The organism is Pseudomonas inefficax (assembly GCF_032164165.1).
GTDB classification, from domain to species: domain Bacteria; phylum Pseudomonadota; class Gammaproteobacteria; order Pseudomonadales; family Pseudomonadaceae; genus Aquipseudomonas; species Aquipseudomonas inefficax.
The window spans coordinates 227958-285628 of the sequence record NZ_CP134401.1 but is presented as its reverse complement, the minus strand read 5'-3'; the positions used below and the strand labels follow the sequence as shown (position 1 = coordinate 285628).

Here is a 57671-nt window from a genome sequence, read left to right as displayed (position 1 = left end):
GCCCGGGCCAGCTCTTCATCATTGGCCTGCAGGCCAGGGTTGTCCTTGCGGGCTTGTTCCAGCGCCGACTCCACATAGGCGCCACGGATTGCACCACCGCTGGCGACGTAGGCCGAAAGCTCGTCACGCGCCGGGATGATCCGTTTGTCGTCCTTGAAGGTCGAGTAGAGCGAGGCGGAAACACCGGCCGAGGTTGCGACGTCGCCTGCGTCGACGTCAGCCAGGGCAGCACCGGCAGGCAGCAGGAGCAGCAGCGCAGGGGCGAGGAGTAGGTGGCGCATGGTGTGTTCTCCAGTAGCGTGAAGCGCAAGTAATTGGAACCACTCAGTGTTTAAGAAAGCACAGATGGGGTGGTAGTTCCCTTGTTCACGCTGGAGATTGCCGGGGCTATTTTGCCGCCATCGTCGGCAAGCCAACTCCCACAGGGACCATTGACCCTGGCGAGCCAGGCGTGATCTGCTCGGGCTGATGGCCCAATCATTCAATGGACACTGAAGGTTCTCACTCATGCCCGACTACAAGCTGCATTGTTTCGCCGAATCCGGTAACGCCTACAAAGCTGCCCTGATGCTTGAGCTCACTGGTCAGGACTGGCAGCCGGTGTTCGTCGACTTCTTCAATGGCCAGACACGCGAACAAGCCTGGCGCGACGAAGTGAACGAGCAGGGCGAGGTGCCGGTGCTGGAACACGCCGGCAAATCTTTCACCCAGTCTGCGCTGATCCTCGATTACCTTGCGGAAAAAACCGGGCAGTTCGGCCCCCGCGACGAAGACGAAAAGCGCGAGATCTGGCGCTGGATGCTGTTCGACAACCACAAGTTCACCAGTTACTACGCGGCGCTGCGCTTTCTTTTCTGCCTGAAGAAAACCGGTGAAACGGATGTGACCCGGTTCCTGCGTGAACGTGCTGTGGCAGCCTACCGTATTGTCGACGCGCACTTGGCGAAGACGCCATTCATGGTCGGTGGCCGGCTGACGATCGCTGACCTGTCGTTGGCCGGGTATGTGTTCATGCCGGAGGACACTGGCATTGCGTTGGCGCAGTTCACCCACATCGAGGCATGGAAGGCGCGAATCCAGGCGTTGCCAGGGTGGAAGCACCCGTATGATCTGATGCCCCGCGCGGCCTCCTGAGCAATCCGGCTCGCCAGGCCATGGTGCAGCGGCCTTTGGCGAGCCAGCCATTCTGATGACCGGTCGGTGACAAGCGAAGCGGTGTGGCTACGCTCAAAAAATCAAGAAACATTCTGAAATATATGGCCAGCAGGCCTAGATGGATCTCGTTCAACCGCTGCAGATGGATGGCCGCGCTGGTTAGCAGGTCGCCCCATGGGGGGCCGGAAATCACAGGGTGCGTAGTGCAACCCGGTGCTACTCCAAGCGGAGGCTCATGATGCTCAGGAAATGTTTGTTGGCTTTGGCTATCGGTGCAGTGTTGTCGGCTTCGGCCGTGTTGGTGCCGGACTCCATTGGCGGTACCTCCAGCGCGTATGCGAAGGATGGTGGAGGTGGAGGTGGTGGCGGCGGTGGCGGTCACGGTGGTGGTGGCGGAGGCAGCGGCGGTGGTGGTGGCCATGGCGGCGGAGGTGGTGGTAGCGGTGGCGGCGGTGGTCATGGCGGTGGAGGAGGTGGTAGCGGCGGCGGTGGCTCGGGTGGTGGCCACGGCGGCAGTGGCAGCGGGCATAGTGGCGATGGTGGTGGGCATGGCGGCCCTGGCCATGATGGTCGCGGGCGCAATGGTGCTGATGATGGCGCCGACCACGAGGCCAACCACGAAGCAAATCATGAAGCCAATCACGAAGCCAACCATGAGGCGAATCACGAAGCGAATCACGACGTGGGCGAGCCCCACGGTGTAGGGCATGGCGCTGATGATGGGGCTGACCATGATGTTGGGGATGATCGCGGAGGCGACCAGAACTAGCAATTTGGGTGTCTGTGCCGGCCCTTTCGCGGGTAAACCCGCTCCCACAGGTACTGTGCCGATCTCAAGCTTGGCGCGGCCCCTGTGGGAGCGGGTTTACCCGCGAAAGGGCCGGCACAGGTTTACAAGCGTTCAGATCGACAACCGCACCACCCGGTTATCCAGCACCTGCTGCTCCTGCCCCCGCCGTTTGTTCACCACCAACTCGCCGATCGCAATCAGCCGGGTGCGGGTGATGTTGCGCGACAACCCCAGCAACTGCGCGGTATGCACCTGGTTGTAATGGCAGAACCGATACGCCGACCGCAGCAGGGCATTTTCCACCTTCTCGTACAGGTCACCCGACTGCTCTTCGTACAGGCGGCTGAACGCTCGCTGTAGCAGATCCTCCACACCATTGCCCGCCGGCTCTTCTTCCTGCCGTTCGATACGCAGGTTGGACAAGCGCAGGTCCTGCGCCTGCACCGTACCGTCGCCACAGGTCAGCAAGCTGTGGTGAATCACGTTCTCCAGTTCGCGGATGTTGCCCGGCCAACTGTATTCCACCAGCTTGGCCTGGGCCTTGGCGCTCAGCTCCACCGGCCCGTAGCCCAGCCGGTCGCTGTAGCTGCGAATGAAATGTCGGGCCAGCGGCAGGATGTCCCCGGGGCGGTCGCGCAATGGGTGCAACTGCAAGGTCACCACGTTCAGCCGGTAGTACAGGTCTTCGCGGAAATGCCCCGCGTTAATGGCCTTTTCCAGTTGCACGTTGGTCGCCGCCAGTACCCGCACGTTGATCGGGATGCTCTTGCGCGACCCCAGCCGCACCACTTCGCGCTCCTGCAGCACGCGCAGCAGCTTGACCTGGATCGGCAACGGCAGGTCGCCGATTTCGTCAAGGAACAGCGTGCCGCCGTTGGCCTCCTCGAACCAGCCGGCCTTGGCCGCCAAAGCCCCGGTGAAGGCGCCTTTTTCATGGCCGAACAGCTCCGCCTCGACCAGCGATTCGGAGAAGGCACCGCAGTTGACCGCGACGAACGGGCCGTTGCGCCGGCCGCTGAGGTTGTGGATGTGGCGTGCGACCAGCTCCTTGCCCGTGCCGGTTTCGCCGATGATCAGCACGCTGGCCTCGCTGGGGGCGACCTGTTGCAGGTGGGCGAGCAGGGCCTGTGACCGGGGGTCTTCGAAAACCTGTGCGGTGGCCCGGATCGAGGTGGCCAGAGTCGGGGACGGGGGGAGGGTCAGCAGTTGCATGGGCAATCCTCAGGAATAGAAGGATGGGGCAGGGCGCTTGTCGTTGAGGGCCCACTCGCCGAGTTCGTGGATGCGGTAGTCCACCGGGTCGTGCAGGGTTTGCGTGCGCAGGTTGCGCCAGTGCCGGTCGAAGCGCAGCGAGGCATGAGTTGCGCGTGCGCCGGTGACTTCGAACAGGCGGTTGCAGATGTCCAGGCCATGGCGGCTGGCGGCGACCTTGGCGGTGCCGATGGCCAGGGCCAGGTCGCCGCGCTCTTGTGCCGTGAGGGCGTGCTCCCTGGCCCAGGCAGCATCGAGCTGGCGTGCGGCCCGTTCGATCAGCAGGCGCACGCTCTCCAGGCCGACCCAGAACTCGCCGTAATGGCGCAGCACATATGGGTCTTCGGCGCTGCTGGCGGCGCTGGAGCGGAACCACGGCCGGCTTTCCTTGAGCGTGTACTGGCGGGCCTCCTCGAACGCCCCCTCGGCGATGCCGAGGAACAGGTTGGCGAAGTGCAACTGGGCAATCAGCGGACGCAGGGCGGCAAACGGCGTGCTCAGGGGGCCCGGGTCGAGCAGCAGTTCGTTGTGCTCCACCCGTACCCGCTCGAAGGTGGCACTGCCGCTGTCGGTCTGGCGCTGGCCGATGTTGTTCCAGTCGCGGTGCAGGCTGATGCCGGTGCGGCCACTGGGGATGGCGGCGATCAACAGCTTGCCGCCGGCACGTTCGTCCACCGCCGAGGCGATGAGCATTTCCGAGTCGCTGGCGCCGGAGCAGAAGCTTTTCTTGCCGGAAAACTCGCACCAGCCATCGAAGTGCTTGACCACCGTGCGGGTGTCCAGCGGGTTCAGGGCATTGCCCCAGAACCACTGCTTGCGGGCGGTCTGCTCGAACCACGGTTGCCATTGGTCCGGGCGCGAGAACAGGCGCACGGTGGCCAGCATCAGGTGATGGAAGCCAAACACATGGGCGACTGAGCTGTCGACCCGGGCGAACTCGCGCACCACCGCGAAGGTGTCGTGCCAGCTGGCACCCTGGCCGCCGAAGGCCTGCGGGATCACCAGCGACAGCAGGCCGCTGTCACGCAGGGCGTCGCGCTCGGCTTTTGGCGTGCCGCCGCGCTCGTCGCGCTCGACCGCGGTCTGGGCAAACTGCCTGGCCAGTTCGCGGGCGATGGCCAGGGCAGGGCGTTGGGGGGTATTCACAGGTGCATTCATGGCCGCTCCTCAGGCGCTCTTGCGCAGCGCATGATGGGCGCCGAACAGCGGCACGGCGCGCTCGGCGGCCAGGCGGATACGGGCGGCAAGGGCTGCGCTGGACACCCGGTAGTCGGCCATTTCCGCCTGGCTGGCGAACACGCCGATGGGCAGGGTCAGGGCTTGCAGGAAGCTGAACAGTGGGCGCAGCTGGTGGTCGAGCACCAGCGCGTGGCGCTCGCTGCCGCCGGTGGCGGCCAGCAGCACCGGGGTGTCGACCAGGGCGTCCTGGCCGATCAGGTCGAACAGGTGCTTGAAGTGGCCGGTGAAGCTGCCACGGTACACCGGCGTGGTCACCACCAGCAGGTCGGCTTTTTCCACCAGGCGCAGTTGCTGTTCCACGGCCTCGGGCAGTTCGCTGCGCCACAGGGCGCTACCCAGCGGGCGGGCGATCTCGCCCAGCTCGATCAGGTGCGGCTTGATGTGCAGGTGCTGGGCCAGTTCGGCGACGATCGCCTCGGTCAGGGCCAAGGTGCGCGAAGGGCGGGCAGTGCCGCCGGACAGGGCTACGACGTTCAGTGGGGGGCTCATGGCAGGTCTCCGGTTCGGGGTGAGCGGGGGACTTTGCTTGAGCAATCGTCGTGCCGAGATTGAATGTTCTTTTATTTCAACTGGTTAGCGCATTTTGATGGTTGCGGCGCTGTTGCCGTGTGGGCGTTGCCTGTTGATCGTGTGTTGCGCTGCAGACAGTTGGCCGGGTGTTGGCGGCTGTGCAGTTGGGGGATTTATAGAGGATTACGGAATGATAAAAAAGGAATAGGATTTTATATTCTTATTCCTTTTTGTTTTTATGTGCTGGGGCCGCTTCGCAGCCCATCGCGACACAAGGCCGCTCCTACAGGCGGACGCGGTCTCTTGTAGGAGCGGCCTTGTGTCGCGATGGGGCGCGAAGCGGCCCCAAAGACCCTAAGTGTGCGGCACGCTCCGAGGCACTACCCCACCCGCATATTGCGGCTTCAGATGCCCCTGTTCATCCAGCAGATAGGCATCCATCACCTCCCGCACCACCGGCCCTGCCACCCGCCCACCGGCTTCACCGTTCTCGATCATCACCGCCACCACCACACTCGGGTGGTCAGCCGGGGCAAAGCCGACGAACAGGGCATTGTCGCGGTGCCGCTCCAACGTCTTGTTGCGGTTGTAGCGTTCGCCCTGCTTGATCGCCACCACCTGCGCGGTGCCGCTCTTGCCGGCAATCCGGTACTGCGCACCGGCCGCGGCCGCACGGGCGATGCCGCGCGGGTCGTGCATGACCATCTGCATGCCCTGGTTGACCTGGTCCCAGGCGTGCCTGTCGTGCAGCACGATATCGGGCATCGGGTTGGGGTCCACCGGCGCATCGCCGCCCACGGTCATGGCCAGGTGCGGGCGGTGCCACACGCCCTTGCTCGCCAGCAGGCTGGTGGCCTGGGCCAGCTGCAGCGGGGTTACCTGCATGTAGCCCTGGCCGATGCCCAGGATCAGCGTCTCGCCCGGGAACCAGGCCTGGCGCCGGGTGGCACGCTTCCACTCGGCCGAGGGCATCAGCCCGGACGCCTCCTCGAACATGTCCAGCGACACCTTCTGGCCCAGGCCGAACTCCGCCATGTAGTCGTGCAGGCGGTCGATGCCCAGCTTGTGCGCAAGGTCGTAGAAGTAAGTGTCGTTGGAACGCATGATGGCGGTGTACATATCCACCCAGCCATCGCCGCTGCGGTTCCAGTTGCGGTACTTGTGGTCGTAGTTGGGCAGCTCGTAGTAGCCGGGGTCGAACACCCGGCTGCCCGGGGTGATCACGCCACTGTCGAGACCGGCGATGGCCACCTCCGGCTTCACCGTCGAACCGGGGGCATACAGGCCGCGCAGCACCCGGTTGAACAGTGGGCGGTCGATGGAATCGCGCAGGGCGGCGTACTGTTTGAAGCTGATGCCCTTGACGAACAGGTTGGGGTCGAAGCTGGGGTTGCTGACCATCGCCAGCACGTCGCCATTGGCCGGGTCGAGCACCACCACCGAACCGCGGCGGTCACCCAGGGCCTTTTCCGCGGCCAGTTGCAGGTGGGCGTCCAGGGTCAGGACGATGTCCTGGCCCGGCGTCGGGGCCTTGTGGTCGAGCACACGCATCACCCGGCCCTGGGCGTTGGTCTCGACCTCCTCGTAGCCCACGTGGCCATGCAGCTGGCTTTCGTAGAAGTGCTCGATGCCAGTCTTGCCGATCGACTGGGTGCCCCGGTATTCGGTGCTGTCGAGTGTCCTGGCCTCTTTCTCGTTGATGCGCCCCACATAGCCCACCGAGTGGGCGAAATGCTCGGCAAGCGGGTACTCGCGGATGAACTGTGGTTCCACCTCCAGGCCTGGCAGGCGGAACTGGTTCACCGCCACCAGGGCTATCTGCTCTTCGCTCAGGCCAACCATCAGGGTCACCGGCTCGAACGGCTTGCGGCCACGGCGCAGGTCCTTGTCGAACTGCTTGCGGTCGTCCTCGCCAAGGCTCAGCACCTGCGCCAGGGTATCGAGCACCTTGGCCGTGTTGCCGCCGGCCCGCTCGCGGGTCATGGTCAGGTCGAAGCTGGGCTTGTTATCGGCCAGTACCACGCCGTTGCGGTCGTAGATCAGCCCACGCTCGGGGGCGATGGGCAGCACGTGCACGCGGTTGTTTTCCGATACGGCGGTCTGCTGGTCGTGCTGCAGCACCTGCAGCACATAGAGCCGGCCCACCAGCACGGCACACAGGCTGAAGACCAGGGCGGCGCAGGCCAGAAGCCGGCGGTTGACCAGGTGCTTTTCCTTTTCGTGGTCCTTGAGTGGGATGGGTTGCGGCATTGGTGACTCTGTCCTGAGGGTAGCAGTGCCTGTAGGAGCAGCCTTGTGCTGCGAAGCGGGCGGCAGCACCCTAGTAGTTCTGCAGGCCATGACGGCCCATTCGCAGCACAAGGCTGCTCCTACAGGTGACGCGGTGGTTGTACGTGCGCGATCGGGCCGCGGATGCTACGCAACCCGTACCGTACCCTCAAGACGAGTGCCGGCTGGCGGTAGGCTGGTATTGGCTGTGTGCCCCGTGCTCAGGGCGCTTGCCAGCAAAATGAAGATTTGTTCATGGCGGCGGCGTGGTGATGGAATTTGCTGATGGACCGATGCAAGTTGAGTCCACGAGCACGCCTATGTCGCCATGAACCTGCTATTCCTAAGAAGACCCCTGAACTCACCAAGGCCCGTCGATGCTGGTCATCGAGCAATTGCACAAATCATTCCCCACCCCCCAGGGCCCGCTCCCCGTGCTGCAGGGTGTCGACCTGCGCCTGGCGCGCGGCAGCAGCCTGGCGCTGATGGGCGAGTCGGGTAGCGGCAAGAGTACCTTGCTGCACCTGGTGGCCGGCCTGGACCGTGCCGACAGTGGCCGCATCTTGATCGACGATACCCCGCTCGACAGCCGTTCCGAGGCGTCGCTGGCGTTGTGGCGGCGGGAGGGCATCGGCCTGGTGTTCCAGCAGTACAACCTGATCAGCAGCCTGGCCGTGGGGGCCAATCTTGCGTTCCAGGCCCGGCTGGCCGGTCGGCATGATCCCGATTGGCTGGCCTACCTGGCACAGCGCCTGGGTTTGGCGGATTTGCTGGCGCGTTACCCGGAGCAATTGTCTGGCGGCCAGCAACAGCGGGTCGCCATCGGCCGCGCCCTGGCCGGGCGCCCGGCCTGGTTGCTGGCCGACGAACCTACCGGCAGCCTCGATGAAGCCAGCAGCGATGAGGTGTTGAGCCTGCTGTTGCAACTGGTCGCCGAGGCTGGCAGTGGGGTGCTGGTGGTGACCCACAGCCCGCGGCTGGCGACGCGCTTGCAACAACGGTGTTACCTGCAGGCCGGCCGCGTGCGGCCCGAGCCGGGCGGATGAGACTTCTATCGCTGGCCCTGCTGGCGCTGCTCAGTCACTGGCGGCGCCATCGCGTGCAGTTTTTCAGCATCTTCACCGGCTTGTGGCTGGCCACGGCGCTGTGGACCGGCGTGCAGGCGCTGAACAGCCAGGCACGCAGCGACTATGCCCGGGCCAGCGCCGTGCTGGCCGGGCCGCTGCAGGCGCAACTGGTGCCGCGCCGTGGCGAGCGCTTCGACCAGGCGTTGTACGTGCAGTTGCGCAGGCTGGGCTGGGCGGTGACGCCGGTACTGGAAGGGCGCCTGCGCTTTGCTGGTGAGCCGGCGCGCGCCGTGCGCTTGATCGGCATCGAGCCGTTGAGCCTGCCGCCGGCCAGCAGCATCGCCGGTGTGCAGCCGCAAACGTTCGATCTGCAGGCCTTCATCGGCATGCCCGGGCAAGCCTGGGTCGGGCCGGACACCTTGCGCCAGCTGCATGCAGAGCCCGGGGCGTCAGTGCGCGACAGCGAAGGGCAGCTGCTGCCGCCGTTGGTTCTACAACCAGCGCTGGCGCCGGGGGTGATCGTGGTCGATATCGGCCATGCCCAGGCGTTGCTGCGTGCACCCGGGCAATTGTCGCGCTTGTTGTTGGCCGCCACGCCGGGGCAGTTGCCCGCAGATATCGCGCCGTACCTTGAGCTGCAACCCCGGCAGGACGATGGTGGCTTGCAGCGGCTGACCGACAGCTTCCACCTCAACCTGACCGCCCTGGGCCTGCTGGCGTTCGTCGTCGGCCTGTTCATTGCCCATGCTGCAATCGGTTTGGCACTGGAACAGCGGCGCAGTCTGATTCGCAACCTGCGCGCCTGTGGAATCGGCCTGCAAACCCTGCTGTGCGCCTTGATGTTGGAGCTGGGGCTGTTCGCGGTGTTGGGCGGTCTGGCCGGCGTGGCCAGTGGTTACGGGCTGGCCGCGTGGTTGCTGCCCGATGTGGCCGCCAGCTTGCGCGGGCTATATGGCGCCCAGGTCGCCGGGGCGCTGAGCCTGCCCGCAGGGTGGTGGCTGATGGGCGTGCTGGTGAGCGTGCTGGGGGCGCTGCTGGCGGGTTTGGGCAGTGTACTGCGTGCGGCGCGGTTACCGTTGCTGGCGCTGGCACAACCTCAGGCGTGGCGGTTGGCGCAGGGGCCTTGGTTGCGGCGCCAGGCCCTGTTGGCCGGCCTGATGCTGTTGCTGGCCTTGGGTTGTGGCGTGCTCGGCGATAGCCTGCCCAGCGCTTTCGCCATGCTGGCCGCGCTGCTGCTGGCGGCGGCGCTGTTGCTGCCGGCCTTGCTCGACCGGGTGCTGGCCTGGTTGGCGGGCCATTGTCGACGGCCCTTGTCGCAATGGTTCGTCGCCGACAGCCGCCAGCAACTGCCAGCCCTGAGCCTGGCGTTGATGGCACTGTTGCTGGCGCTGGCCGCCAGTGTCGGGGTGGGCAGCATGACCGAGGGCTTTCGCAAGACCTTTGTCGGCTGGCTTGACCTGCGCCTGTCCGCCGACCTGTATGTCACGCCAAGGGACACCGCCCAGGGCCTGCAGATAGTCGAGTGGCTCGGGCAGCAACCTTCGGTGGGTGTGGTACTGCCCGGCTGGCGTTTGGAAACACAGCTGCAGGGCTGGCCGGTGCAGGTCCAGGGCATTGTCGATCACCCCGTCTATCGCACCCGCTGGCCATTGCTAGAGCAGCAAGAGCAGGCCTGGCAGCAACTGGCCGCCGGGCAAGCCGTGATGGTCAGTGAACAGTTGGCCAGGCGACTGAAGCTGCAACTGGGCGATCACCTGAGGCTACCCGCAGACACTTCGCCAGCCCTGAGCGTTGTGGGTATCTATGCCGATTACGGCAACCCCCAAGGGCACATGCTGGTCAATGCCGGCTGGCTGCGCGCGCACTGGCCACAGGCAACCCTGACCGGGTTGAGTGTCGATCTGGCGGCCGACCAGGGGGCCGCGCTCGAGGCAGCATTGCAACAGCGCTTCGCCCTGGGCGAGGGCCGCGTGGTCGAGCAGGCGCGTCTCAAACGCTGGTCCACCGATGTGTTCAACCGCACCTTCGCCGCCACCGCCGCGCTCAACAGCCTCACCCTTGGCGTGGCAGGCGTGGCGCTGTTCATCAACCTGCTGACCCTGGGCCAGACCCGTCTGGGCCAGCTGGCGCCGCTGTGGGCACTGGGCGTGCGGCGCATGCACCTGGTGTGGCTGAGCCTCGGCCAGACACTGCTGCTGAGCAGCCTTACCGTGCTGCTGGCGATTCCGCTGGGTATCCTGCTGGCCTGGTGCCTGGTAGCGGTGGTGAACGTGCAGGCATTCGGCTGGCGTTTGCCGCTCCATGTGTTCCCTGCGCAACTGCTGCAACTGGCCTTACTGGGCATGCTTACCAGCCTGTTGGCCAGCGCCTGGCCGCTGTGGCAGCTGGCGCGTCGCCAGCCGCGGGAACTGTTGAGGCCGTTTGCCGATGAAACCTAGCGCCTGGCTGTTGCTATGTGGGTTGCTGGGCGGCTGTGACCAGCCCGCCGAGCAAAGCTATGCCGGGCTCGGGCAGCAGGCGGGCCAATTCAGCCAGGTAAGCCGCGGCCATCGCCTGGAATTTCCGCGTGACCACGGGGCCCACGATGGCTTTCGCATCGAATGGTGGTATGTCACCGCCAACCTCAAGGATTTCCAGGGACGGGACTGGGGCGTGCAATGGACGCTGTTCCGCTCGGCCTTGCGCCCAGGCCCCGAAACTGCCGGCTGGAACAGCCCGAACCTGTGGATGGGGCATACGGCGCTGACCGGTCCCGGTGGTCATCGGTCTGGCGAAACCTTGGCGCGCGGGGGTATCGGCCAGGCCGGAGTGCAGGCCCAGCCGTTCCGGGCGTGGATCAATGACTGGTCGTTGAAGGGCAGCAATGGCATCGAAAATCTGCAAATGGTCGCCGGTGGTGAAGGCTTTCGCTATGACCTGCAACTGCGCAGTGATCGGCCCTTGGTGCTGCACGGGGACCAGGGCTACAGCGAGAAGTCCGGCAAAGGGCAGGCATCGTACTATTACAGTCAGCCGTTCTATCGGGTAAGTGGGGAAGTGCAGCGTGACGGCCAGTGCATTGCTGTCACCGGCCAAGCCTGGCTGGACCGGGAATGGAGCAGCCAGCCGCTGGCTGCCGGGCAGACGGGGTGGGATTGGTTCTCCCTGCACCTGGACAGTGGCGCCAGGCTGATGCTGTTCCAGGTGCGCGAGGTGCAGGGGGCGGCGTATCGCGCCGGGACCTGGGTTGGCCCGCAGGGTGAGGTGGTGGTGCTGCAGGGTGCGCAGATCCAGCTGCAGGCGCTGGTCTGGGCCCGGCAGAAGAACGGCAAGCAGGTGCCGACGCGATGGCGGGTGCAAGTGCCGGGGCATGGCGTGGATGTGCAGGTCGAGGCTGTGGAGTCGCAGGCCTGGATGGAGACGCGGTTCCCGTATTGGGAGGGGCCGGTACGCTTGACCGGGAGCGCGGGTGGGCGGGGGTATCTGGAGATGACCGGGTATTAGCACCTCATATCCCGGCCATGAGCCCAGCCCTTTGGGCTGCGCTATTGCACAGGGAGGTATGTTCGAGAGCGTGTCATGTAACCTGTGGGAGCGGGCGTGCCCGCGAAGAGCCCAACACGGTGCATGGCACTGTCTGCTGGCCGGCTTGTTCATATATCGGGGCATGACGCGGTCCCGTGTAGGAGCGGCCTTGTGTCGCGAAAGGGCCGCAAAGCGGCCCCAGGTTTTCAATCTTTGATCAACGCTCGCAGCACCGCTCGCGCTTCTTCAGTGCGCAAGCACTCGATGAACAACCGGGCCTCCCGCGCCACTGTCGCCTCAAGCTCGGCCCGTTGGCCGTCCTGGAGCAGCCGCTTGCTGATGCGCAGCGCCGCCTGCGGGTAGCCTTGCATCTGCCGCGCCAGTCGCGTTGCAGCTGCAAGGCACTGTTCACCGTCTTCATGCAGTTCATTCGCCAGCCCCCAGGCCACCATCCGTTCGCCGTCGAGCAACTCGTTTGCCAGCAGCAGGCGAGCCGCCCGGGCATGGCCAAGCAAACGCGGCAGCAGCAGGCTGGAACCAAACTCCGGGCACACGCCCAGCGGCGCGAAAGGGATGCGCAGCTTGGTCGTACGGCTGACCAGCACCTGGTCGCAATGCAACAGCAAGGTGGCACCGATGCCGATCGCCGCACCACTGACCGCGGCAATCAGCGGTTTGTCCAGGCCCATCACCACCCGCATCAGGCGGAACACCGGGCTGTCCAGGTCGGCGGGCGGGTTGTCGAGGAAGTCGCGCAAGTCATTGCCGGCAGTAAAGCAGTGGGGCCCGCCGGTGATGATGATGGCTTCGACATCAGGGTCTTCACCTGCCGCCAGCAGCAGGTCGCCCAGCTGTTGGTACATGGCGGTGTTCAAGGCGTTGAGCTTGTCGGGGCGGTTGAAGGCCAGGGTCAGCAGGCTCTGGTCCAGGTCACGTGTGATCAGGTCGTTCATGGCAGCCGCTTTTGTTGTTGTGGGCATGGGTGCCAAGGGTTTATCACGCAGTCCGGCTTGTTGTACAGTCGTTCAGTCCAGCCCCTAGCCCGAGAGCCGCCGATGAACCAGGAAGCCCGCTACCACCGCATGCTGCCGGAATTGCGCAAAGCCAACCTGGTCGAGGCAACCCTGGTATGCCTCAAGCGCCATGGCTTCCAGGGCGCGTCGATCCGCAAGATTTCGGCCGAGGCCGGGGTTTCGGTCGGGTTGATCAGCCATCACTACGCCGGCAAGGATGAGCTGGTGGCCGAAGCCTACATGGCGGTCACCGGCCGGGTGATGGGCCTGCTGCGCGAGGCCATGGCCCAGGCCGCACCCAATGCCCGCGAACGGTTGTCGGCGTTCTTCCGCGCCTCGTTCTGCGCCGAATTGCTCGACCCGCAATTGCTCGACGCCTGGCTGGCGTTCTGGGGCGCGGTGAAGACCGCCGATGCGATCAACCAGGTGCATGACCATTCCTATGGCGAGTACCGCAATGAACTGAGCGGGCTGCTGGCCACGCTGGCCGACGAGGAGGGCTGGCAGGGCTTCGATGCCGACCTCGCGGCCATCAGCCTGAGCGCCTTGCTCGACGGCCTTTGGCTGGAGTCGGGGCTCAACCCCGGTACCTTCACCCCCGAGCAGGGTGTGCTGATCTGCGAGGCCTGGGTCGATGGCCTGCAGGCCGGTGGCCGACGCCGCTTCAGCCCGCCGGAGGGCTGTTGATCGCCTGTTCAGTAACGAGTACGCTGCTGTCGCGAGTGTGTAGAACAACACCAATAATAAAAGAGACGACACGCAATGACGCCTCGGGTATTGATCGTCGATGACGATCCGCTTATTCGCGACTTGCTGCAGGCCTATCTGTCCCAGGAAGGCTATGACGTGCACTGCGCCGACACCGCGGAAAAGGCCGAAGCCCTGCTCGGCAGCCAGGATGTCGACCTGGTGCTGCTGGACATCCGCCTGCCCGGCAAGGACGGCCTTACCCTGACCCGCGAGCTGCGGGTACGTTCGGAGGTCGGCATCATCCTCATCACCGGCCGCAACGACGACATCGACCGCATCGTCGGCCTGGAATGCGGCGCCGACGACTACGTGATCAAACCGCTCAACCCCCGCGAACTGGTATCCCGCGCCAAGAACCTGATCCGCCGTGTGCGCCATGCCCGCGAGGTGCACCCGGCGCCGGCCTGCGCGCAATCGCTGAAGCAGTTCGCCGACTGGGCGCTGGACACCGACCGTCGGCGCCTGATCGACGCCCGTGGCGGGCAGACCCTGCTGACCCATGGCGAGTTCCAGTTGCTCAGCGTGTTCCTGCGCAACAGCGGCCACACCCTCAGCCGCGACCAGTTGATGGACCAGATCCGCAACCGCGAGTGGGTGCCCAACGACCGTTCCATCGATGTGCTGGTCGGCCGCCTGCGGCGCAAGCTGCACGACGACCCGGCCGAGCCCCAGCTGATCATCACCATCCACGGCACCGGCTACCTGTTCACCGCCAGCGTGGCGGCATGACCCGCAGCGCCTGGGTGCTGGCCTTGGCAATGTTCGCCATGCATGCCAGTGCAAGGCAGCCGGTGCGCTACTGCGACTACCCGGTGTACCCGCCGATTTCCTGGAGTGACGGCCACCAGGTGCGTGGCCTGGCCCCCACCGTGGTGCGAGAGCTGTTCGCGCGCATGGGCTACGAGGTGCAGACCGTGGTGCTGGGCAACTGGAAACGCTGCCTGATGGACGCCGCCGCCGGGCGAGTGGACGTGGTGCTGGCCTACAACAGCGACCAGCGTGACCAACGCATGCGCTTTTCCACGGTGCCGGTGGTGCGCGAGGAAGTGGCGGTGTTCTACAACCGCCTGCGGCCAGTGCAGTTCCAGCGCCTGGAGGACTTGGCCAGCTACCGCGGCGGCCTGCTGTATGGCGAAAGCTACGGCGCCGAATTCGACCGCTTCGTCGCTCGCCACCAGAATATCGAACGGGTGTCGTCCAGCCAGCAGAACTTCGGCAAGCTGATCCGTGGGCGCATCGACTACGTGATCCAGGAGCGGCGCACCGGCCAGCTGTTCATCGAAAACCTGCCCGGGGCGCAGGACATTCGCGTATTGCCCACGGCCCTGAGCGTGGACTACCTGCGCGTTGCGATATCACGGCAATCGCCCTTGAGCCAGCATATGGACGAAATCGACGCACAGCTGCTGCGCATGAACCAGGCCGGCGAGATCGAGCGCTGGCTGGAGCAGAGCGAAGTGACCTACCGCGACATGGTCAACCTGCCGGCGGACTCCCGATGATCCGCCTGCGCACCGATGGCTTGCTGCGTCGCCTGCTGCTGTTCATCCTGCTGTTCAGCCTGTGCTTCACCGTGCTGGCCAGCTCGGTACAGCTGTACTTCGAATACCGCCGCGAGATGCGCGATATCGAGGCGCGTATGGCGTTGATCCGGGCGGGTTACCTGGCTAGCCTGGAGCGCAGCCTGTGGGACCTGGACGAGGCACAGCTGGATACACAACTGCGCGGCCTGGTGGACTTTTCCGATGTCGCCCGGGTGCGCCTGGTCAGCGACGACTTCCAGCTGCTGCGCGGCGTGGCCGAGCCCAAGGGGCCGCTGCGCATCGAACGCTTTCCCCTCGATTACCAGCCGCCCTCGGGGCCGGCCAGGCACCTTGGCGAGCTGGAAGTCAGCATCGACCTGGGCGCGGTGCACAGGCGGCTGTATGCCACAGGCCTTGCCAGCCTGCTATGGATGGGCGTGTTCCTGTGTGGCCTGGCTGTGGCGTTGTCGGGGCTGTTCTACCGCCTGGTCACCCGCCACCTGCAAGTGATGGCCGAGTTCGCCCGGCGTATTGGCGCCGGCCAGTGGCAGGAACCGTTGCGCCTGGGGCGCCGCACCTCGGCACGCCCGGACGAGATCGACACCGTGGCCAATGCCCTGGATGACATGCGTCGCGCCATCCTCAGTGACATCGAGCGCCGCGAGCGCGACCGCCTGGCGTTGCAGGACAAGCGCGACGAACTGCAAGCCATGGTCGAGCGGCGCACCGCCAGCCTGGCCCGGGCCAAGGACGAGGCTGAAGCCGCCAACCTGGCCAAGTCACGGTTCCTGGCGACCATGAGCCATGAGCTGCGCACACCGCTCAACGGCATTCTCGGCATGGCCGAGCTGCTGCGCGGCGGCCGGCTGGAGGCGGCCGACCGCCAGCGCGTCGAGGCCTTGTACAAGGCCGGCGAGGGGCTGTTGGCGATTCTCAACGAGGTGCTGTATTTCGCCCGCCTCGAGGAGGGCGAGAGCCGCGCCGAGCTGGTCGGTTTTTCGCTACGCCAGTTGTGCCAGGAAGTGCTGGCGCTGCTTGACCCCATGGCCAGGGACAATGGCGACTCCCTGCAGCTGGAAATCGACGAGCAATTGGCCGAGTACCAGCACGGTGCCGAACAGTACCTGCGCCAGGTGCTCAGCAACCTGCTGGCCAACGCCATCAAGTTCACCGAACACGGTCAGGTGCGGCTTGTGGTGCAGGTACTGGCCAGTGACCAGGGCTCGCAGCGCTTGCGGGTGTCGGTCAGCGACAATGGTATCGGCATCGAGCCGGCTGTGCAGGCCAGGGTCTTCGACCGCTTCGTCCAGGCCAGCGAGGCGGTGGCCCGGCGCTACGGCGGCACCGGCCTGGGCCTGGCGATCTGCAAGCATCTGGTGGAAAAACTGGGCGGCTGCATTGGCCTGGACAGCGTGCAAGGGCAGGGCAGTCGCTTCTGGTTCGAACTCGACATGGCCCGCGGGCAGCCAGTGCTGGCCAGTTCACCAGCCCCTTTGCCCCTGGCCAGCCTGGACATCCTGGTAGTCGAGGACGTGGCATTGAACCGCGAGGTGGCCGGCGGGCTGCTGCTGCGCGATGGCCATCGTGTGAGCTTTGCCGAAGACGCCGGGCAAGCCCTGCAGGCCTGCGCGCAGCGGCGCTTCGACTTGATCCTGCTCGACGTGCACCTGCCCGGCATGAGTGGGGTGGAGCTGTGCCGGCAGCTGCGTGCCACACCCGGGCCGAACCGCCATAGCCGGGTCCTGGCCCTGACGGCTGGCGTGCAACCGGGGCAAGTGCCGGGTTATCTGGACGCCGGCATGCAGGGGGTGCTGGCCAAGCCCCTGCGGCTGGACAACCTGCGCCAGGCGCTGGCCGAAGCGGCGCCCGCTGAAGAGACGGAGGTCGACGCAGCAATCGACTGGTCGTTGCTGGGCACCCACCGCTCTCTGCTGGGGGAACAGAAGCTGCAAGGCCTGCTGAAGGTGTTGCGCCAGTCGCTGGAGCAGCACGCCACGGCGTTGGCCGAGGCGCTGCCGGCCCAGGACTTTACCGAAGTGTTGCACCTGGCCCACCGCCTGGCCGGCAGTTGCGACTCCCTGGGTTTTTCTGGCCTGGCTGCGCTGTTGCGACGCCTTGAAGACGCAGCCAGGCAGCATGACGAACAGGCATTGAAAGCGCTCGGCGAGCCGCTGGCCACCGAGCTCGCCCAAGCCCGCGCCACCCTGGAACAGCTGATCCAGAGCTGACGTACAAAAAAGTTACGACTTTTTACATCTTCGATCCGTTCGTACAACGGCACCTTACATCCGTTTCCAATAATCCATGGCAACCGTGTTGCACGCGGTCCATGAGGCTTATTGGAGACAAGAATAATGACATGCCGTAGCGCTCAGCCCCTCCTTCACAGCACACCGCGCGGCACCAGCCGCAATGGCGAGGTGCGCCATGACTGACACTCACGAAAAGATCCAGCTCACCCGCGCACTGAAAAGCCGGCACATCTTCATGCTGTCGCTGGGCGGGGTGATCGGCACCGGGCTGTTCATGGGCTCGGGCGTGACCATCAACCAGGGCGGCCCGGTAGGCGCGATCCTGGCCTACCTGGTCGCAGGTTTGCTGATGTACCTGGTGATGGTCTGCCTGGGCGAGCTGTCGGTGCAGATGCCGGTATCCGGCTCGTTCCAGGCCCACGCCACCAAGTTCATCGGCCCGGCCACCGGCTTCATGATCGGCTGGGTGTACTGGATGAGCTGGGCCACCACCGTGGGCCTGGAGTTCACCGCTGCCGGCATGCTGATGACCCGCTGGTTCCCGGAGGTGCCGATCTGGTACTGGTCGGCGCTGTTCGTGGTCGTGCTGTTCGGCCTCAACGCCCTGGCCACCCGCGCCTTCGGCGAGGCGGAATACTGGTTCTCGGGGATCAAGGTGGCGACCATCGTCGGCTTCATCATCGTCGGCCTGCTGGTGATCTTCGGCGCCATCCCGCTGAGCAGCGGGGCGCCGGCACCGATGCTGGACAACCTGATGGGCGAGTCGCTGTTCCCTCATGGCCTGTCGGCGGTGTTCGCGGTGATGATGACCGTGGTCTATGCCTTCCAGGGTTGCGAGATCATGGGGGTGGCCGCTGGCGAGACCGAGCACCCGGAAAAGAGCATCCCGCGGGCCGTGCGCAACGTCGTGTTCCGCGTGCTGATCTTCTACGTGCTGGCGATTGCCGTGCTGTCGGCCATCGTGCCGTTCGAGCAGGCCGGGCTGATGGAGAGCCCCTTCGTGCAGGTGTTCGACATGGTCGGCATTCCCTTTGCCGCCGACCTGATGAACTTCGTCATCCTCACCGCCATCCTCTCGGTGGGCAACTCCGGGCTGTATGCCTCCACGCGCATCCTGTGGGCCATGTCGAAGAGCGGCATGGCGCCGAAAAGCCTGTCGCCGCTGAGCAAGCGTGGCGTGCCGTTGCGGGCGCTGAGCATCACCCTGTGCTTTGCGCTGATCTCGTTGATGACCAGTTTCATTGCCGCCGACACCCTGTTCATGGTGTTGATGGCGGTGAGTGGCATGTCCGGCACCGTGACCTGGATCGTCATCGCCCTTGCGCAGTACCGCTTCCGCAAGGCCTGGCTGCGTGATGGCGGGCAGTTGCAGGACCTGAAGTACCGCGCGCCGCTGTACCCGCTGGTGCCGCTGCTGTGCATCACCCTGTGCAGTTCGCTGTTCGTGTTCCTGGCGCTGGATGAAACCCAGCGGCCGTCGTTGTACTGGGGCTTTGGCTTCATTGCCCTGTGCTACGCGGCGTACTTCTTCGTCAACCGCCGTCGGCAGGGGGCCTTCGAGCCTAGTGCGCCGGGGGTTTGATGCCGTGGGGCGTTGGTTGTAAGTGTTTGGCGAAGCATTTTTATTGTCTGTGAGATCGAGCGCCGCCCGCGCGGCGCTTCGCGGGTATTCGCCTTGATACTTTCTGCGCCTGTGAGACCGAGCGCCGCCCACGCGGCGCTTCGCGGGACAAGCCCGCTCCCACATTTGTTGCAACGTGGCCATGCCTGTGGGAGAGGCGTTGCCAGCCTTGGTACATGTCTTGAGACGGGTGAAGCGGCAGCAGTGCCAGCTGAGAAGCCGAGTCAAGCCAACAAGGCTGACAACCATGGCCTGACAGGTTCGGCACGTTGCAACAAATGTGGGAGCGGGCTTGTCCCGCGAAGCGCCGCGCGGGCGGCGCTCGGTCTCACAAGCGCAGCAAATGTAACGGCAAGCACTCGCGAAGCGCCGCCCGCGCGGCGCTCGGTCTCACAGGCAATGAAAATACCCAGGCGAACATCCGCGAAGCGCCGAGCGATCTCACAGGCTATGAAATGCCACGGCGAAAACCCCCGGTGTAACAACAAAAACCGAGTTGTGCGAAGTTGTAACAGCCCATCCCGCCTTGCTGAACACTCGTTTAGTATCTCCCTCATCAAGCCCTCCCAAAACCATCACAACAACACCGAGGCCCCCCATGACCACCCCGTCGTCGTCACTGTTGAGCAAGGTCGAAGCCGGCGTTGCCTGGATCACCCTCAACCGCCCCGAGCAGCGCAACGCGCTGGATATCCCCACCCTCAAGCAACTGCACGCCCTGCTGGAAACCTGCAACAGCGACCCGGTCGTGCGCGTGGTGGTGCTGACCGGCAGCGGCCGCAGCTTCTGCGCCGGTGCCGACCTGGCCGAATGGGCCGCGGCCGAGGCCCAGGGCACCCTGGAAAGCTATGGCTGGACCGAAACCGCCCATGCCCTGATGTTGCGCCTGCACAGCCTGGACAAGCCCACCATCGCTGCCATCAACGGCACCGCCGTGGGCGGTGGCATGGACCTCAGCCTGTGCTGCGACCTGCGCGTCGCCGCGGCCTCGGCGCGCTTCAAGGCCGGCTACACCAGCATGGGCTACAGCCCCGATGCCGGTGCCAGCTGGCACCTGCCACGGCTGATCGGCAGCGAGCAGGCCAAGCGCCTGTTGTTCCTCGATGAACTGTGGGGTGCCGAACGTGCCTTGGCGGCCGGGCTGGTCAGCGAAGTCTGCGCTGATGAGCAACTGCCCGCCGTGGCCGCTGAGCTGGCCGGCCGCCTGGCCAATGGCCCTACCTTCGCCTATGCGCAAACCAAGCGGCTGATCCGCGATGGTGCCCGGCGCACCCTGGCCGAACAGCTGGAAGCCGAGCGCCAGGCCGGCCTGCTGTGCGGCCGCAGCCAGGACGGTGCCGAGGCGCTGCAAGCGTCGGTGGAACGCCGCGCACCCCGTTTTACTGGCCAGTAACCCGATAACCGACCCTCACCAGGACCTTCGCAGATGAATTTCCAACTGACCCAAGAACAAGAAATGTTGGTGGAAGCGGTACGCAGCTTTGTCGCCAAGGAGCTGCTGCCCCATGAGGAGGCAGTGGACCGCGCCGATGCCGTGTCGCCCGAGCTGGCTGCGCAGATCCGCGGCAAGGCCATCGCCGCCGGGTTCTATGCCTTCAACATGCCCGAGGAAGTTGGCGGCGGTGGCCTGGACTATCTGTCCCAGGCGCTGATCGAGCGCGAGCTGTCCAAGGTGTCCTGGGCCTTGCACGTGTTCGTCGCGCGGCCATCGAAAATCCTCATGGCCTGCAAGGACGAGCAGATCAACGACTACCTGTTGCCTTGCGTGCAAGGCGAGAAGATCGACTGCTTTGCCCTCACCGAGCCGGGCGCCGGCTCCGATGCCAACGCCATCAAGACCCGCGCCGTGCGCCAGGGTGACGATTTCGTCATCAACGGCAGCAAGCACTTCATCAGCCATGCCGGTCACGCCGATTTCGCCATCGTCTTCGCTGTCACCGATACCTACGAGCACAACGGGCGCAAGCGCAATGCGGTAACGGCCTTGCTGGTCGACCGGGGCACCCCGGGCATGTCCATCCGCCGCGGCCCCAAGTGCGTGAGCAACCGCGGCTACCACACCTACGAGCTGTTCTTCGACGACTGCCGGGTGCCGGCCAGCAAGGTGCTGGGCGAGGTCGGCAAGGGCTGGGAGGTGGCCAACGCCTGGCTGACCGCCGGCCGGGTGATGGTCGCCGCCAACTGCGTCGGCCAGGCCCAGCGTGCCCTCGACCTGTCGCTGCAGTGGGCCGCCGACCGCAAGCAGTTCGGCCAGGCCATCGGCAGCTACCAGGGTGTGTCGTTCAAGCTGGCCGACATGGCCACGCAGATTCGCGCCGCGGAAATGCTCACCCTGCATACCGCCTGGAAAATGGACCAGGGCAGCATGACCGACGGCGAGGCCGGCATGGCCAAGCTGTTCGCCAGCGAGGTGCTGGGCAAGGTTGCCGACGAAGCCGTACAGATCTTCGGCGGCATGGGCCTGATGGATGAAGGGCCGGTCGAGCGTATCTGGCGCAACGCACGTATCGAGCGCATCTGGGAAGGCACCTCGGAAATCCAGCGACACATCATCGCCCGCGAACTGCTGCGCCCGCTGCTGCGCTGAGCGCCAGGAGAACACCCATGTCGCATTCGATTCGTGACAACCTCAAGCGCCTGCTGGCCCCCCGGCACCTGGCCTTCGTCGGCGGGCGCAGCATGGCGCGGGCGCTCAAGCGCTGCGCCGAAGGTGGCTTTGGCGGCGAGCTGTGGCTGGTCAACCCGCAGCATGACAGCCTCGAAGGCATCCCCTGTGTGGCGCGGGTGGCCGACTTGCCCTATGCCCCGGACGCGGTGTTCATCGCCACCAACCGCGAGCTGACTTTGCAGTGCGTTGCCGAACTGGCCGCACGCGGCGCCGGTGGCGCCATCTGCTATGCCTCGGGCTTCGCCGAAAGCGGCGAGGAGGGCCGCCAGCTACAGCAGCGCCTGCTCGCCGCCGCCGGCAACATGGCCTTGCTTGGCCCCAACTGCTACGGCCTGCTCGACTACCTGCACGGCGCTGCCCTGTGGCCGGTAGCCCATGGTGGCCAGCAGGTGGAGAAGGGCGTGGCAATCCTCACCCAGAGCGGCAACTTTGCCTACAACCTGTCGATGAGCGACCGCTCGCTGCCGGTGGCCTACATGGCCTCGGTCGGCAACCAGGCGCAACTGGGCGTGGCCGAGCTGATGGACGTGCTGCTCGACGACCCACGGGTAACCGCCATCGGCCTGCACCTGGAAGGCCTGAAGAACGTGCCGGGCTTCGCCCGTGCCTCCTGCAAGGCATTGCAGCAGGGCACGCCGATCATTGCCTTGAAGACCGGTGTGTCGCAGATAGGCGCCGAACTGGCGCTCAGCCACACCAGCTCGCTGTCCGGCTCCGATGCCTTGTACGACAGCCTGTTCCAGCGCCTGGGCGTGATCCGCGTCAGTGGTCCGGTGAGCTTTGTTGAAACCCTCAAGGCCGCCGCCTGTGGGCGCTTGCCGGTAAATGGCGAGCTGATCGCCCTGGCTTGTTCCGGTGGCGATGCCGGTTTGATCGCCGACTATGCCGAGCGCAACCAGTTGCTTCTGCCGCAGCTCGCACAAGGGCAGGTGGCGCAGTTGGCCGAGGTGCTGCCGGCCTATGCCAACCTGGTCAACCCGCTGGATTTCACCACGGCCATCTGGGGTGATGCAGCGGCCCTGCAACGCATGCTCGACAGCACCCTGAGCGGTGCAGCCGACGCGGCCATGCTGGTGCTGGACTACCCGGCGGCGTTCACCGGCGAACGCAAGGAATGCGACCTGCTGCTGGCGCTGTACTGCGATGCGCTGGAACGCCACGGCAAGATCGGCTTCGTCACCTCGGCGTTTCCGGAGCTATTGCCCGCCTCGGCGCGCGAGCGCTTGCACGCGCGTGGCATCGCCGCCCTGCAGGGTGTGGAGGATGGCCTGGCAGCCTGGGGCCGCATCGTCGCCTACCAGCGCAACCGCCAACGGCTGCTGGAGCAAGGTGAGGCTACGCGGGTGCCGCTGTGCCCACAGGCCCTCGTGGGCGAGGGCCAGCTGCTGGACGAATGGCAATCCAAGCAAGCCTTGCGTGCCTTCGGCCTGCCAGTACCAGCCGGGGTACTGAGTACACCCGAGCGCGCTGTGGCAGACGCCACCCGGGTCGGCTATCCGCTGGTATTGAAGGCGGTCAGCGCGCAACTGCCGCACAAGACCGAAGCCGGTGCGGTGGCGCTGAACCTGCGCGATGCTGCCGCCCTGGAGGTTGCACTGGTACAGATGCGCCAGCGCATCGCCGCCTACGCCCCGCTGGTAGCGTTCGACCAGGTGCTGCTAGAGCCGATGGCCGAGCCGCCGCTGGCCGAACTGATCGTCGGCATCAAGCGCGAGCACGACTTCGCCCTGGCTTTGGTGATTGGTGCCGGTGGCGTGCTGGTCGAGTTACTCAAGGACAGCGTCAGCCTGTTGCTGCCGACCACCGACAACGCCATCCGTGCCGCGCTGCTCAGCCTGCGCAGCGCCAGCCTGCTGCAAGGCTTCCGTGGCCGCCCGGCCGCCGACCTCGACGCATTGGTTGCGGCAATCCGCGCGGTGGCCGACTACGCCTGCGAAAACGCCGGGCGACTGCTGGAGCTGGATGTGAACCCATTGATGGTCGGTGCCCACGGCACCACCGCGGTCGATGCGCTGATCCGCCTCGGCCAAGTGCAAGGAGAACGAGATGAATAAGCCCACCCAGACTGCCGGCCAGGCGTTGGTGCGCCTGCTGGCCAACTATGGCGTGGAGACGGTATTCGGCATCCCCGGCGTGCACACCCTGGAGCTGTACCGTGGTCTGCCGGGCAGCGGTATCCGTCATGTACTCACCCGCCACGAGCAGGGCGCCGGCTTCATGGCCGACGGCTATGCCCGGGTAAGCGGCAAACCAGGGGTGTGCTTCGTCATCACCGGCCCAGGCGTGACCAATGCCGCCACTGCCATTGGCCAAGCCTATGCCGACTCCATTCCGATGCTGGTGATTTCCAGCGTCAACCATACTGCCAGCCTGGGCAAGGGCTGGGGCTGCCTGCACGAAACCCAGGACCAGCGCGCCATGACCGCGCCGATTACCGCGTTCTCCGCCGTGGCCCTGCGCGGCGACGACCTGCCCGAACTGATTGCCCGCGCCTGGGCCGTGTTCGACAGCGAACGGCCGCGCCCGGTGCACATCTCGGTGCCGCTGGACGTGCTGGCGGCGCCGGTCAGTCGTGACTGGAGCGATGAGGTGGTGCGCCGCCCCGGGCGCGGCCAGCCGTGCCGCGACATCCTCGACCAGGCCGCCGTGAAGCTGGCCGCCGCCAAGCGCCCGATGATCATTGCCGGTGGTGGGGCATTGCATGCGGCCGAGCAACTGCAGCAACTGAGCACCCGGCTGGCAGCGCCACTGTTCACCAGCGTGGCCGGCAAGGGCCTGCTGCCAGTGGACGCGCCACTGAATGCCGGCGCCAGCCTGTGCGTCGAGCCCGGCTGGCAGCTGATCAGCCAGGCCGACGTGGTGCTGGCAGTGGGTACCGAAATGGCCGATACCGACTTCTGGCGCGAGCGCCTGCCAATCAGTGGCGAGCTGCTGCGCGTGGACATCGACCCGCGCAAGTTCAACGACTTCTACCCCTGTGCCATTGCCCTGCACGGCGATGCCCGGCAAACCCTGGCCGGCCTGCTCGAGCACCTGCCAGCGCTGGACCGTGACCCGGCCCAGGCCAGCGAAGCCGTGGCCAGCCTGCGCCAGGCCATTCGCAGCGGGCATGCGCCGCTGCAGGCCGTGCACCAGGCAATTCTCGACCGCATTGCCGCCGTGCTGCCCGATGATGCCTTCATCAGCAGCGACATGACCCAGCTTGCCTATACCGGCAACTACGCCTTTGCCAGCCGGGCGCCGCGCAGTTGGCTGCACCCCACCGGCTACGGCACCCTCGGCTACGGCCTGCCGGCCGGCATCGGCGGCATGTTCGCCAGCGACCACCGCCCCGGCCTGGTGCTGGTGGGCGACGGCGGCTTCCTCTACACCGCCCAGGAACTGGCCACGGCAGTGGAGGAGCTGGACCGACCGTTGGTCGTGCTGTTGTGGAACAATGACGCCCTCGGCCAGATCCGCGACGACATGCTCGGCCTGGACATCGAGCCGGTCGGCGTACTGCCGCGCAACCCGGACTTCATCGGCCTGGCCCGTGCTTTCGGTTGCGCGGTGCGCCAGCCGCGTGACCTGGACGCACTGCAGGCCGATCTGGCCAGTGGTTTCGCCACGCCCGGCGTCACCTTTATCGAACTCAAACACACCTGCGTCTGCTAAACGGCAGACACCACGAATAACAAGAGAAGCCACCATGCCATTTCGCCGTACTCTCCTGGCTGCATCCCTCGCTCTGCTGATCACTGGCCAGGCCCCGCTGTATGCTGCACCACCCCTGTCCATGGACAACGGCACCACTGCCCTGACCGCGCAGAACAGCAACGCCTGGGTCGAAATCAGTGCCGGCGCGCTGCAACACAACATTCGTACCTTGCAGGCCGAGCTGGGCGGCAAGTCCAAGCTGTGCGCCGTGCTCAAGGCCGACGCCTATGGCCACGGTATCGGCCTGGTCATGCCGTCGATCATCGCCCAGGGCGTGCCTTGCGTGGCGGTGGCCAGCAACGAAGAGGCCCGCGTGGTCCGCGCCAGCGGCTTCACCGGGCAACTGGTGCGGGTACGCCTGGCCAGCCTCAGCGAAGTGGAAGATGCCTTGCAGTACGACATGGAGGAACTGGTCGGCAGCGCCGAGTTCGCCCGCCAGCTCGATGCCATCGCCGAACGCCACGGCAAGAAGCTGCGCATTCACATGGCGCTCAATTCCAGTGGCATGAGCCGCAACGGTGTGGAAATGACCACTTGGTCCGGCCGGGGTGAAGCGTTGCAGATCACCGACCAGACGCACCTCGAGCTGGTCGCGCTGATGACCCACTTCGCCGTGGAAGACAAGGACGATGTGCGCAAGGGCCTGGCAGCGTTCAACGAGCAGACCGACTGGCTGATCAAGCACGCCAAACTTGATCGCAGCAAGCTCACCCTGCATGCCGCCAACTCCTTCGCTACGCTGGAAGTGCCGGAATCGCGCCTGGACATGGTGCGCACCGGCGGCGCGCTGTTCGGCGACACCGTGCCGACGCACACCGAATACCAACGTGCCATGCAGTTCAAGTCGCACGTGGCAGCGGTGCACAGCTACCCGGCAGGCAACACCGTCGGCTATGACCGCACCTTCACCCTGACGCGGGATTCGCGCCTGGCCAACATCACCGTCGGCTACTCCGATGGCTATCGCCGGGTGTTCACCAACAAGGGCCATGTGCTGATCAACGGCCACCGTGTGCCGGTGGTGGGCAAGGTGTCGATGAACACGTTGATGGTCGATGTCACCGACTTCCCCGATGTGAAGGGTGGCAACGAAGTAGTGCTGTTCGGCAAACAGGCCGGGGGCGAAATCACCCAGGCCGAGATGGAAGAAATCAACGGCGCGCTGCTCGCCGACCTGTACACCGTATGGGGCAGTTCCAACCCGAAGATTCTCGTCGACTGAAACCGCCAATGAAGGGAGATTGCCATGCGCTACGCCAAGCTCACTCAACGCATCGCCGGCGACGGGGCCGCGGCCTGGGACATCCACTACCGCGCCCTGGCGCTGCAGGCCGAGGGCAAGGATATCCTGCTGCTGTCGGTGGGTGACCCGGACTTCGACACCCCCGCGCCGATCGTCGAGGCGGCCATCGACAGCCTGCGCGAGGGCCACACCCACTACGCCGATGTGCGCGGCAAGCTGGCACTGCGCCAGGCCATCGCCAACCGCCACCGGCAGCGCAGCGGCCAGGCCGTCGATGCCGACCAGGTGACGGTGCTGGCGGGGGCCCAGTGCGCCCTGTACTGCGTGGCCCAATGCGTGCTCGACCCGGGTGACGAGGTGATTGTCGCCGAGCCCATGTACGTGACCTACGAGGCCGTGTTCGGGGCCTGTGGCGCCAAGGTGGTTCCGGTGCCGGTCAAACCGGAGAACGGCTTTCGCGTGTGCCCGCGTGACGTGGCCGCGCGCATCACCCCGCGCACCCGCGCCCTGGCCCTTAACAGCCCGCACAACCCCTCGGGGGCGAGCCTGCCGCGTACCACCTGGGAAGCGCTTGCCGAACTGTGCATCGCCCACGATCTGTGGCTGATCTCTGACGAGGTGTACAGCGAGCTGCTGTACGACGGCGAGCATGTCAGCCCTGGCAGCCTGCCGGGCATGGCCGAGCGCACTGCCACCCTCAATAGCCTGTCGAAGTCGCATGCCATGACCGGCTGGCGGGTGGGCTGGGTGGTCGGTTCGGCCGAGCTGGCCTCCCACCTGGAAAACCTCGCCCTGTGCATGCTGTACGGCTCGCCGGACTTCATCCAGGACGCCGCCGTGGTCGCACTGGAGCAGCAACTGCCGGAACTGGATGCTATGCGCGAAGCCTATCGCCAGCGCCGCGACCTGGTGTGCGAGCAGTTGGCCGACTGCCCGGGCATCAAGGTGCTCAAGCCCGATGGCGGTATGTTCGTGATGGTCGACATCCGTGAGACCGGCCTCAGCGCCCAGGCCTTCGCTGATCGCCTGCTCGACAGCCAGGGCGTGTCGGTGCTCGCCGGCGAAGCCTTCGGCCCCAGCGCTGCCGGGCATATCCGCCTGGGCCTGGTATTGGGTAACGAGGCCTTGGCCGACGCTTGCCGGCGCATCGCCCGCTGCGCCGCCGCATTGATGCAGGGGCAGGCCCATGCGTGAGTATGCGCGGCTGTACATCGACGGCGCCTGGCAGGTGCCGAGCGGGCAGGGCATGGCCGAGGTGATCGACCCAGCCACCGAACAGGCCATCGGCCGCGTGCCTCTGGGCGCCGAGGCTGATGTCGAACGGGCGGTGATGGCTGCGCGGCGGGCCTTCGATGGCTGGTCGCGCACAGCGTCCAGCGTTCGCGCCGGGTACATAACGGCGCTGGCCGCACAGCTGAAAAGCCGCGCGGCGGAAATGGCCTCGGTCATTACCGATGAGCTGGGCATGCCGGTGCAGTGGTGCCAGGCGGTACAGGTGGAGGGCCCGATTGCCGGGCTGGAGCAGTACGCCAAACTGGCCGGGCTGATGGATGAGGTGCGCGAAGTCGGCAACTCGCTGGTGTACCGCGAAGCCGTTGGTGTGTGCGCGTTCATCAATCCGTGGAACTACCCGCTGCACCAGATGATCGGCAAGCTGGCGCCGGCCCTGGCCGCTGGCTGCACGGTGGTGGTCAAGCCCAGCCAGGAAACACCGCTGCATGCGTTCATGCTGGCCGAGATGATCGAGGCCATCGGCCTGCCGGCCGGGGTGTTCAACCTGGTCAGCGGGCCGGGGGCCAAGGTTGGCGAGGCCCTGGCCCGGCACCCGCAGGTGGACATGGTGTCGTTCACCGGCTCCACCGGCGCCGGGGTGCGCGTGGCCCAGGCGGCCGCGCCGACGGTGAAGCGGGTGTGCCTGGAGCTGGGCGGCAAGTCGCCGCTGCTGATCACCGCCGATGCCGACCTGCACGCGGCGGTGCGCCATGGCGTGCAGGACGTGATGATCAACTCGGGGCAGACCTGCACGGCCTTGACCCGCATGCTGCTGCCGGCCAGCCGCTACGCCGAGGCGCTGGAGATCGCCGAGGCCGAGACCCGTGCGCTGGTCATGGGTGACCCGCGTGACCCGGCCAGCTTCCTCGGACCGATGTGTTCGGCAGGCCAGCGGCGCACCGTGCTCGACTACATTCGCCTGGGGCAGGAGGAGGGCGCTCGCCTGCTGTGCGGCGGTGATGCGCCAGGCGGTTTCGAGCGCGGCTTCTACGTGGCGCCGACGCTGTTCGCCGACGTCGACAACCGCATGCGTATCGCCCAGGAGGAAATCTTCGGCCCCGTGCTGTGCCTGATCCCCTATGCCGATGAGGCGCAGGCGCTGGCCCTGGCCAACGATTCGCCGTTCGGCCTGTCCAGTGCGGTGTGGGCCGGTAGCCGCGAGCACGGTCTGGCCCTGGCGCGGCAGATACGCGCAGGGCAGTGCTTCATCAACGGTGGCGGGTTCAACTACCAGGCACCGTTCGGTGGCTACAAGCAGTCGGGCAACGGGCGCGAGTGGGGCGAGGAGGGCCTGGCGGAGTTCGTCGAGGTGAAAGCGGTGCAGTGCTGAGCCACAGCTGGAAGACAACCTGTTTTGTGTGAGGAGAATGTTTGTGAATGTACTGATCGTCCATGCTCACCCCGAGCCGCAATCGTTCACTGCTGCGCTGCGTGACCAGGCCGTGGAAACCTTCCGCGCCCAGGGCCACCAGGTGCAGGTCAGCGACCTGTACGCCATGGGCTGGAACCCGGTGGCCAGCGCCGATGACTTCAGCCAGCGCGAGAACCCGGAATATCTGGTGTATGCCCTGGAGCAGCGTCAGGGGGTCAAGCGCGGGGCCCTTGCCGCGGATATCCAGCAGGAGCTGGACAAGCTGCTGTGGGCCGACTTGCTGGTGCTGAACTTCCCGATCTTCTGGTTCTCGGCGCCGGCCATGCTCAAGGGCTGGATCGACCGGGTGCTGGTGTCGGGGGTGTGCTATGGCGGCAAGCGCTTCTACGACCAGGGCGGGTTGGCGGGCAAGAAAGCGCTGGTGACCGTGACTCTGGGCGGGCGTGAGCACATGTTTGGTGATGGAGCCATTCACGGGCCACTGGAGGACATGCTGCGGCCGATCCTGCGCGGCACGCTGGCCTATGTCGGGTTCGAGGTGCTGCCGCCGTTCGTGGCCTGGCATGTGCCGTATATCAGCGATGAGGCGCGGCAGGGTTTTCTGCAGCAGTATCGGCAGCGCCTGGAGCAGCTGGCGGATGACCAGCCACTGGTGTTCCCGCGCCTGGAGCAGTTTGATGAGGCGCTTTACCCGCTTGCCTGACTATCCCTGCGCGGTCCACTGGGGCCGCGTTGCGGCCCATCGCGACACAAGGCCGCTCCTACAGGATCCGCGCAACCTGTAGGAGCGGCCTTGTGTCGCGAAAGGGCTGCAAAGCAGCCCCAGAATTCTGTCGGCATACGACATTCTGCCGCCCTCCCAACGCCACCTTCCAAAAAACGACCACCCACACATTCGGGGTATGTCCCCCTTCGGCAAATCCCTCGATAGTGCCTCCATCGGCTCGATCCCGAGCACTCACACGATGGAGTTGCCATGCGCAAGGTACTGAAGGTGATTGGCGGTCTGCTGCTGGCGTCTGGTGCCAGCCTGGCCCAGGCGGCAGAGGTGGACAGCGGTAACACGTTGCGGTTGTACAACTGGACCGACTATATCGGCGAAACCACCCTGGCCGACTTCGAGAAGGCCACCGGCATCAAGGTCATCTACGACACCTTCGACGGCTACGAAACGGTACAGACCAAACTGCTCACCGGCCGCTCCGGCTACGACTTGGTCATGCTCAACGCTGCCCTGGCACCCCCGCTGATCAGTGCCGGGGTGTTCCAGGCGCTGGACAAGCAGCAACTGCCCAGCTGGCACAACCTCGACCAGCAGGTGGTGAACAACCTGCAAGGCTATGACCCCGGCCTGAAATACTCGGCGCCCTACACCTGGGGCAGCTCGGGGGTAACCTACAACGTCGACAAGATCACCGCACGCATGCCCGATGCCCCCATCGGCTCGCTGGCCATGCTGTTCGACCCCAAGATCGTCTCGCGCTTCGCCGACTGCGGCGTCACCCTGATGGACGCACCGACCGAAGTCATTCCGCTGGCCCTGCAGTACCTGGGCAAGGACCCACGCAGCGCATCGCCGGCCGACCTCAAGGCGGCCGAACAACTGCTGTTGGGCATTCGCCCGTACATCCGCAAGTTCGACTCGGTCAACTACCTCACCAGCCTGCCCAATGGCGATGTCTGCCTGGCCCTGACCTGGTCCGGTGACTACGCCACCGCCCAGGCCCGCGCGGTGGAAGCGAAGAAGGACATCAAGCTGTCGTTCTTCATCCCTCAGGAAGGCTCGCTGATCTGGTTCGACAACCTGTACATCCCCAAGGATGCGCCGCACGCGGCCAACGCCCACCGTTTCATCGAGTTCCTGCTGCAGCCGCAGACCATGGCCAAGGTCACCGACTACATCCACTACGCCAACAGCAATGCCGCCGCCACCGCGCTGGTGCGCGACGAGATCCGCCAGGACCCGGCCATCTACCCCGACGCGCAAACCCGCGAGCGCCTGTTCGCACAGAAAACCCAGAGCCCGAAGGACATGCGCGCCATCACCCGGGTCTGGAGCACGGTCAAGGCCGGTTTCTGAACACTGCCCAACGATCACTGCCAAGGAGCTGCCCATGGCCACCCCAAGCAAAGCATTCGCCATTGCCCACGACCCGCTGGTGGAAGCCGACAAGGCCCACTACATGCACGGCTACCACGTGTTCGATGAGCACCGCGAGCAAGGCGCGCTGAACATCGTTGCCGGCGAGGGCGCCTACATCCGCGATACCTACGGCAACCGCTTCCTCGATGCCGTCGGCGGCATGTGGTGCACCAACATTGGCCTGGGCCGCGAGGAAATGGCCCTGGCCATCGCCGACCAGGTACGCCAGCTGGCCTATTCCAACCCGTTCTCCGACATGGCCAACGATGTGGCCATCGAGCTGTGCCAGAAGCTTGCGCAACTGGCACCGGGCGACCTGAACCATGTGTTCCTCACCACTGGCGGCTCGACCGCGGTCGACACTGCCTACCGGCTGATCCAGTACTACCAGAACTGCCGTGGCAAGTCGCACAAGAAGCACATCATCGCCCGCTACAACGCCTACCACGGCTCCACCACGCTGACCATGTCGATCGGCAACAAGGCCGCTGACCGGGTGCCGGAGTTCGATTATCACCACGACCTGATCCACCACGTGTCCAACCCCAACCCGTACCGCGCGCCGCACGACATGGACGAGGCCGAGTTCCTCGACTTCCTGGTGGCCGAGTTCGAGGACAAGATCCTCTCGCTGGGGGCCGACAACGTGGCGGCGTTCTTCGCCGAGCCGATCATGGGCTCGGGCGGGGTGATCATTCCGCCCAAGGGCTACTTCCAGCGCATGTGGCAGCTGTGCCAGACCTACGACATCCTGTTCGTCGCCGACGAAGTGGTGACTTCGTTCGGGCGCCTGGGCACCTTCTTCGCCAGCGAGGAACTGTTCGGCGTGACCCCCGACATCATCACTACCGCCAAGGGCCTGACTTCGGCCTACCTGCCGCTGGGGGCGTGCATCTTCTCCGAGCGCATCTGGCAAGTGATCGCCGAGCCGGGCAAGGGCCGCTGCTTCACCCACGGTTTCACCTACAGTGGTCACCCGGTGTGCTGCACCGCGGCGCTGAAGAACATCGAGATCATCGAGCGCGAGCATTTGCTGGAGCACGTCAAGGACGTCGGCGGCTACCTGGAACAGCGCCTGCAAAGCCTGCGCGAGCTGCCGCTGGTGGGGGATGTGCGCTGCATGAAGCTGATGGCCTGTGTCGAGTTCGTTGCCGACAAGGCCAGCAAGGCGCTGTTCGCCGACGAAGTGAACATCGGCGAACGCATCCACAGCAAGGCCCAGGCCAATGGGCTGCTGGTGCGGCCGATCATGCACCTGAACGTGATGTCACCGCCATTGATCATCACCCATGCGCAGGTGGACGAGATCGTCGAAACCCTGCGCCAGTGCATCCTCGAAACCGCGCGCGAACTCACGGCGCTTGGCCTGTACCAAGGCCGATGAACCTGGCGCAAAGGGCTGTGCGCGGGCCTGCCTGGCAGGCTAGACTGCCGGGCATGACCCAGGCCTCTTCCGACACTCCGCTTACCCTTTCACTGGGTGCGCTGCAGCAATGGCATGCGGCGCTGCAGCGCGCATTGGCCCACAGCGAAACGCCCGAGGCGCTGGCGCACGTGGCGGCGGCCATCGGCCAGCTGGTGCAGGTGGAATCGATGATGATCAGCCTCGAGTGCCAGGGGCGGGCACCGCAACTGCTGTTCCAGCAAGGCATCCCCGACTTGCACCGCGCCGCCGTGCTGGAGCGCTACTTCACTGCCGGCTACCTGCTCGACCCGTTCTGCCTGGCCGTGCAGAGCGGCCTGGCCGAGGGCTTCTACCACCTGCAGGAAATCGCCCCGGACAACTTCTTCGACAGCGACTACTACAAGGCCTACTACCTGGGTACCGGTTGCAGTGAAGACAGCTATTACATCGTCGACCTCAGCGCTGGCCGCAAGTTGTCGTTGAGCCTGTTCCAGGGCTGCAGCGGCACGCGCCTGGGTACAGGGCAGATCGACCTGCTGCGCGCGCTGGAGCCGATGGTACGCGAACTGCTGGGGCGCTACGCCCGCCACCATCTGGAGCCCGGCCCCGCACTGGCGGAGCGTGGCAGCCTGCAGGCGGCGTTCGACAGTTTCGGCTGCCAGGTGCTGACCGACCGTGAGCGGGAGGTGGCGCACATGATCTTGCGTGGGCATTCGGTGAAGTCCACCGCGCTGGAGCTGGGCATCTCGCCGGAGACGGTGCGCATGCACCGCAAGAATCTGTACCTGAAGCTGGAGATCAACTCGCAGTCGGAGTTGTTTGCGCGGTTTATCGACTGGTTGCGCGGCGGTCACCTGCCGGCCTAGCAGCAAAAGAGCAACTGCCTTACTCGAATCTGAAAGCTGGCGCGATCCGTGTGGGAGCGGGTTCACCCGCGAAGCAGGCACCGCGGTGGCTGGCACGGGCTTCGCCCGTGTTCGCGGGTGAACCCGCTCCCACAGGTACAGCGCTGCCCCCCAATATTTATTTCAGCCCCGCCCTTTAGCCAGATAGGCCGCAAACTCTGCCTCCGGCACCATGCTGCCTCCAGTCCCCCACACCAGGTGCGTGGCCCGCTCCATGCGCCCAGCCGACAGGCCCATGCGCGCCAGGTACTCGGGCGATTCAAGCACCTTCACCATGCCCGGCATCCCCGCCAGCGCCGAAGGCTCCAGCCGCGCGTTCTCCTGGTCATGGGCCAGCACCAACAGCCGGTACAGCGTCTCGTCGCTGACCGTGTAATAACCATCGAGCAAACGCTGCATCGCCTTGCCGACAAAACCGGAAGGGCGGCCTACCGCCAGGCCGTCGGCGGCGGTCAGGTTGTCGATGCCAAAATCCTGCACGCTGGTGGCGTCATGCAAACCGCTGTACACCCCCAGGAACATGCATGGCGAGTGAGTGGGCTCGGCGAAGATGCAGTGCACATGGTCGCCCCAGATCAGCTTCAGGCCGAACGCCACGCCACCCGGGCCGCCGCCGACCCCGCAGGGCAGGTAGACGAACAAGGGGTGCTCGGCATCCACCTTGATTCCCGCGGCCTCGAACTGGGCAGCCAGCCGCTCGGCCGCGACGGCATAGCCGAGGAACAGGTGTGGCGAGTTCTCGTCGTCGACGAAGTAGCAGCTCGGGTCCGCCGCCGCCTGCTGGCGCCCTCGCTCCACTGCCACGCTGTAGTCGCTTTCGTACTCGACCACGCTCACGCCATGGGCGCGCAGTTTGTCCTTCTTCCACTGGCGGGCATCGGCCGACATGTGCACGGTGGCCTGGAAACCCAGCCTGGCGCTCATGATGCCGATCGACAGGCCGAGGTTGCCGGTCGAGCCGACCGCAACCTTGTACTGGCTGAAGAACTGCCGGGCCTGGTCGCTGGCCAGTACCCGGTAATCGCTGTCGAGGCTGATCAGGCCTGCCGCCAGGGCCAGGTCTTCTGCATGCTTGAGCACTTCATGAATACCGCCACGGGCCTTGATCGAACCGGAGATCGGCAGCTCGCTGTCGGCCTTGAGCCAGAGTGAACCGCTGGCTGGCAGGGCTGCCGCCTGCAGCAAGGTGCCGTGCAGGGCGGGCAGCGGGCGCAGTGGCGACTCGATGATGCCGCCGCTGGTGGCGGTGTCCGGGAACACCTTGGCCAGGTAAGGGGCAAAGCGTGCCAGCCGCGCACTGGCAGCACTGACATCGGCGGCACTCAGGCCGACATCGGCCAGGGCCTGGGCGGCAGGGGCGATGTGCGGGTTGAACCAACGGGTTTCGCGCAGGGCCACCAGGTCTTCGATCAGGGGGTGGGAGCTGCACCATGCTTGCAGTGTCTTGCCGTGAATCATGCTGGGTTTTCCTGTCGGTTGATGATTACCGGGGGGGTGACACGGAGTGCTCCTACAGACAGACGCGGACCTTGTGGGAGCGGGTTTACCCGCGAAGAATGCAACTCGGTGCATGGCACGGGCTTCGCCCGTGTTCGCGGGTGAACCCGCTCCCACAGGGTCAGGTATTCAGCCAGTCCGTTGATCCTGCCGGAGCACACCTGCATTCGGCCTGTTGTGCAATCAATGCCAGGCAGCGCTGCACGATCGGGCTCACGTCGCCCTTGCGCCGGCTGAGGATGATCGGGCTGACGGCGCCGCTGTCGAGCAGGCCGGCATATTCGATATCCGTGCGGTGCTGCTGCTGCACCGACGCCGGCACCAGGGTCACGCCCACGCCAACGGCTACCAGGCCGATGGCGGTCTGCAGTTCGTTGGCCCATTGGCTGACGCGGATGCTCATGCCGTGGTGGGCGAACAGCGCCAGCACATGGTCGGCATAGCTGGGCCTCGGGTTGGCCGGGTAGAGGATGAACGCCTCGCCAGCCAGCTGGGCAAGTGTAAGCGGGCTGCCCGCCAGCGGGTGGCCCTTGGGCAGTACGGCCACCAGCGGGTCCTCGCACAACACTTGCTGGTGAATGGCCGGGTCATCGATGCGAATGCGCCCGAAGGCGATGTCGATGCGCCCGCTTTTCAGTGCTTCCACCTGCTGCAGCGTGGTCATTTCGTTCAGGCCCAGTTCCAGCTCGCTGTCCTCGCGCAGCTCACGGATCAGCTCCGGCAGCACCTTGTACAGGGTCGAGGGGGCAAAGCCGATCCCTAACCACTGGCGCTGGCCCTGGCCGATACGACGGGTGTTGTCGCTGATGTTCTCCAGCTGCTGCAGCACCGTGCAGCTCTGCTCATAGAAGAAGCGACCCGCCTCGGTCAGCCGCAGCGGGCGCTCGCGCACCACCAGCAAGGTACCGAGCTGGTCCTCTAGCTGGCTGATCTGCCGGCTCAGCGGTGGCTGGGCAATGTGCAGCAGCTCGGCGGCGCGAGTGAAGTTCAGGGTTTCGGCCAGGACCTTGAAGTAACGCAGGTGGCGCAGCTCCATCAGACCTCCGGGGTATGGTGGGAGATTCATTCGATATTGGACGGCTATCAGGGTCTCGCGCAATCCTTGAACAAGCAAGTAAATGCACCACTCGGGCCTGCGGCTGGCAGCCCGAAACTACGGGACCTGGCAACAATGACAAGCGCGCTGATTGAACGTATCGAGGCAATTATCGTCGACCTGCCGACCATTCGCCCGCACAAGCTGGCGATGCACACCATGCAGCAGCAGACCCTGGTGGTATTGCGCGTTCGCTGCAGCGATGGCGTGGAAGGCATCGGCGAGGCCACCACCATCGGCGGCCTGGCCTATGGCTACGAAAGCCCCGAGGGCATCAAGGCGAACATCGATGCGCACCTGGCGCCGGCCTTGATCGGCCTGCCGGCAGACAACATCAACGCCGCCATGCTCAAGCTGGACAAGCTGGCCAAGGGCAACACCTTTGCCAAGTCGGGTATCGAGAGCGCCTTGCTCGATGCCCAGGGCAAGCGCCTGGGCCTACCGGTCAGCGAACTGCTGGGTGGCCGCATGCGCGACAGCCTGGAAGTGGCCTGGACCCTGGCCAGCGGTGACACCGCCCGCGACATCGCCGAAGCCCTGCACATGCTGGAGATTCGCCGGCATCGGGTGTTCAAGCTGAAGATCGGCGCCAACCCGTTGGCCCAGGACCTCAAGCATGTGGTGGCGATCAAGCGCGAGCTGGGCGACAGGGCCAGCGTGCGGGTGGACGTCAACCAGTACTGGGACGAGTCCCAGGCCATCCATGCCTGCCAGGTGCTTGGCGACAACGGCATCGACCTGATCGAGCAACCGATTTCGCGCATCAACCGCAGCGGCCAGGTGCGCCTGAACCAGCGCAGCCCGGCGCCGATCATGGCCGACGAGTCGATCGAAAGCGTCGAGGACGCCTTCAGCCTGGCCGCCGACGGCGCGGCCAGCATCTTCGCCCTGAAAATAGCCAAGAACGGCGGCCCGCGCGCTGTATTGCGCACCGCGCAAATCGCCGAGGCTGCCGGCATCGCCCTGTATGGCGGGACCATGCTCGAAGGCTCGATCGGCACCCTGGCTTCGGCTCATGCCTTCCTGACCCTGCGCCAGCTCACCTGGGGCACCGAGCTGTTCGGGCCGCTGCTGCTGACCGAAGAAATCGTCAACGAGCCGCCGCAGTACCGCGACTTCCAGCTGCACATTCCACGTACCCCAGGCCTTGGCCTGACCCTGGATGAACAGCGCCTGGCGCGCTTCGCCCGCCGCTGAGTCACGCTGGCTGAAAGAACAAACAACCCCTGTGGGAGCGGCTTCAGCCGCGAAGCAGGCGACACGGTGGATGGCACGGGCTTCGCCCGTGTTCGCGGGTAAACCCGCTCCCACAGAGTTCGCGGCAAATCAGAGAAAGGAGAAACCCGCATGCTGTTCCACGTGAAGATGACCGTGAAACTCCCGGTCGACATGGACCCGGCCAAGGCCGCCCGGCTCAAGGCCGACGAAAAGGAACTGGCCCAGCGCCTGCAGCGCGAAGGCACCTGGCGCCACCTGTGGCGCATTGCCGGGCACTACGCCAACTACAGCGTGTTCGATGTACCCAGCGTCGAGGCGCTGCACGATACGCTGATGCAGCTGCCGCTGTTCCCGTACATGGACATCGAGGTCGACGGCCTTTGTCGGCACCCCTCGTCGATTCACAGCGACGACCGCTGAGTCGCACCTGTCCAGACGCCGAGGCTCCCACAGGGGCCTTGCCAATCAATGAGTGATATGTCGTGTTTGTTTTGCCTGGGCCTTTCCGTGCGGGGAGGGCCTGGGCTTTTTGCTGCCAGGGGCGTTTGATCTAGAATCCGCCTTTTTACCCGAGCCCCCGCACCATGCTGCCCATCGAACTGCTGGCAACCACTGCCGACCAGGCCTCGCTGATTCGCAACCTCTACCAGTTCTACGCCTACGAGTCCTCGGACTGGGAGCAGGAAGACGTCGAAGTGGACGGCCGCTTCTATATCCATGACGAGCACCTGCAACGTTACTGGCAGGCCGATGGCTGGGGCGCGTACCTGGTGCTGGCAGACGGCTTCATCGCTGGTTTCGTGCTGGTCGAACGCAGCGAGTTGCCAGGCATCGACGCCTTCGAACTGGCCGATCTGTTCATCCTGAAAAAGTACCGCCGACAGGGCATCGGCCGGGCGGTGGCGTTGCAACTGCTGGGCGGCGAGGGCGACTGGCTGATGCGCTGTTACGCCCAGGACACGCCTGCTGTGGCCTTCTGCAATGGCGTGTTGGCCGCGCTGTCGCGCCCGGCGCAGGCCATAGCCCTGGATGACGAACCGGGCTTGCTCAATTTCCTGGTGACGGGCGCCCGCCATTGAGGGTTGCCAGCCTTCGCTCGCAAATTGAAGGGATCGTGGCTTTTTGTGAACTACTTCACAAAATTGTCTTCGAAGGCATAATGCCACCAATCCTTTTCATGCCTTTCGAAGGCCCAGGTAAAGATCATGTCGCTAGTCGCAAGCCCCGACATCATGTACCGGCTGTTGATCCAGAGTGTGGTGGACTATGCCTTCTACCTGCTCACCCCCGAAGGTATCGTCGCCAACTGGAACCCCGGCGCCCAGCGCGCCAAGGGCTACCTGGCCGAGGAAATCGTCGGCCAGCACTACTCGCTGTTCTACACCGATGCCGAGCGCGCCGCAGGGCTGCCCGCGCTCAACCTGGAGCAGGCGCGCAGCACCGGGCGCTTCGAAGAGGTCGGTTCGCGGCGGCGCAAGGACGGTACGACCTTCCATGCCCATGTGGTGATCGACGCGGTGCACGACGATGCCGGGCAACTGGTGGGGTTCGCCAAGGTCACCCGCGACATTTCCGAGCACCACCGGCAAGAGCGGGAACTGTTGCAGGCCAAGGAACTGGCCGAGCAGTACAGCCAGGAAATGGCCAAGCTGTCGCAGTTCCTTGATTCGGTGATTGCCAACATCCCCGCCAGCGTCATTGTCCAGGACCTGGAAAGCCAGCGCATCCTGCTGGCCAACCAGCAGGCCGAACGCCTGTTCGGCGGGCCGCAGCGCAGCATGATCGGGCAGTTGCCCGGCGAATGCCTGGGGCCGGGCGTTGCCGGTTACCTGGAGCAGCAACTGGCCCGTGGTGCCCGCAGCACCAAGGGCCATGCCGCCGAAACCCGGGTCGACACGGCCTGTGGCCCACGCACCCTGCGCAGCCGCGCCTTGCTTAGCCAGAACCGTGAAGGCCAGGCCGACTACGTGCTGTTCGTTGCCGAAGACGCCACCGAAGAGCTGGCCGCCCACGCGCAGATCCACCACATGGCGCACCACGATGCGCTGACAGGGCTGCCCAACCGCACCCTGTTCAACGAACGCCTGCGCCAGGCGCTGGTGCGTGACAGCGAGCACGCCAAGCTGACCGCCGCCCTGTGCCTGGACCTGGACAACTTCAAGAACATCAACGATTCGCTGGGCCACGCCTTTGGCGACAAGCTGCTGCGCGCGCTGGGCAAGCGCCTGCGCCGCGAGCTGCGCGAACACGACACCTTGGCCCGCCTGGGCGGTGACGAGTTTGCCGTGGTGCTGACCGGCCTCGAAGGCCGGGACGCCGCATGCAACACTGCGCAGCGCCTGATCAATGCGATCTGCCCACCGTTCCAGATCGAGGGGCACCAATTCACGGTGGGGGTGAGCATCGGCATCGCCATTGCGCCTGATGACAGCGACCAGGCCGAGCAACTGCTGGGCTACGCCGACATGGCGCTGTACGAGGCCAAGCGCAACGGTCGCAACCGCTACGAGTGCTTCAACGTCGAACTGGACGTCGCCGCCCGCCAGCGCCGCCTGGTGGAAACCGACCTGCGCACCGCGCTGCACCTGGGCCAGTTGCACTTGCACTACCAGCCGGTGGTCGATCAGCAGACCAGCAGCGTTACCGGCTATGAGGCGTTGCTGCGCTGGGACCACCCGACCCGCGGCATGGTCATGCCCATGGACTTCATCCCCATTGCCGAGGAAACCGGCCTGATCCATGAACTTGGCACCCGGGCGCTGAACCTGGCCTGCCAGGAGGCGGCCAGCTGGGACAGTGAGCAGACGGTGTCGGTCAACCTATCGGCGGTGCAGTTCAAGAATGCCAACCTGGTGCACAGCGTGGCTCTGGCGCTGGCCGACTCCGGCCTGCCGCCACAGCGGCTGGAGCTGGAGGTCACCGAGTCGGTGCTGCTGGGCAACAGCGAGGAAAACGTGCGTACCCTGCGTGCACTGAAGGACCTGGGCGTGTCCATTTCGCTGGATGATTTCGGCACCGGCTATTCCTCGCTGGGCTACCTGCGTTCGTTCCCGTTCGATCGGATCAAGATCGACAAGTCGTTCGTGCATGACATGTGCGACAGCCGCGAGGCGATGTCGATCATCCGCGCCATTACCGACCTGTCCAACAGCCTGATGATCAAGACCACGGCCGAGGGGGTGGAGTCGGAGGAGCAGATGCGCCGGTTGGCGGCGGAGGGGTGCTCGCACTTCCAGGGCTACCTGTATGGGCGACCGGCACCGGCGAACGAGCGGTTGAAGCAGGTCATGACGCCGGCGTAGTGTTGCCCGGCGCAGTACCTGTGGGAGCGGGTTCACCCGCGAAGCAGGCGACACGGTGGCTGGCACCGGCTGCGCCGGTGTTCGCGGGTGAACCCGCTCCCACATCGGCCGTGCAAGCTTTCAAGGCTTGATCAAGGGTCAGCTGTTCCAGTCCGGCGCAAACGCCGGGCTCACCACCCGCTGGTCCTTCGGCAACCCGGCGATCGCCGCGCGGTCCTCGTCATCCAGTTGCACGTCCGACGCCGCCAGGTTGGCCAGTTGGTTCTCGCGGCTGCCGGCCTTGGGGATCACCGCCACGCTGTCCTGGTCCAGCAACCACTTCAGCGCCACCTGGCTGGGCAGTACGCCGTGCTTGCGGGCGATCGCCTGGATCACCGGCTGCGCCGCAGCCTGCCCCCGGGCCAGCGGGGTGTAGGCGGTGAGCAGCAGATCGTGGCGGCGGGCGTAGTCAAGCAGCGGTTGCTGGCCGAGCAGCACGTGGTATTCCACCTGGATTGCCGACAACGGCGCGCCCAGGGTTTCCACCACCTGGCGCAGCAGCCCCAGCGGGAAGTTGGCCACGCCGATGCTGCGTGCCTTGCCCTCGTCACGCAGGGCCACCAAGGTTTCGATGCTGCGGGCCAGGTCCCAGTCCTTGCCGGGCCAGTGGATGTGGAACAGGTCGACCTGCTCGGTACCCAGCGCGCGCAGGCTGCTCTCCAGCGACTGGCGCATGGCCTTGGGCGCCAGGCGATCCCACCATACCTTGGTGGTCAGGTGAATCTGCTCGCGCGGTACATCGCTGTCGCGCAGGGCCTGGCCGACGGCGGCTTCGTTGTCATAGGCAGTGGCGGTGTCGATGTGCCGGTACCCCACTTCAAGCGCCTGGCGCACGGCCTGGGTGCACTCGCTGCCGGTCATTGGCCAGGTGCCCAGGCCGATCGCGGGCAGGTCCAGGCCGTTACGGGTGGTGAGCCTTTGCATTAAAATTCCTTGTAGGGTGTGCAGGGTTCGCATTCGATAGTCGGCGATCAGCACTGCACGGGCCATGCGCGCGGGGCGGAAAGTGGTCGATCAGCGAACAGAAATTGCAGTCGGCCTCGCTAGCGGCAATTGAACTTCCTTATTCTCCGGCATCTCTTCTAGAATCCGAACTGTTGCATCCGCCAGGCAACGCCTGCGCGGCCTTCCCCGGGCGCCGCATCCAGCCGCGCCGTCATCGAGAGTGCCATGAGTTCCAGCACACCGCTGTCCGGAGTCAACCAACCCCTGCGCGGCATCGCCCTGGTGGTGGTGGCGACGTTCCTGTTCGCCAGTCACGATGCCCTGTCCAAGTTCCTCGGTGGCCTGTACCCGATCATCATGGTGGTGTGGGCGCGGTATGTGGTGCACACGTTGCTCATGGCCGGCATCTTCCTGCCCAAGGCCGGCCTCAACGTGCTGCGCACCCGCCGCCCGCTGTTGCAGACGTTACGTGCCCTGAGCCTGCTGAGTACCAGCCTGCTGTTCACCACCGGTCTGCAGTACCTGCCGCTGGCCGAGGCCACGGCGGTCAACTTCCTTGCCCCGGTGCTGGTCACCGCGCTGTCGGCACCGCTGCTGAAGGAGCGGGTGACGGTGGGGCAGTGGGTGGCGGTGGTGATGGGCTTCATCGGCGTGCTGGTGGTGGTGCACCCGGGCGGGGCGATGTTCACCCCGGCCATCCTGTATCCATTCGGTTCGGCGCTGGGTTTCTGCTTCTATCAGTTGCTGACGCGCATCCTGGCAGCGCATGACAGCCCGACCACCAGCAACTTCTATGCGGGGTTGTGCAACACCTTGGCCATGAGTGCGCTGGTGCCGTTCTTCTGGGAAGTGCCGCGTTGGGACCATGCGCTGCTGATGCTGGCGCTGGGTGGCTTTGGCATGACTGCGCACCTGCTGCTGACCCAGGCCTTCCGCCATGCGGCACCGGCCTTGCTGGCACCGTTCAGTTATTGCCAGATCGTGTTTGCCGGGTTGCTTGGGTTGGTTGTCTATAGCCAGGTGCCCGATACCCTGAGCCTGGTGGGTATCTCGGTGATTTGCCTCAGTGGGCTGGGGGCGGCGTGGATGCAGCGGGGTAAGTGACAACCTGTAGTGGCCTCTTCGCGGGTAAACCCGCTCCCACAGGTACAGCGCAGCTGTGGGAGCGGGTTTACCCGCGAAAGGGCCCTCAAACCCGACCCTTCAACAACGCCTGCAACGAATCGTCAAAGTCCCGCAGCGCATCCGCCTGCACGGCACGTTCATCCTCGACCACCCGCGCCACATCGCCCAGGCGCTTGCTGGCCCGCCCTTCAGCGCGGCCGATATAGGTCAGCTGGTCATCGAAAAAGCGCGCCACCACCCGGCTTTCGATACCTGCACTAGCCAGACGGCTTTCGGTGTCCAGCAACACGATCATATCCGGGTGGTCACCCAGCAAGGTGTCCAGATCGTCGTAGAAAGTCACCTCGGCAAATTGCTGCGCCAGTGATCGCGCCAGCCAGTCATACGCCTGGCTCTCGCTGCCCAGGGTCGCAGCAGGGCCCCGCGGGCCCTGGGCCGGCGCCGCTGCCTGGGCACGATGGCTGTCGAGGTATTCGAGGGTTGCTTCGGCGTCACGCCCCAGCAGTACCGCCACCCGTTGGCCGGGAGCCAGGGCGACGCTGGAAATGGCCGTGGCGGAATAGAAGTGCCCGTAGGGCTGCGCGTCGGTAGCGGCCGGGCTGGCACAACCGCCAAGGGCGGCCAGCAAGGCGAGCAGGGCAGCGATCATGCCGGTTTTCATGGAAGGCCTCATCAATCAGTGAATGCCGCCATCTTCCGCCCGGGCTTGGCGCAGCGGAACTTGATGGCATTCATGGTAGCTATCGATGAAGTCGATGCATCACTGTGTGGCCATGAACTGCAGGATGCGTTCACGCAGCCAGCGCTCGGCCGGGTCATTGTCCTGGGCGCCGCTCCACACCATCGACAGTTCCGCCTCGGTGATGTCGAACGGCGCCGGGTCGGCGCGCAGGCTGCCGTCGTCGGCCAGGGCGCAGGCGGCATAGTCCGGCACCGTGGCGATCAGCTCGGTGTTGCGCAGCAGGGCGCGCAGGCTGCCGAACTGCGGCACCGCCAGCACTACCTTGCGGCAGCGGCCGATGCGCGCCAGGTCTAGGTCGATATTGCCGCTCATGTCGCCAGAGAACGACACCATCACATGCGGGCGGGCGCAGTATTCGTCGAGGGTCAGCGGGCCCGGGCGGTCATCGGCGCGCAGCACCCGCACGCCGATGTTGCGCAGCTTGCGGCGCTTGGCGGTGGCCGGCAGGTCGGTGGTGTAACTCACGCCCACCGAGATTTCGCCGCTGGCCAGCAGGCCTGGCATCAGCAGGAAGTTGGCCCGGCGCACCACCACGCTGATGTTCGGGGCCTCTTCGCGTAGGGCCTGCAGCAGGGCCGGGAACAGGCCGAACTCGGCATCGTCCGACAGGCCCAGACGGAACACGTTGCAGCTGTTGACCGGGTCGAACTCGCGGGCGCGGCTGATGGCGGCGGAAATCACATCCATGGCCGGCCCCAGTTCGGTGAAGATCTGCATGGCCCTTGGCGTGGGCTCCATGGCCCGGCCGTTGCGGATCAGCAGCGGATCGTCGAACAGTTCGCGCAGGCGGGCGAGGGCGGCGCTGACGGTGGGCTGGGTGATGAACAGCTTTTCGCCGACCCGGGTCAGGTTGCGTTCGATCATCAGGGCTTCGAACAGTACCAGCAGGTTCATGTCGACGCGGCGCAGGTCGTTGCGATTCATGAGGGTACGGGTTCCGGATTGGAAGGGTTGGCGTTGTATTGGAGCATACGGACAGCTTGGTTGCCTTGTATGGATGTGCCGGCCTCTTCGCGGGTAAACCCGCTCCCACAGGACCAGTACAATTCTTGAGGGTTGTACAGTACCTGTGGGAGCGGGTTTACCCGCGAAGAGGCCGGCACAGAAAAGCTGACAGAGCCAACCTATCACCCCTCAATAGCCACTCTATTAGAACTCTGTCCAAGCTCGGCTAGTCTTTCCCGTGGCCCCGCGAGTTCCGCGAGCGGGCGGCGTGTCAGCACCTGCGTGCAAGACCGCGGCAATCCCGTCGTGACAGCTTCGCAAGCCCCGTGTAGACCTGATGAGGGGTAGCACGAGCCCACGCGCTCGGCTGAAAGAACACCTGGCATAGACCGGAAATCTGGATAACCGACCCAAAGGTACCCGCAGATGTCGAACGAATCGAAATGCCCGTTCCATCAAACCGCAGGTGGCGGCACCACCAACCGTGACTGGTGGCCTGACCAGCTCAACCTGAGAATTCTTCACCAGCATTCCTCCAAGTCCGACCCGATGGACCCGGATTTCGATTATGCCAAGGCATTCAAGAGCCTCGACTTCCAGGCCCTGAAGAAAGACCTGACCGCCTTGATGACCGACTCCCAGGACTGGTGGCCCGCCGACTTCGGCCACTACGGCCCGCTGTTCATCCGCATGGCCTGGCACAGCGCCGGGACCTACCGCATCGGCGATGGTCGGGGCGGTGCAGGCTCCGGCCAGCAGCGCTTCGCCCCGCTCAACAGCTGGCCGGACAACGTCAGCCTGGACAAGGCCCGGCGCCTGCTATGGCCGATCAAGCAGAAGTACGGCAACAAGATTTCCTGGGCCGACCTGATCGTGCTCACCGGCAACGTCGCCCTCGAATCCATGGGCTTCAAGACCTTCGGCTTCTCCGGCGGGCGTGCCGATGTGTGGGAGCCGGACGAAGATGTGTACTGGGGCTCGGAAAAGGTCTGGCTGGGCGGTGACACCCGCTACGGCAAGGCCCAGCCGCCTGGCAAGGGCGACCTGGTGGCGGAGCCGGCCAAGCACCCCGAGGAGCAGGGCCGTACCCTGGAGGGCGAGCGCAACCTGGAAAACCCCCTGGCCGCCGTGCAGATGGGCCTGATCTACGTGAACCCGGAAGGCCCGGAAGGTACCCCCGACCCGGTGGCCTCGGGCAAGGACATCCGTGACACCTTCGGCCGCATGGCCATGAACGATGAGGAAACCGTGGCCCTGATCGCCGGTGGCCACGCCTTTGGCAAGACCCACGGTGCAGGCCCTGCCGACAACGTCGGCCCGGAGCCGGAAGCTGCAGGCCTGGAGCTGCAGGGGTTGGGCTGGGCCAACAAGTTCGGCAGCGGCAAGGGTGGCGATACTATCACCAGTGGCCTGGAAGTGACCTGGACTTCCACCCCCACCCGATGGAGCAACGAATACCTCAACAACCTGTTCAACTTCGACTGGGAACTGACCAAGAGCCCGGCCGGTGCCCACCAGTGGCGGCCGAAGGAGGGCAAGGGGGCAGGCACCGTGCCGGATGCCCATGACCCGGGCAAACGCCACGCGCCTTCCATGCTCACCTCCGACCTGGCGCTGCGCTTCGACCCGGTCTACGAGCCGATTGCCCGCCGCTTCAAGGACAACCCTGATCAGTTGGCAGACGCTTTCGCTCGCGCCTGGTACAAGCTGATCCATCGCGACATGGGCCCATTGGCGCGCTACCTGGGCCCGGAAATGCCCGACGAAGAGCTGCTGTGGCAAGACCCGCTGCCAAAAGTCGACCACCCGCTGGTGGGCGAGCAGGACATTGCCGCGCTCAAGGCCAAGGTGCTGGCGGCGGGCCTGAGCGTTGGCGAGCTGGTGGCCACAGCCTGGGCGGCGGCATCGACTTTCCGCGGTTCGGACAAGCGTGGCGGGGCCAATGGTGGCCGCCTGCGCCTGGCGCCGCAGAAGGACTGGCCGGCGAACCAGGGCACAGGCAAAGTGCTGGCGGCGCTCGAGAAGATCCAGGCCGAGTTCAACGCCGGTGGCAAGAAGATCTCCCTGGCCGACCTGATCGTTCTGGCCGGCACTGCGGCAGTGGAAAAGGCCGCCAAGGACGCCGGGCACGACGTCCGCGTGGCGTTCCGCCCGGGGCGTACCGATGCCTCCCAGGCGCAAACCGACGTCGAGTCGTTCGCCGTGCTGGAGCCGCTGGCCGATGGTTTCCGCAACTTCACCAAGGCCCGCTACAGCGTCAAGGCCGAGAAGCTGCTGCTGGACAAGGCCCAGCTGTTGACCCTGACCGCGCCGGAAATGACCGTGCTGATCGGCGGCCTGCGTGTGCTCGGCGCCAACCATGGCGGCAGCCAGCAGGGCGTGTTCACCGACAAGGTCGGTACCCTGAGCAACGACTTCTTCCGCAAACTGCTGGACATGGGCGTGGAATGGAAACCGACCTCGGCGGATAACGAAACCTTCGAAGGGCGCGACCGCAAGACCGGACAGTTGAAGTGGACCGGTAGCCGGGTTGACCTGGTGTTCGGCTCCCATGCTCAGTTGCGGGCGTTGAGCGAGGTGTATGGCAGTGGCGATGGCGGCGGCAAGTTCGTGCGGGACTTTGTGGCGGCCTGGGAGAAGGTGATGGAGCTGGATCGCTTTGACCTGAAATAGCTTCGTCAGAAATGGGGGCGCTTTGCGCCCCTATCGCGACACAAGGCCGCTCCTACAGGCCCTGCGTAGCCTTTCTGGCTTGCGCGATACCTGTAGGAGCGGCCTTGTGTCGCGATAGGGCTGCAAAGCAGCCCCATGCTCTGCGGGGCTGGACCATTTCAATCTTCCTGTGCAAGCTGATGCACGACAGTGATTGCACACAGAAGGTGATCGTTCGTGAACCCCGAATCCATGCTGGCGGCATTGCCAGGCTACGCCATGTCGGCCGAGTCGATCCAGGTGCTGCCCGATGCCAAGGCCTACCGCGCCTGCCTGCTCGAGCGCATCCGCGGCGCAACCCGGCGTATCGTCATCGTTGCACTGTACCTGCAGGAAGACGAGGCCGGCCAGGAAGTGCTGGATGCCTTGTACCAGGCCAAGGCCGCGCGGCCGGGGCTTGAAATCACCATCGTGGTCGACTGGTTCCGTGCCCGGCGTGGCCTGCTGGGCGCCGGGCGCCAGCCGGGTAATGCCGCCTGGTACCAGGCCCAGCGCCAGCACCATGGACTGGACATCGTCATCCATGGCGTACCGGTGCAGACCCGCGAGCTGTTCGGCGTGTTGCACCTGAAGGGCAGCATCATCGACGACTGCGTGATCTACACCGGCGCGAGCCTGAACAATGTGTACCTGCACCGTTTCGACCGCTACCGCCTGGATCGCTACCACCTGTTCCAGTCACCAGAGCTGGCCGACGCGATGGTCGGTCTGGTACGGCGTCTGTTGCACCACACCGCCACACCGCGCCTCGATCTGCCGGCGCCACCCTCCACCCGTAGCCTGCGCGGCGACATCCGGCGCTTGCGCGCGCGGCTGCGGCGCATGGCCTATGAGGCACCGACCAGCGGGGCGGGGCAGGGCCTGCGGGTTGTCCCGCTGTTGGGTGTGGGGCGTGGCAACCCGCTGAACAGGGCACTGTGCGCCTTGTTGGCGGCGGCGCGTACGCAGGTGATCATCAGCACGCCGTATTTCAACCCGCCCCGGGTGCTGATGCGCGAGCTCGACCATGCCCTGGCGCGTGGCTTGCGGGTGGAACTGATCGTTGGTGATCGCACGGCCAACGACTTTTACATAGCCCCCGGCGAGCCGTTCAGTGCGAGCGGCGCGTTGCCTTACCTGTACGAAGACAACCTGCGCGCCTTTACCCGACGTCGCCACGCGGCAATTGCCAGCGGCCAGCTGCAGGTGCGGATCTGGAACGACCCCGGGCATACTTTTCATGCCAAGGGTGTGTGGGTCGACCAGCGTTATTCGCTGCTGACCGGAAACAACCTGAACCCGCGCGGCTTCAACCTGGACCTGGAGAACGGCCTGCTGATCGATGACCCGCAAGGGCATTGGCTGGGGCCAAGGGAAGCGGAGCTGGCCGAGCTGCGCCGGCATGCGCCGAAGATCGGCTCGGCTGAGGAGTTGGGGGTAAAGGCCGAGCACCCCAAGGAAGTGCGCAGGTTCCTGCGGCGGCTGCGCTATAGCCGGCTGGAGCCGCTGATCAAACGGGTCCTCTGAGGGGATTCAAGCGTTTTTGTGGGAGCGGCCTTGTGTCGCGAAAGGGCCGCAATGCGGCCCCTCGAGTTCAGCGTCACCGCCGCTATTGCCGGGGCTGCTTTGCAGCCCTTTCGCGACACAAGGCCGCTCCTACAGGGGCCGCGCCAGGCTGTGCCACCTTGGTTTCCTGTTTGCCCCGCGGCTTGAGCCGCGACACCGCAAACAACACCACCGCCAACCCGACGACCTGATACAGCGAAATCTCCTCGCTCAGGATCGCCCACGATGCCAGCACCGTCAGCACCGGCCCCAAGTTGAGCGGTGCGCATTACTGCGCCGGGACCAGGCGAGTACCACTCACCTGCACCTGATCACCGGGCTTGAAGCGGGCATTGGGCGAGCGATAGCGCTGGGTACTGCCGTCGTCATGGCGTACCACGTAGGCCGCGTCGCTGTGCCCGCTGCCTTGTTGCACGGCGGCGCCGCCAATTGCACCCAAGGCTGCACCGGCGATGGCGCCGAAAGGGCCGCCGAGCGCGGCGCCAACCATCAGGCCGGTGACGCCCCCGGCGCCATAGCCCACCGTGTTGTCGGGGCTTTCCGAGAGCACCTCGTCGGCGCAGGCGGGCAGGGCGATGGACAGGGACATCACCAGAGGGAGGAGGATATTTTTCATGATGGTTATTTCCGCAAGGCAGGTAGTGGCGAAAGAGAATGGTTCAGCTTTCGTGCCAGCTGGGAAGCCCTTGCAGATGGGCGTTTTGCGCTGGTGTGTTGTCATAACGACAGCAGTTTTTGTGGTGCAAATGACAGGCTGATGTCAATATGACATTCACTCATACAGGTATTGGCCAGGGCTGGGCTATCATTTGCAGGCTGGTGGTGTAAGGCTCCTCTGAAAAGTCATCACGAGCGCATACAATCGGGCCTTTTCCCCGTCAACCAGACAGGCCAATCCGTTCATGGCGCTTGATCCACCCACCATGCTGACTATCTCCATTGCCCTGGCTGGCGCGGCCGCGTTGTACCTGGCGATCGAGTGGCGCAGCGTTCGCGATTCATCGCTGCTGTTCTGGAGTGCAGGCTTTGCCACCATCACGATTGGTTCCACCCTGGCCTTGCTGCGCGGCATCGGTCTGGTGCTGATCGGTATCTGGTTCGCCAACGGTTTGCTGGTGGTGGCGCACTGGTTCTTCCTGATGGGGGTGTTGCGCTTCACCCAGGTGCGGCTGTCGCGTATCTGGTTATCGGTCGTGCTGGTGTGGTTCGCCTTGCTGCTGTTGCCTGTGGGGCCGCAGTGGTCGAAGGTAATGCTGATGGTCAACTCGTTGCTGGTGGCGCTGTTGACGCTCAAGGCCAGCTGGCTGTTGCGGCCGCATGGCAAGTCGTTGAGTGTTGGCGCCGTGCAGTTGCGCTATGTGTTGCTGGTTCATGGGGTGTTCTATGTGGCCAAGGCGATCATTGCGATCACGCCGGGGACGCTGATTGACCTGGCCACTTTCGGCGGGCTGATCATTCAGGTTTCCCTGGTCGAAGGTGCGATGGCGATCATGCTGATTGCCTTGTCGATGACCGGCACCGTGCGCTACCGGCGCGAGGCGCGGATTGCCCGTCTGGCGGCCCGTGACCCGTTGACGGCGCTGTACAACCGGCGTGCACTGGAGGTGCGTGCGGGGCCTTTCTTCAAGGCAGTGGATTCGGCGCAGCCCGGGGCCTTGCTACTGATCGACATCGACAACTTCAAGCTGGTCAACGACCTGCACGGGCATGTTGCAGGGGACCGCTTGCTGATTGCCCTGAGCGAGATGATTCGTATGGTTTTGCCCGAGCGCGCGCTGGCGGCGCGGTTGGGCGGTGATGAGTTCGTCATTCTGCTGTGTGGGGCGAACAGCGAGCAGGTCATGGAGCTGGGCGGACTGCTGCGCGAGCAGTTCCAGCAGCATGCCAGCAAGACGGTGCCTACGCCGCAGCCGGTCACCTTGAGCATCGGCGTCAACCTGTTCGACCAGCCGCCGACGAGCCTGGCGGCCTTGATCGAGCAGGGGGATGTGGCGTTGTACCAGTCCAAACGAAATGGGCGCGACAGCATCCGCTTTGTCGAACGGCCGATGGCCCACCTCAGCCAGTAGCAGTTTTTTCTTTGCCTTTGCCTTTGCCTTTGCTCCTGCCGTTGCCGTTGCCGTTGCTTTTGCTTCTAAGCACGCGAAAGTTCAGGCGCCGCCGATTGCGACTTCAGGAGGCCGAGCGAAGGGACTGCGGAGGGAGGTGACGGGCATGGATGCCCGTCAAGCGCTGAGGCCCCATGGATGGGGCCTGCAGCGCGTACTCCCGGGAGCTGGCCCGTAGCGAGGGAACCCCGGAGCGAAGCGCAGGGGCCGGATGATGGGAGCCGACGGTTTTTGGTTCCTTTTTGCCACGACAAAAAGGGACCCGCCGTAAGGGCGGAAAGGTGACTTTGCGCCACCATCGCGAATGAATGTCTACTCGATGTGAATGCCACATCCCAAAAAGCCAAAAAGCTTAAGCGACGGTTTTTATATAGCGAACAGTCCATTTACGATGGCGACGCATACGCACCTTTTCGCCCTTACGGCGAGTCACTTTTTGTCAAACGCGACAAAAAGTAACCAAAAAACGCTGGCTCCTATCATCCGGCCCCTGCGCTTCGCTCCGGGGTCCCCTCGCTACGGGCCTGCTACCGGGAGTACGCGCTGCAGGCCCCATCCATGGGGCCTCAGCGCTTGACGGGCATCCATGCCCGTCACCTCCCTCCGCAGTCCCTTCGCTCGGCCTCCTGAAGTCGCAATCTGCGGCGCCTGAACTATCGCGTGCCAGAAGCAAAAGCCGAAGCAACAGCAACAGCAACAGCAATAGCAATAGCAATAGCAAGATTAAGCGGCTACTTGTTATTGATGCACTGCGATTGCGCACTGTAACGAATGGTCTGCAAGCGTCCCTGGCTGTCTTCGAAGGTCATCAGCTTCGGTACAACGATGCAGGTCTTCGGATCGTCGGACTGTCGCACGAAAACTGGCAATGTCCAGCTTCATGCCATAACGGTAATCCTCGACCGTCGGCATCGGCTTGCCAGCCTTGGCCGCATACGCCGAAATCGCTTGCTGGTGTTCGGTCAGCACCTGCTCGGCACGGTTATCGGAATAGGCCAGCGCCTGGCCAGTCAGCAACAGCAGCAATACGCCGCCAGCAAGAAAGGTTTTCATCGTCGAACCTCTGTAGGTCAGTCATCTCGGCACTCAGGCTATCGAGGAGCAACCCACAGGGGCATGACGGCAAACTTACAATTCAGTCAGGGCGAATCAGGTCACCACCTGGTAGCACGGTACATACGCCGCCCCGCCAGGCAGCTTCATCCGATGCTGGTCGACGAACGCCTGCAACAGCCGGCCCAGTGGGTCCAGCACGGCGCTGTCGCCACGGATCTGATACGGCCCGTGTTCCTCGATCAGGCGGATGCCCTTGTCCTTCACGTTGCCGGCGACAATGCCGGAAAACGCCCGGCGCAGGTTGGCGGCCAGTTCGTGGGCCGGCAGCTCGCGGCGCAGGTCGAGGTCGGCCATGGCCTGGTGGGTCGGGTCGAACGGGCGCTGGAAGCTCTCCTCGATCTTCAGCAGCCAGTTGAAGTGGAAGGCATCGTTGCGCTCGCGGCGGAACTGCTTCACCGCCTTGAGCCCTTCGACCATGTGCCGGGCAACTTCCGCCGGGTCATCGATGATGATCTCGTACAAGCGATGCGCCGCCTCACCCAGGGTGGCGCCGACGAACGCGTGCAACTGCTGCAGGTACGGCTCGGCACTGCGCGGGCCGGTGAGTACCACCGGGAACGGCAGCTCCTGGTTGTCCGGGTGCATGAGGATGCCCAGCAGGTAGAGGAACTCCTCGGCCGTGCCGGCACCGCCCGGGAAGATGATGATGCCATGGCCGACACGAACGAAGGCTTCCAGACGCTTCTCGATGTCCGGCAGGATCACCAGTTCGTTGACGATCGGGTTGGGCGCTTCGGCGGCGATGATGCCGGGCTCGGTCAGGCCCAGGTAGCGGCTGCCGTGCATGCGTTGCTTGGCGTGGGCAATGGTGGCGCCCTTCATCGGGCCCTTCATCACGCCCGGGCCGCAGCCGGTGCATACGTCCAGCTTGCGCAGGCCCAGCTCGTGGCCGACCTTCTTGGTGTACTGGTATTCCTCGCTGCTGATCGAATGGCCACCCCAGCACACTACCATCTTCGGCTCCACGCCCGGGCGCAGGGTGCGGGCGTTGCGCAGCAGATGGAAGACATAGTCGGTGATGCCCTGGGAGCTTTCCAGGTCTATGCGCTGGCTGGCCAGCTCGCTTTCGGTGTAGACGATGTCGCGCAGGGCGCTGAACAGCATTTCACGGGTGCTGGCGATCATTTCGCCATCGACGAAGGCGTCGGCCGGGGCATTCAGCAGCTCCAGGCGCACGCCGCGGTCCTGTTGATGAATACGCACCTCGAAGTCCTGATAGGCCTCGAGGATGGTCTTGGCATTGTCGACATGGGCGCCGGTGTTGAGGATGGCCAGGGCGCACTGGCGGAACAGGGTGTAAAGGCTACCGGTACCGACTTCACTCAGTTGCTGCACTTCACGTTGTGACAGCGTCTCCAGGCTGCCTTTGGGGCTGACGGATGCATTGATGACATTGCGTTGAGGCATCTAAGTCTTTCCTGTGCGGGTAAAACATCCTTCTTTGACAACACCATACCGAGAAATGCGGACGGCAACGAGGGGGGGCAACAAAAACCTCATGAGACCGAGCCGCCTGCTTCGCGGGTAAACCCGCTCCCACAGGTATCGCGCTGCTTTCAGAACCTGCGCAGTACCTGTGGGAGCGGGTTTACCCGCGAAGCAGGCGACTCGGTCTCAAGTCATCCCAACAGCCTCTGCACACCCAAGGTAATCGCTACGCCGCCAAACACCAGCCAGAGGTTGAGAATCGCCCCGGTGGCCAGCGCCCGCGGCCCGGCCTGGCGAATCTGGCTGAAGCGCGTTTCCATGCCCAGCGCGGTCATGGCCATGGTCAGGGCAAAGGTATCCAGGCTGTTGACCGCCTGCGTCACGCTGCCCGGCAGTACCTGCAGCGAATTCACCAGCACCAGCGCAAGGAAGCCGAAGGCGAACCAGGGCATGGCGATGCGCCCGTTGCCCTGTGCCTGGCCCGGCTGGCGCGCGCGGCTGATCCAAAACCCGACCACCAGCAGCACCGGTACCAGCAGGATCACCCGAGTCATCTTGACGATGGTGGCGATATGCGTGGCCTCGGGGCTGACGTTGCTGGCCGCACCGACTACCTGGGCCACTTCGTGAATGGTGCCACCCAGGAACAGCCCGGCGCCCATGGTGTCCAGTTGCAGCCAGCCGGCATTGATCGCCAATGGGAAGAGGAACATCGACAGGGTGCCGAACAGCACCACGCTACCAACCGCCATGGCGCTTTTGTGCGGTGCACTGCGCAGGGCCGACTCGAAGGCCAGAACCGCTGCGGCGCCGCAGATGGCGCTGCCGGCCGCAGTCAGCAAGGCGGTTTCGCGGTCCAGCTTGAACAGCTTCATGCCGCACCACAGGCCGATCAGCAGGGTGCTGGACACCACCAGCAACGACACGATGAGCCCGGACCAGCCGACTTCGGCAATTTCCTGCAGGCTTACCCGCAGGCCGAAGAAGGCCACGGCAATGCGCAGCAGGCCGCGGGCGGAAAAGTTGATACCCGCTGCCCAGCTGGCCGGTAAACCGTCACGCAGTGCGTTGCCGTAAAGCGCACCGGCGACGATACCGACAATCAGCGGGCTGATACCCAGGTTGGCGATGGCGGGCAGGGCGGCCAGCTGGGTGACCGCAAGCGCGAACAGCGCGACGAACAGGATGCCATTGAGCCGCCCTCGGGTAGAGAGGGTAGGCGCCAAGGCGGGTGTGGATGGAACCGTGGCCATGTGAGCCCTCCGGAAAGGTGTTTCGACATGGCTTACGTTAATCTGGTTATAAGCTTATAAAAAATCGTAATTCAGAATGGCAAATATCCGTTGAGCTGATATTTTGCACTCATGACCCCAGAACAACTGATAACGTTCGCCACCGTCGCCGAGCACGGCAACATCAGCCATGCGGCCCAGGCTCTGCACCTGTCGCAGCCGGCCGTGTCCGGCCAGCTCAAGCTGCTGCAGGAAGCCTTTGGCGAGCCCCTGTATCAGCGCGCAGGCCGTGGTGTGCGGCTGACAGCAGCCGGTGAGCAATTGTTGGCCCATGCCGAGCGCCTGCGCGAAACCTTCCGTCAAGCCCAGGCGTTGCGCGAGGCCATGCGCGGGCTGGAGCGCGGTACCTTGCGCATCGGCGCCAGTACCACGCCGGCCAGCTACCTGCTGCCCTACCTGATTGCCGATTTCCATGCCCGCTACCCCGAGGTGCTGGTAAGCACCTCCAACGGCAATACGGCGGAAATTGTCGCTGCGCTGGACAGCGTAGATATCGCCCTGATCGAAGGGCCACCTGGGCAGGAGCTGCCATTGGGCACGGCGGTGACAGCGTGGCGGGAAGACGAGATCGTGGCCATCGTGCCGCGTGGTCATCCGCTGGCTGGCAGTGATCGGCAGACGCTGGCGTCGCTGGGGGCTTACCCCTTGGTACTGCGTGAGAGTGGTTCGGGTGTGCGGCAGATCGTCGAGCGGGCGTTTGCCCGCAGCGGCGTGGCAATGCGCGTGGCGCTGGAGATTGCCGGGGTGGAAGGGGTGAAGGAAGCGGTGCGGGCCGGGATGGGGATCGGTTTTGTGTCGGCGATGTCGATCCGGCATGAGGACGGGGCGTTGCAGCGGTTGCAGGTTGGGCCAGAGCCCTTGGTCAGGCGGTTTTCGATACTGATGCCACATGCAGCGACGCCCTCGCGGGCGGCGGCGCGGTTCCTTGAGTTGTGTATTGGCCTGCAAGAGGTGGGGTGACTGTACCGGCCTTTCGCGGGTGAACCCGCGAAGAGGCCAGCACAGGCACCCTCAATCCACCTTGAACACATGCTTCAGATAGGCCACGAAGTTCTCATCCCGGCACTGTGTCTTGCCCGGGCTGTCGGAAATCTTGGCCACCGGTGCCCCATTGCACGCCGTCATCTTGATCACGATGTTCATCGGCTCCACCCCCGGGATATCGCAGGTCAGCCGGGTACCAATGCCAAAGCTCACATTGATCCGCCCATGCAGCGCCCGGTACAGCCGCAGCGCCTTGGCAAGGTCCAGCCCGTCGGAAAAGATCAGGGTCTTGCTCTTCGGGTCGATCCCCAGCCGCTCATAGTGGGCAATGGCCTTTTCCGCCCAGGCCAGCGGGTCGCCCGAATCGTGCCGCAGGCCATCGAACAGCTTGGCGAAGTACAGGTCGAAATCGCCCAGGAATGCGTCCATGGTGATGCAGTCGGTCAGGGCGATGCCCAGCAGCCCCCGGTATTCCCGCACCCAGCATTCCAGCGCAGCGGCTTGGCTGTCGACCAGTCGTGGGCCGAGCTGCTGGTGGGCCATGAACCATTCGTGGGCCATGGTGCCGATCGGCTTGAGCTGGTATTCACGGGCCAGGTGCACGTTGCTGGTACCGACAAAGCGGCCCGGGAAGTCACGTTTGAGAATGTGTACCACCTCTTCCTGCACCCGGTAGGAGAAGCGCCGCCGGGTGCCGAAGTCGGCCAGTTGGAAACCGGCCAGTTCTTCGGCGCTGGCCTCCGTCGTTAGCCAGTCGAGGTTCTGATACAGGCGCTCGCGGACTTGCTCTATCACCACCTCGCGGTACCGGTAGCGGTTGCGCACCTCGCTGATGATCGCCAGCAGCGGGATCTCGTACAGAATCACATGCAGCCACGGCCCGCGCACGCGAATCGCCAGTTGCCCGGCAGCATCCAGGCCCACCTGCACATAGCGCAGGTTGAAGCGGAACAGGCTGAGAAAACGGATGAAGTCCGGTTTGATGAACGGGATCTTTTCCAGGTAGGCGAGCTGGTCATGAGTGACGCTGACATCGGCCAGTTGCTCGACCTGGTAACGGATTTCCGCCAGGTAAGGTGCGAGGTTCTCGCCGTTACGGCAGCGGAATTCCCATTCCACTTCGGCGTTGGGGTAGTTGTGCAGCACCGCCTGCATCATGGTGATCTTGTAGAAGTCGGTGTCCAGCAGGTTCTGGATGATGCGCGGGCCGAAAACGCTGTCGCTCATGGGCGGTCTTCCTTGATCAGAGAGAGCTGGTAGTCCAGCGCCGCTTCGTCGCCGCAGAGGATCACGCCCTCGGCGGCCAGGGCGCCACACGCCTCGATGGCGCCTGCCTGGGTGAGTGCACGGCAGGCCGGCAGGTACAAAAGCACCTGGAAACCGGCCTGGCGCAATTGGCGGGCGGTGGTCCTGACGCAATAGTCCAGGGCCAGGCCACCGACAATCACTGCACCTACCTGCTGTACCTTGAGGTACTCGATTACCCCGGTGGAGCGACGCTCGGCCAGGTCGTGGTAGCAGGCGCCGTAGGGGTGCAGGTCGGGCTCGACGCCTTTCCACACGAAATAGTCGTAGTCGATGGGAGCAGGCAAGCCGGGCAGCAGCTCGAAACCGGGAGTGCCGGGGACGCAGTGACTGACCCAAGTCAGGTCGGCGTTGGCCAGGGACAGGGGTTGCAACATGTGTGCGGGGTCGGCGACCACCCAGGCGGCGTTGGCCGGGTGGGCGTCCTTGCTGCCCAGGCGCAGGTCGGCACGCAAGGCCATGGTATTGAGATCTGCCGCGATTTCATCGCCTTCAGGAACCGGCAGTTCTTGCGGCACGTTGCTGGTGAAGCCGTTCTGGGCGTCGACATCGAAACTGGCGATCTTCATGGCGGTTCTCCTTGCTGGAATGGCTATATAATTCACCTGGTGTATTAAGTGTGTCA

The 57671-nt window shown here is 64.9% G+C and carries 48 protein-coding genes (1 of these 48 only partly in view); 31 read left to right on the top strand and 17 right to left on the bottom strand.

Annotation, left to right across the window (positions count from 1 at the left end):
- Positions 1-281, bottom strand: the 5' portion of a protein-coding gene (locus RIN61_RS01260) for a DUF2388 domain-containing protein (RefSeq protein ID WP_003260922.1). It extends 37 nt beyond the left edge of the window; 281 of the gene's 318 nt are visible here — the first part of the coding sequence; its start codon is at positions 279-281; the stop codon falls past the left edge of the window.
- A 226-nt stretch (positions 282-507) separates the two neighbouring features.
- On the opposite strand from RIN61_RS01260, the gene RIN61_RS01255 reads away from it, so the two are divergent.
- Both RIN61_RS01255 and RIN61_RS26675 read left to right on the top strand, forming a co-directional pair.
- Positions 508-1134 (top strand): glutathione S-transferase family protein, encoded by a 627-nt coding sequence (locus RIN61_RS01255; protein ID WP_025338720.1) that lies wholly within the window; start codon positions 508-510, stop codon positions 1132-1134.
- Between the two features lie 374 nt (positions 1135-1508).
- Positions 1509-1859, top strand: coding sequence for a hypothetical protein (locus tag RIN61_RS26675; RefSeq protein WP_390899116.1), 351 nt, complete (start codon positions 1509-1511; stop codon positions 1857-1859).
- Positions 1860-2056: 197 nt separating this feature from the next.
- Here the strand turns inward: RIN61_RS26675 and sfnR are convergent, their stop codons facing one another.
- The 4 genes from sfnR to mrdA form a co-directional block, all read right to left on the bottom strand.
- On the bottom strand, positions 2057-3157 hold the full coding sequence (gene sfnR / locus RIN61_RS01245) for a sigma54-dependent transcriptional activator SfnR (protein ID WP_085593485.1): 1101 nt from the start codon (positions 3155-3157) through the stop codon (positions 2057-2059).
- Between the two features lie 9 nt (positions 3158-3166).
- Complete coding sequence (locus tag RIN61_RS01240; protein WP_313855361.1) at positions 3167-4354, bottom strand: acyl-CoA dehydrogenase family protein; 1188 nt, start codon at positions 4352-4354, stop codon at positions 3167-3169.
- Positions 4355-4363: 9 nt separating this feature from the next.
- Positions 4364-4924, bottom strand: coding sequence for an FMN reductase (gene msuE, locus RIN61_RS01235; protein WP_313855359.1), 561 nt, complete (start codon positions 4922-4924; stop codon positions 4364-4366).
- A gap of 375 nt (positions 4925-5299) precedes the next feature.
- Positions 5300-7195: a penicillin-binding protein 2 gene (gene mrdA, locus RIN61_RS01230; RefSeq protein ID WP_313855358.1), complete on the bottom strand. Its 1896-nt coding sequence runs from the start codon at positions 7193-7195 to the stop codon at positions 5300-5302.
- 395 nt (positions 7196-7590) lie between these two features.
- On the opposite strand from mrdA, the gene RIN61_RS01225 reads away from it, so the two are divergent.
- The 3 genes from RIN61_RS01225 to RIN61_RS01215 are packed head-to-tail and all read left to right on the top strand — an operon-like array spanning position 7591 to position 11763.
- A complete protein-coding gene (locus RIN61_RS01225; RefSeq protein WP_112252694.1) occupies positions 7591-8259 on the top strand; it encodes an ABC transporter ATP-binding protein in 669 nt (222 codons plus the stop codon).
- Entirely contained in the window at positions 8256-10718 is a 2463-nt protein-coding gene (locus RIN61_RS01220; protein WP_207879015.1) for an ABC transporter permease, read from the top strand. Before RIN61_RS01225 ends, RIN61_RS01220 begins: the two co-directional genes overlap by 4 nt.
- Entirely contained in the window at positions 10708-11763 is a 1056-nt protein-coding gene (locus tag RIN61_RS01215; protein ID WP_313855356.1) for a lipocalin-like domain-containing protein, read from the top strand. Before RIN61_RS01220 ends, RIN61_RS01215 begins: the two co-directional genes overlap by 11 nt.
- A 227-nt stretch (positions 11764-11990) precedes the next feature.
- Here RIN61_RS01215 and RIN61_RS01210 read toward each other — a convergent pair whose 3' ends face one another.
- Positions 11991-12737 (bottom strand): enoyl-CoA hydratase-related protein, encoded by a 747-nt coding sequence (locus RIN61_RS01210; protein ID WP_313855354.1) that lies wholly within the window; start codon positions 12735-12737, stop codon positions 11991-11993.
- 102 nt (positions 12738-12839) lie between these two features.
- Here RIN61_RS01210 and RIN61_RS01205 point away from each other — a divergent pair, with 102 nt between their 5' ends.
- The 16 genes from RIN61_RS01205 (at position 12840) to RIN61_RS01130 (ending at position 33608) form a co-directional block, all read left to right on the top strand.
- Positions 12840-13484 (top strand): TetR family transcriptional regulator C-terminal domain-containing protein, encoded by a 645-nt coding sequence (locus RIN61_RS01205; protein WP_112252691.1) that lies wholly within the window; start codon positions 12840-12842, stop codon positions 13482-13484.
- Between the two features lie 75 nt (positions 13485-13559).
- Positions 13560-14276, top strand: a complete 717-nt coding sequence (locus RIN61_RS01200; RefSeq protein ID WP_012271826.1) for a response regulator — start codon at positions 13560-13562, stop codon at positions 14274-14276.
- Positions 14273-15049 carry a substrate-binding periplasmic protein gene (locus tag RIN61_RS01195; protein ID WP_313855351.1) on the top strand — a complete coding sequence of 259 codons (777 nt, stop codon included), beginning with the start codon at positions 14273-14275 and terminating at the stop codon, positions 15047-15049. Before RIN61_RS01200 ends, RIN61_RS01195 begins: the two co-directional genes overlap by 4 nt.
- The gene (locus tag RIN61_RS01190; protein ID WP_313855349.1) at positions 15046-17298 is read left to right on the top strand and encodes an ATP-binding protein; all 2253 of its coding nucleotides are present in this window, start codon (positions 15046-15048) and stop codon (positions 17296-17298) included. The genes RIN61_RS01195 and RIN61_RS01190 overlap by 4 nt, the downstream gene beginning before the upstream one ends.
- 199 nt (positions 17299-17497) lie before the next feature.
- Positions 17498-18904: an amino acid permease gene (locus RIN61_RS01185; RefSeq protein ID WP_207879023.1), complete on the top strand. Its 1407-nt coding sequence runs from the start codon at positions 17498-17500 to the stop codon at positions 18902-18904.
- 637 nt (positions 18905-19541) lie between these two features.
- Positions 19542-20336, top strand: a complete 795-nt coding sequence (locus tag RIN61_RS01180; protein WP_112252688.1) for an enoyl-CoA hydratase/isomerase family protein — start codon at positions 19542-19544, stop codon at positions 20334-20336.
- A gap of 33 nt (positions 20337-20369) precedes the next feature.
- Positions 20370-21530 (top strand): acyl-CoA dehydrogenase family protein, encoded by a 1161-nt coding sequence (locus RIN61_RS01175; RefSeq protein WP_112252687.1) that lies wholly within the window; start codon positions 20370-20372, stop codon positions 21528-21530.
- 17 nt (positions 21531-21547) lie between these two features.
- On the top strand, positions 21548-23665 hold the full coding sequence (locus tag RIN61_RS01170; protein ID WP_207879822.1) for an acetate--CoA ligase family protein: 2118 nt from the start codon (positions 21548-21550) through the stop codon (positions 23663-23665).
- Positions 23658-25265 carry a 5-guanidino-2-oxopentanoate decarboxylase gene (locus tag RIN61_RS01165; RefSeq protein ID WP_112252685.1) on the top strand — a complete coding sequence of 536 codons (1608 nt, stop codon included), beginning with the start codon at positions 23658-23660 and terminating at the stop codon, positions 25263-25265. The genes RIN61_RS01170 and RIN61_RS01165 overlap by 8 nt, the downstream gene beginning before the upstream one ends.
- A gap of 34 nt (positions 25266-25299) precedes the next feature.
- Positions 25300-26529: an alanine racemase gene (gene alr, locus RIN61_RS01160; RefSeq protein ID WP_112252684.1), complete on the top strand. Its 1230-nt coding sequence runs from the start codon at positions 25300-25302 to the stop codon at positions 26527-26529.
- Between the two features lie 24 nt (positions 26530-26553).
- Positions 26554-27744 carry a pyridoxal phosphate-dependent aminotransferase gene (locus RIN61_RS01155; RefSeq protein WP_215521242.1) on the top strand — a complete coding sequence of 397 codons (1191 nt, stop codon included), beginning with the start codon at positions 26554-26556 and terminating at the stop codon, positions 27742-27744.
- Positions 27737-29152, top strand: a complete 1416-nt coding sequence (locus tag RIN61_RS01150) for an aldehyde dehydrogenase family protein (RefSeq protein WP_313855342.1) — start codon at positions 27737-27739, stop codon at positions 29150-29152. The genes RIN61_RS01155 and RIN61_RS01150 overlap by 8 nt, the downstream gene beginning before the upstream one ends.
- 43 nt (positions 29153-29195) lie before the next feature.
- Entirely contained in the window at positions 29196-29897 is a 702-nt protein-coding gene (locus RIN61_RS01145) for an NAD(P)H-dependent oxidoreductase (RefSeq protein ID WP_112253233.1), read from the top strand.
- Between the two features lie 273 nt (positions 29898-30170).
- On the top strand, positions 30171-31274 hold the full coding sequence (locus RIN61_RS01140; RefSeq protein WP_112252681.1) for a polyamine ABC transporter substrate-binding protein: 1104 nt from the start codon (positions 30171-30173) through the stop codon (positions 31272-31274).
- A 34-nt stretch (positions 31275-31308) separates the two neighbouring features.
- Positions 31309-32721 carry an aminotransferase gene (locus RIN61_RS01135; protein WP_252378734.1) on the top strand — a complete coding sequence of 471 codons (1413 nt, stop codon included), beginning with the start codon at positions 31309-31311 and terminating at the stop codon, positions 32719-32721.
- 53 nt (positions 32722-32774) lie between these two features.
- Positions 32775-33608 (top strand): helix-turn-helix transcriptional regulator, encoded by an 834-nt coding sequence (locus tag RIN61_RS01130; protein ID WP_313855338.1) that lies wholly within the window; start codon positions 32775-32777, stop codon positions 33606-33608.
- 162 nt (positions 33609-33770) lie between these two features.
- Here RIN61_RS01130 and RIN61_RS01125 read toward each other — a convergent pair whose 3' ends face one another.
- Both RIN61_RS01125 and catR read right to left on the bottom strand, forming a co-directional pair.
- Positions 33771-35105: a D-serine ammonia-lyase gene (locus RIN61_RS01125; protein WP_313855335.1), complete on the bottom strand. Its 1335-nt coding sequence runs from the start codon at positions 35103-35105 to the stop codon at positions 33771-33773.
- A 160-nt stretch (positions 35106-35265) separates the two neighbouring features.
- Positions 35266-36180, bottom strand: coding sequence for an HTH-type transcriptional regulator CatR (gene catR / locus RIN61_RS01120; RefSeq protein WP_207879835.1), 915 nt, complete (start codon positions 36178-36180; stop codon positions 35266-35268).
- A gap of 135 nt (positions 36181-36315) precedes the next feature.
- Between catR and RIN61_RS01115 the strand changes: the two genes are divergently transcribed.
- The 4 genes from RIN61_RS01115 (at position 36316) to RIN61_RS01100 (ending at position 40760) form a co-directional block, all read left to right on the top strand.
- Positions 36316-37437 (top strand): muconate cycloisomerase family protein, encoded by a 1122-nt coding sequence (locus RIN61_RS01115; RefSeq protein WP_313855332.1) that lies wholly within the window; start codon positions 36316-36318, stop codon positions 37435-37437.
- Positions 37438-37587: 150 nt separating this feature from the next.
- Positions 37588-37878 carry a muconolactone Delta-isomerase gene (gene catC, locus RIN61_RS01110; RefSeq protein WP_013973066.1) on the top strand — a complete coding sequence of 97 codons (291 nt, stop codon included), beginning with the start codon at positions 37588-37590 and terminating at the stop codon, positions 37876-37878.
- Positions 37879-38042: 164 nt separating this feature from the next.
- Positions 38043-38537, top strand: coding sequence for a GNAT family N-acetyltransferase (locus RIN61_RS01105; protein WP_207879839.1), 495 nt, complete (start codon positions 38043-38045; stop codon positions 38535-38537).
- A gap of 126 nt (positions 38538-38663) precedes the next feature.
- Entirely contained in the window at positions 38664-40760 is a 2097-nt protein-coding gene (locus RIN61_RS01100; protein WP_207879841.1) for a putative bifunctional diguanylate cyclase/phosphodiesterase, read from the top strand.
- A gap of 138 nt (positions 40761-40898) precedes the next feature.
- Here RIN61_RS01100 and RIN61_RS01095 read toward each other — a convergent pair whose 3' ends face one another.
- Positions 40899-41723: an aldo/keto reductase gene (locus tag RIN61_RS01095; protein WP_313855327.1), complete on the bottom strand. Its 825-nt coding sequence runs from the start codon at positions 41721-41723 to the stop codon at positions 40899-40901.
- 246 nt (positions 41724-41969) lie between these two features.
- Here RIN61_RS01095 and RIN61_RS01090 point away from each other — a divergent pair, with 246 nt between their 5' ends.
- Complete coding sequence (locus tag RIN61_RS01090; protein ID WP_112252671.1) at positions 41970-42848, top strand: DMT family transporter; 879 nt, start codon at positions 41970-41972, stop codon at positions 42846-42848.
- A gap of 85 nt (positions 42849-42933) precedes the next feature.
- Here the strand turns inward: RIN61_RS01090 and RIN61_RS01085 are convergent, their stop codons facing one another.
- Entirely contained in the window at positions 42934-43530 is a 597-nt protein-coding gene (locus RIN61_RS01085) for a hypothetical protein (RefSeq protein ID WP_207879845.1), read from the bottom strand.
- A 99-nt stretch (positions 43531-43629) separates the two neighbouring features.
- Positions 43630-44535 carry a LysR family transcriptional regulator gene (locus RIN61_RS01080; protein ID WP_207879847.1) on the bottom strand — a complete coding sequence of 302 codons (906 nt, stop codon included), beginning with the start codon at positions 44533-44535 and terminating at the stop codon, positions 43630-43632.
- A 447-nt stretch (positions 44536-44982) separates the two neighbouring features.
- Between RIN61_RS01080 and katG the strand changes: the two genes are divergently transcribed.
- Positions 44983-47229, top strand: coding sequence for a catalase/peroxidase HPI (katG, locus tag RIN61_RS01075; RefSeq protein ID WP_313855324.1), 2247 nt, complete (start codon positions 44983-44985; stop codon positions 47227-47229).
- A gap of 216 nt (positions 47230-47445) precedes the next feature.
- Complete coding sequence (pssA, locus tag RIN61_RS01070; RefSeq protein ID WP_313855322.1) at positions 47446-48774, top strand: CDP-diacylglycerol--serine O-phosphatidyltransferase; 1329 nt, start codon at positions 47446-47448, stop codon at positions 48772-48774.
- Positions 48775-49081: 307 nt separating this feature from the next.
- On the opposite strand, the gene RIN61_RS01060 is transcribed toward pssA, so the two are convergent.
- Positions 49082-49429 (bottom strand): YMGG-like glycine zipper-containing protein, encoded by a 348-nt coding sequence (locus tag RIN61_RS01060; protein ID WP_181457348.1) that lies wholly within the window; start codon positions 49427-49429, stop codon positions 49082-49084.
- Here RIN61_RS01060 and RIN61_RS01055 point away from each other — a divergent pair.
- Together RIN61_RS01055 and RIN61_RS01050 are read left to right on the top strand one after the other, a co-directional pair.
- Positions 49428-49571, top strand: a complete 144-nt coding sequence (locus RIN61_RS01055) for a hypothetical protein (protein ID WP_207880108.1) — start codon at positions 49428-49430, stop codon at positions 49569-49571. The genes RIN61_RS01060 and RIN61_RS01055 overlap by 2 nt on opposite strands.
- Before the next feature lie 165 nt (positions 49572-49736).
- A complete protein-coding gene (locus RIN61_RS01050) occupies positions 49737-50882 on the top strand; it encodes a GGDEF domain-containing protein (RefSeq protein WP_112252664.1) in 1146 nt (381 codons plus the stop codon).
- A 770-nt stretch (positions 50883-51652) separates the two neighbouring features.
- Here the strand turns inward: RIN61_RS01050 and RIN61_RS01045 are convergent.
- The 3 genes from RIN61_RS01045 to RIN61_RS01035 form a co-directional block, all read right to left on the bottom strand.
- A complete protein-coding gene (locus RIN61_RS01045; protein ID WP_252378776.1) occupies positions 51653-51730 on the bottom strand; it encodes a DUF2790 domain-containing protein in 78 nt (25 codons plus the stop codon).
- A gap of 340 nt (positions 51731-52070) precedes the next feature.
- On the bottom strand, positions 52071-53444 hold the full coding sequence (gene ppnN / locus RIN61_RS01040; RefSeq protein ID WP_085623623.1) for a nucleotide 5'-monophosphate nucleosidase PpnN: 1374 nt from the start codon (positions 53442-53444) through the stop codon (positions 52071-52073).
- A gap of 212 nt (positions 53445-53656) precedes the next feature.
- A complete protein-coding gene (locus RIN61_RS01035) occupies positions 53657-54718 on the bottom strand; it encodes a YeiH family protein (protein WP_112252649.1) in 1062 nt (353 codons plus the stop codon).
- A 111-nt stretch (positions 54719-54829) separates the two neighbouring features.
- On the opposite strand from RIN61_RS01035, the gene RIN61_RS01030 reads away from it, so the two are divergent.
- Entirely contained in the window at positions 54830-55717 is an 888-nt protein-coding gene (locus RIN61_RS01030) for a LysR family transcriptional regulator (protein ID WP_207879055.1), read from the top strand.
- A 51-nt stretch (positions 55718-55768) separates the two neighbouring features.
- Here the strand turns inward: RIN61_RS01030 and pncB are convergent, their stop codons facing one another.
- Together pncB and RIN61_RS01020 are read right to left on the bottom strand one after the other, a co-directional pair.
- Positions 55769-56968, bottom strand: coding sequence for a nicotinate phosphoribosyltransferase (gene pncB, locus RIN61_RS01025; protein WP_112252647.1), 1200 nt, complete (start codon positions 56966-56968; stop codon positions 55769-55771).
- Positions 56965-57615: an isochorismatase family protein gene (locus RIN61_RS01020; RefSeq protein WP_112252646.1), complete on the bottom strand. Its 651-nt coding sequence runs from the start codon at positions 57613-57615 to the stop codon at positions 56965-56967. The genes pncB and RIN61_RS01020 overlap by 4 nt, the downstream gene beginning before the upstream one ends.
- Positions 57616-57671 lie beyond the last annotated feature (56 nt).

What these genes read in the sequence shown, in the direction of transcription:
- RIN61_RS01030 (WP_207879055.1), top strand. Translation starts at nt 54,830, where the DNA reads ATGACCCCAGAACAACTGATAACGTTCGCCACCGTCGCCGAGCACGGC.
- RIN61_RS01175 (WP_112252687.1), top strand. Translation starts at nt 20,370, where the DNA reads ATGAATTTCCAACTGACCCAAGAACAAGAAATGTTGGTGGAAGCGGTA.
- RIN61_RS01125 (WP_313855335.1), bottom strand. Translation starts at nt 35,105, where the DNA reads ATGATTCACGGCAAGACACTGCAAGCATGGTGCAGCTCCCACCCCCTG.
- RIN61_RS01170 (WP_207879822.1), top strand. Translation starts at nt 21,548, where the DNA reads ATGTCGCATTCGATTCGTGACAACCTCAAGCGCCTGCTGGCCCCCCGG.
- RIN61_RS01185 (WP_207879023.1), top strand. Translation starts at nt 17,498, where the DNA reads ATGACTGACACTCACGAAAAGATCCAGCTCACCCGCGCACTGAAAAGC.
- alr (WP_112252684.1), top strand. Translation starts at nt 25,300, where the DNA reads ATGCCATTTCGCCGTACTCTCCTGGCTGCATCCCTCGCTCTGCTGATC.
- RIN61_RS01055 (WP_207880108.1), top strand. Translation starts at nt 49,428, where the DNA reads ATGATGGTTATTTCCGCAAGGCAGGTAGTGGCGAAAGAGAATGGTTCA.
- RIN61_RS01205 (WP_112252691.1), top strand. Translation starts at nt 12,840, where the DNA reads ATGAACCAGGAAGCCCGCTACCACCGCATGCTGCCGGAATTGCGCAAA.
- RIN61_RS01060 (WP_181457348.1), bottom strand. Translation starts at nt 49,429, where the DNA reads ATGAAAAATATCCTCCTCCCTCTGGTGATGTCCCTGTCCATCGCCCTG.
- RIN61_RS01220 (WP_207879015.1), top strand. Translation starts at nt 8,256, where the DNA reads ATGAGACTTCTATCGCTGGCCCTGCTGGCGCTGCTCAGTCACTGGCGG.
- RIN61_RS01045 (WP_252378776.1), bottom strand. Translation starts at nt 51,730, where the DNA reads ATGACCTTCGAAGACAGCCAGGGACGCTTGCAGACCATTCGTTACAGT.
- RIN61_RS01115 (WP_313855332.1), top strand. Translation starts at nt 36,316, where the DNA reads ATGACAAGCGCGCTGATTGAACGTATCGAGGCAATTATCGTCGACCTG.
- RIN61_RS01240 (WP_313855361.1), bottom strand. Translation starts at nt 4,354, where the DNA reads ATGAATGCACCTGTGAATACCCCCCAACGCCCTGCCCTGGCCATCGCC.
- ppnN (WP_085623623.1), bottom strand. Translation starts at nt 53,444, where the DNA reads ATGCCTCAACGCAATGTCATCAATGCATCCGTCAGCCCCAAAGGCAGC.
- RIN61_RS01080 (WP_207879847.1), bottom strand. Translation starts at nt 44,535, where the DNA reads ATGAATCGCAACGACCTGCGCCGCGTCGACATGAACCTGCTGGTACTG.
- RIN61_RS01155 (WP_215521242.1), top strand. Translation starts at nt 26,554, where the DNA reads ATGCGCTACGCCAAGCTCACTCAACGCATCGCCGGCGACGGGGCCGCG.
- RIN61_RS01020 (WP_112252646.1), bottom strand. Translation starts at nt 57,615, where the DNA reads ATGAAGATCGCCAGTTTCGATGTCGACGCCCAGAACGGCTTCACCAGC.
- RIN61_RS01100 (WP_207879841.1), top strand. Translation starts at nt 38,664, where the DNA reads ATGTCGCTAGTCGCAAGCCCCGACATCATGTACCGGCTGTTGATCCAG.
- RIN61_RS01140 (WP_112252681.1), top strand. Translation starts at nt 30,171, where the DNA reads ATGCGCAAGGTACTGAAGGTGATTGGCGGTCTGCTGCTGGCGTCTGGT.
- sfnR (WP_085593485.1), bottom strand. Translation starts at nt 3,157, where the DNA reads ATGCAACTGCTGACCCTCCCCCCGTCCCCGACTCTGGCCACCTCGATC.
- RIN61_RS01085 (WP_207879845.1), bottom strand. Translation starts at nt 43,530, where the DNA reads ATGAAAACCGGCATGATCGCTGCCCTGCTCGCCTTGCTGGCCGCCCTT.
- catC (WP_013973066.1), top strand. Translation starts at nt 37,588, where the DNA reads ATGCTGTTCCACGTGAAGATGACCGTGAAACTCCCGGTCGACATGGAC.
- RIN61_RS01195 (WP_313855351.1), top strand. Translation starts at nt 14,273, where the DNA reads ATGACCCGCAGCGCCTGGGTGCTGGCCTTGGCAATGTTCGCCATGCAT.
- RIN61_RS01035 (WP_112252649.1), bottom strand. Translation starts at nt 54,718, where the DNA reads ATGGCCACGGTTCCATCCACACCCGCCTTGGCGCCTACCCTCTCTACC.
- katG (WP_313855324.1), top strand. Translation starts at nt 44,983, where the DNA reads ATGTCGAACGAATCGAAATGCCCGTTCCATCAAACCGCAGGTGGCGGC.
- RIN61_RS01210 (WP_313855354.1), bottom strand. Translation starts at nt 12,737, where the DNA reads ATGAACGACCTGATCACACGTGACCTGGACCAGAGCCTGCTGACCCTG.
- RIN61_RS01200 (WP_012271826.1), top strand. Translation starts at nt 13,560, where the DNA reads ATGACGCCTCGGGTATTGATCGTCGATGACGATCCGCTTATTCGCGAC.
- RIN61_RS01215 (WP_313855356.1), top strand. Translation starts at nt 10,708, where the DNA reads ATGAAACCTAGCGCCTGGCTGTTGCTATGTGGGTTGCTGGGCGGCTGT.
- mrdA (WP_313855358.1), bottom strand. Translation starts at nt 7,195, where the DNA reads ATGCCGCAACCCATCCCACTCAAGGACCACGAAAAGGAAAAGCACCTG.
- RIN61_RS01255 (WP_025338720.1), top strand. Translation starts at nt 508, where the DNA reads ATGCCCGACTACAAGCTGCATTGTTTCGCCGAATCCGGTAACGCCTAC.
- pncB (WP_112252647.1), bottom strand. Translation starts at nt 56,968, where the DNA reads ATGAGCGACAGCGTTTTCGGCCCGCGCATCATCCAGAACCTGCTGGAC.
- RIN61_RS01095 (WP_313855327.1), bottom strand. Translation starts at nt 41,723, where the DNA reads ATGCAAAGGCTCACCACCCGTAACGGCCTGGACCTGCCCGCGATCGGC.
- RIN61_RS01105 (WP_207879839.1), top strand. Translation starts at nt 38,043, where the DNA reads ATGCTGCCCATCGAACTGCTGGCAACCACTGCCGACCAGGCCTCGCTG.
- RIN61_RS01130 (WP_313855338.1), top strand. Translation starts at nt 32,775, where the DNA reads ATGACCCAGGCCTCTTCCGACACTCCGCTTACCCTTTCACTGGGTGCG.
- RIN61_RS01150 (WP_313855342.1), top strand. Translation starts at nt 27,737, where the DNA reads ATGCGTGAGTATGCGCGGCTGTACATCGACGGCGCCTGGCAGGTGCCG.
- RIN61_RS01165 (WP_112252685.1), top strand. Translation starts at nt 23,658, where the DNA reads ATGAATAAGCCCACCCAGACTGCCGGCCAGGCGTTGGTGCGCCTGCTG.
- msuE (WP_313855359.1), bottom strand. Translation starts at nt 4,924, where the DNA reads ATGAGCCCCCCACTGAACGTCGTAGCCCTGTCCGGCGGCACTGCCCGC.
- RIN61_RS01050 (WP_112252664.1), top strand. Translation starts at nt 49,737, where the DNA reads ATGCTGACTATCTCCATTGCCCTGGCTGGCGCGGCCGCGTTGTACCTG.
- RIN61_RS01090 (WP_112252671.1), top strand. Translation starts at nt 41,970, where the DNA reads ATGAGTTCCAGCACACCGCTGTCCGGAGTCAACCAACCCCTGCGCGGC.
- catR (WP_207879835.1), bottom strand. Translation starts at nt 36,180, where the DNA reads ATGGAGCTGCGCCACCTGCGTTACTTCAAGGTCCTGGCCGAAACCCTG.
- RIN61_RS01180 (WP_112252688.1), top strand. Translation starts at nt 19,542, where the DNA reads ATGACCACCCCGTCGTCGTCACTGTTGAGCAAGGTCGAAGCCGGCGTT.
- RIN61_RS01190 (WP_313855349.1), top strand. Translation starts at nt 15,046, where the DNA reads ATGATCCGCCTGCGCACCGATGGCTTGCTGCGTCGCCTGCTGCTGTTC.
- RIN61_RS01225 (WP_112252694.1), top strand. Translation starts at nt 7,591, where the DNA reads ATGCTGGTCATCGAGCAATTGCACAAATCATTCCCCACCCCCCAGGGC.
- RIN61_RS01135 (WP_252378734.1), top strand. Translation starts at nt 31,309, where the DNA reads ATGGCCACCCCAAGCAAAGCATTCGCCATTGCCCACGACCCGCTGGTG.